This window comes from Azotobacter beijerinckii (genome assembly GCF_900110885.1).
GTDB lineage: Bacteria > Pseudomonadota > Gammaproteobacteria > Pseudomonadales > Pseudomonadaceae > Azotobacter > Azotobacter beijerinckii.
Map to the genome: position 1 here is coordinate 117,219 of NZ_FOFJ01000005.1, position 50,583 is coordinate 167,801.

The following is a 50,583-nucleotide window of genomic DNA, read 5'->3' on the forward strand; positions in this document are numbered from 1 at the left end:
CTCGGCAACACCGACGTGAAGAAAAGTCGGGCGACCAAGCAGGCACTGCTGGCCGAGGCCAAGACCGCCAAGCCGGAGCGCCGGAAGCCGGCGCCCAAGGCGGCCGCCGACAAGGGGAGCGGTAGGCCGCACAAGCCGGCCGATAAAGGCGCTCCCCGCAAGGCCCGGAGCAAGGCCAGAACATGAGCGAACTGGAAAGGATCTACGGCGTGCATGCCGTGGAAGCCCTGCTGCGTCACCATCCCCGGCGGGTCAAGCAGCTCTGGCTGGCCGAGGGGCGTCAGGACCCGCGGGCGCAGGTGCTGCTCGAGTTGGCCCGGCAGGCGCGGGTGCCGGTCGGCCAGCGTGAGCGGCGCGAGCTGGACGAGTGGGCCGAGGGCGTGCATCAGGGCGTAGTCGCCGAGGTCAGTCCGAGCCAGGTCTGGGGCGAGGCTATGCTCGACGAGTTGCTCGACCGCTGCGAAGGGCCACCGCTGCTGCTGGTTCTGGACGGAGTCACCGATCCGCACAATCTCGGCGCCTGCCTGCGTACTGCCGACGCAGCCGGCGTGCAGGCGGTGATCGTGCCCAAGGACAAGTCGGCCACGCTGAACGCCACGGTGCGCAAGGTTGCTTGTGGCGCCGCCGAGGCGGTGCCGCTGGTGGCGGTGACCAACCTGGCGCGGACCCTGGAGAAGCTCCGCCAACGTGGCCTGTGGACGGTCGGCACCGCCGGCGAAGTCGAGCAGGAACTCTATGGGCTGGATCTGCGCGGTCCGACCGTGCTGATCATGGGTGCCGAGGGCAAGGGCATGCGCCGGCTGACCCGCGAGCACTGCGATTACCTGGTGCGCCTGCCGATGGTCGGTAGTGTCAGCAGTCTGAACGTATCCGTCGCCACCGGTGTCTGCCTATTCGAGGCGGTGCGTCAGCGTCGTACACCATAATCGCGCGGCGCCGTGCGCCTTGCTTCCCTCTCGGCCCTTCTCTAGAATTGCGCCCCTTGCCTTGAGCCTGGGCACTGCGCCCCGGCTCAGGGCAAGTCCAACGAGTCTTCACTCCTTGCCTGACCGCACCGCGTCGGCAGGCTACAACCCGTAAGGAGCATCCAATGCGTCATTACGAAATCATTTTTCTGGTCCATCCGGATCAGAGCGAGCAGGTCGGCGGCATGGTGGAGCGTTACACCAAGCTGATCGAAGAAGACGGCGGCAAGATCCATCGCCTGGAAGACTGGGGCCGTCGCCAACTGGCTTATGCCATCAACAACGTGCACAAGGCTCACTACGTGATGCTGAACGTCGAGTGCAGTGGCAAGGCCCTGGCCGAGCTGGAAGACAACTTCCGCTACAACGACGCTGTCATCCGCAACCTGGTCATCCGCCGCGACGAAGCCGTCACCGGCCAGTCCGAGATGCTCAAGGCCGAGGAAAACCGTAGCGAGCGCCGCGAGCGTCGTGAGCGCCCCGAACACGGCGGCCACGAAGGTCACGACAGCGATAGCGACAGCGATAAAGCTGACGAGTAATCCACGGATCTATTGAGGAGCAACTCCCATGGCACGTTTCTTCCGTCGTCGTAAGTTCTGCCGCTTCACCGCCGAAGGCGTGAAAGAGATCGACTTCAAGGATCTCAACACCCTGAAGGCCTACATCTCCGAAACCGGCAAGATCGTTCCTAGCCGCATCACCGGTACCAAGGCCCGTTATCAGCGTCAGCTGGCCACCGCCATCAAGCGTGCCCGCTACCTGGCCCTGCTGCCCTACACCGACAGCCACGGCCGTTGATGACGGGCGGTCGACAGAAGTAAGGGATAGATCGCATGCGCGCCCTGGCCGAGTTCATCATGCGCGGTCGCATGCAGGCCAGCTTCGTGGTCGTCAGCACTGCCGCCTTGCCGCTGCTGTTCTGGCTGAGCGCGGCGGCGGGCAGTCTGGTGTTGCTGCGTCGTGGTTTGGGCGATGCCTTCGGTATCGTCGCTCTGGCTCTGCTGCCGGCGGCGGTGTGGTGGTACTTCGGCGAGCCGCGCACCCTGTTGCTGCTGCTCGGTACCTTGGGGTTGGCCCAGCTGCTGCGCGCCAGTGTGTCTTGGCGCTTGGTGCTGATGGGCAGCGTGCCGGTCGGTTTGGCCTATGCGCTGGTGCTGGGGGAGGTGTTCCGCGCCCCCATCGAGGCGATGGCCGGCGAGTTGCAGAAGCTCATGCCGCAGGTGCTGGAGTCCGGTCCGCTCTCGGCGGACGAGCAGACGCACCTGGGAGCCCTGCTGGTGCCGGTGCTGACCGGCCTGCTGGCGGCGTTGCTGCAGATCGTCAGCCTGCTCGCCCTGGTACTGGGCCGCTACTGGCAGAGTCTGCTGTACAACCCGGGCGGTTTTGCCAGCGAGTTCCGCGTACTGCGCCTGCCGTTTCCCTGGGCGCTCGCGCTGCTGGCCGGCATGCTGCTCGGGCCCAACCTGGGGCCGCAGCTAGCCATGGTGACGCCGTTGTGCAGCGTGCCGCTGGTCTTCGCCGGCGTGGCTCTGGTACACGGGCTGGTAGCACAGGGGCGACTGGGCCGATTCTGGCTGGTGGGGCTGTATGTGACGCTGCTGCTGTTCATGCAACTGATCTATCCGTTGCTGATGGTCTTGGCCATCGTCGACAGTCTGATTGATTTTCGTGCTCGCCAGACGCCCAAGGGCGGCTCCTGAGCGGCGAAACGGTGAAGGTTAAAAGTTAAGAGGTAAGACTCAAATGGACGTCATCCTGCTGGAAAAAATCGCCAACCTGGGCAACCTGGGCGACAAGGTGAGTGTAAAGGGCGGTTACGCGCGCAACTTCCTGCTGCCGCAGGGCAAGGCCACCGCGGCCACCGCCGAGAACGTCGCGGCGTTCGAAGCCCGTCGCGCCGAGCTGGAGCGTCTGGCTGCCGAGAAGAAGGCCTCCGCTGAAGAGCGCGCGGCCCAACTGAACGAGCTGGAAATCACCATCACCGCCACCGCTGGCGATGAAGGCAAGCTGTTCGGTTCCATCGGTACCGCCGACATTGCCGACGCCCTGACCGCTGCCGGTCTGGAAGTGGCGAAGAGCGAAGTGCGTCTGCCCAACGGCACCATTCGCCAGACCGGCGAATACGACGTGGCTCTGCACCTGCACACCGACGTCGAGGCCAGCATCCGCCTGGTCGTGATCGGCGGCTAAGCAGTCGCTATATCGTCTGGCGGCCTGGCTGCCAGACGCCTAACATCGGGCACTCTCCGCACCGCGGAGCGTGCCCGATGTCTTTCTGCCGTCCCGGAATCCTCGCCAGCCATGAACGACATCAGTCCTCCCGAGCAGTACGATCTGGAAACCGCCGCCCTCAAGGTGCCGCCGCATTCCATCGAGGCCGAGCAGGCCGTGCTGGGCGGCTTGATGCTGGACAACGACACCTGGGAGCGGGTGCTCGACCAGGTTTCCGACGGCGATTTCTACCGCCACGATCACCGCATGATCTTCCGCGCCATCACGGTGCTGGCCGAGCGCAACATGCCGTTCGACGTGGTCACCCTGTCCGAGCAACTGGACAAGGAAGGCCACCTGGAGCAGGTCGGCGGTCTGGCCTACCTCGGCGAGCTGGCCAAGAACATCCCCTCGGTGGCCAACATCAAGGCCTATGCGCAGATCGTCCGCGAGCGCGCCACCCTGCGCCAACTGATCGGCATCAGCAACCGGATCGCCGATAGTGCCTATGCACCCCAGGGGCGCAGCGGCGACGAGATTCTCGACGAGGCTGAGCGGATGATCTTCCAGATCGCCGAGGCGCGGCCGAAGGCCGGCGGTCCGCTGGCGATCAACGACATCCTGGTCAAGGCCATCGACCGCATCGACGCGCTGTTCAACTCGGGCGACGCCATCACCGGCCTGTCCACCGGCTTCACCGATCTGGACGAGCAGACCAGCGGCCTGCAGCCGGCCGACCTGGTCATCGTCGCCGGGCGTCCGTCGATGGGCAAGACCACCTTCGCGATGAACCTGGTGGAGAACGCCGTGCTGCGCAGCGACAAGGCTGTCGTGGTGTATTCCCTGGAGATGCCTGCCGAATCCATCGTGATCCGGATGCTCGCCTCGCTCGGGCGGATCGACCAGACCAAGGTGCGCGCCGGCCGGCTGGACGACGACGACTGGCCGCGGCTGACCTCGGCGGTCAATCTGCTCAACGAGCGCAAGCTGTTCATCGACGACACTGCCGGCATCAGCCCGGCGGAAATGCGTGCTCGTACCCGGCGCCTGGCCCGCGAGCATGGCGAGATCGCCATGATCATGGTCGACTACCTGCAACTGATGCAGATCCCCGGCTCCAGCGGCGACAACCGGGTCAACGAGATTTCCGAAATCTCCCGCTCGCTGAAGGCGCTGGCCAAGGAGTTCAACTGCCCGGTGATCGCCCTCTCGCAGCTCAATCGCTCGCTGGAGCAGCGTCCCAACAAGCGGCCGGTGAACTCCGACCTGCGCGAATCCGGGGCCATCGAGCAGGACGCCGACGTCATCATGTTTGTCTACCGCGACGAGGTCTATCACCCGGAAACCGAGTTCAAGGGCGTTGCCGAGATCATCATCGGCAAGCAGCGTAACGGCCCGATCGGCACCTCCCGGCTGGCTTTCCTCGGCAAGTACTCGCGTTTCGAGAACCTGGCGCCGGGCAGCTACCAGTTCGACGAGTGAGTGCGCTGGACAGGCCCGTCCATGCGGATTAGCGTCAAACAGGACGCCACATCATTCCGCACAGGGAGGCCGAGATGGCTGCTCCGGCACGTCCTTCCGCCTTCATCGCCGGCCTGCGTGCCCTGCCGGCGGGCATCTGGGCGCTGGGCTTCGGCTCGATGCTCATGGACACCTCCTCCGAGCTGATCCACAGCCTGTTGCCGTTGTTCATGGTCGGCGTGCTCGGCACCTCGCTGGTGACGGTGGGTCTCGTCGAAGGCGTGGCCGAGGCCACCGCCGCGTTCGGCAAGGTGTTCTCCGGGGTGCTCAGCGACCACTTGGGGCGGCGTAAGCAACTGATGGTGCTTGGCTATGCCCTGGCGGCTTTCAGCAAGCCGCTGTTTCCCCTGGCCGCGAGCGTCGACTGGGTGTTCGCCGCGCGCTTCGCCGACCGCGTCGGCAAGGGCATCCGCGGTGCACCGCGGGATGCGCTGATCGCCGACATCGTGCCGGCGCCGCTGCGCGGTGCGGCCTACGGCCTGCGCCAGGCGCTGGACTCGCTCGGCGCGGTGGCCGGTCCGCTGCTGGCGTTGCTGTTCATGTTCTGGTTCGCCGACGACATCGCGGCGGTGATGTGGGTGGCGGTGGTCCCGGCCTTCCTCACCGTGGCCCTGTTGCTGCGCTACGTGCAGGAGCCGGCGTGCGCCGGGGACGGGGAGGGCGTCCGACCGCCGCTGCGCTTGGGCGACGTGCGCCAGTTGCACGGTGCCTATTGGTGGGTGGTGGGCATCGGTGCGGTGTTCACCCTGGCCCGCTTCAGCGAGGCCTTCCTGATCCTGCGCGCCGAGGACGTCGGCGTGTCCCTCGGCCTGGTTCCGCTGACCCTGGTGGTGATGAACCTGTTCTATGCCCTGTGCGCCTATCCGGCCGGACTGGCCGCCGATCGCCTCGATGCGCGCCGCTTGCTGCTGCTCAGCTTGTTGCTGCTGATCTTCGCCGACCTGCTGCTGGCCGGCGCCGCTAGTCCTTTGCTGGTCTTCGCCGGCGCCGCCCTGTGGGGACTGCACATGGCCCTCAGCCAGGGCCTCTTGGCCAAGCTGGTGGCCGACAGCGCGCCGCTGGCCTTGCGCGGTACCGCCTTCGGCTTCTTCAACCTGCTCAGTGGCGTGGCGCTGCTGGCGGCCAGCGTGATCGCCGGCGTCCTGTGGCAGCGCTTCGGCGCCGCCGCCACCTTCCTCGCCGGCGCCGCCTTCGCTGCGCTGGCCGCCCTGGGGCTGCTGGCCTGGCGCGCTCCGCAGCAGGCGGAGCGCTGAGGGCCTGCGGCTCAGGGGGTCAGGCGGATGGTCATGGCGCCCAGTTCGCTTTTGCCCTGGGCTTTGAACTGCTCGGCCTGTGCGGGCGGCCAGGTGAAGGCCGCACCCAGCAGCTCGCGCTTGCCGCCCTGGCGGGCCACCTCGACCATCAGGTGGTATTCGCCGGCCGGCAGATCCTTGAGCGGTGCGCGGTCGTCGCTGAAGGTCAGGCGGTGCTCGCCCACCGGGCGGGTCGCCCCGCTGACGCCGTCCACCGGCATGTCGAGGTGGCGACCGCTGATCTGCCACCACTGGCGCAGGGAGTCGAGCCACTTCTCGCCCTTGTTGTTCTTCATGTTCAGCCCGTACCACACCGCCAGGTCGGCGACGTGCGTCTTGTCCGGCCGCTGCAGCCAGACGGCGACATAGGGGCGGTGGTACTCGGCGACCTCGAGGCGGGGGATTTCCAGACCGATTTCCAGTTCGGCGGCGAAGGTCGGCGCGGCGAGCAGCGCGCAGAGGGACAACAGCAGGCGGTGACGCATGGATGACTCCTTCAATGGGCGAACAGCAGGACGATCAGCAGCGGCAGCAGCAGGCCGAGGCCGGTCAGCGGCCAGGTACTCGGGCGGAAGGCGGCCTGGCGTTGCAACAGCAGCAGTCCGGTGAGACTGAAGATCCCGCAGAGCGCGGCGAACGCATCGATGAACCAGGTCCAGGCTTCGCCGGTGTTGCGGCCCTTGTGCAGGTCGTTGAGCCAGGCGATCCAGCCGCGGTCGGTGGACTCGTACTCCAGCGCGCCGGACTTGGGGTCCAGGCTCAGCCAGGCATCGACGCCCGGCCGGGCCAGGCCGATGTACAGCGTGCCGTCCGTCCATTCGGCCTCGCGCCCGGCCAAGCGGATATCCAGCTCGCCCTCCAGCCACTGCTGCAACGCCGGCGGCAGGCCGGCCTCGGGCGGTTCCGCCAGCAGGACGGCCTGCAGGGGCGGGGGTAGCCGGGCGCTGTGGTTTTCCACCTGCGGACGGCTTTCGATCTGCCCGGCGTGGTTGAGGGTGATGCCGGTGATGGCGAACAGCAGCATGCCCGCCAGGCAGAGGGCGGAGCTGATCCAGTGCCATTGGCGGAGGGTGCCGAGCCGGAAGGAGCGGGGCATTGCAAAGTCCTGCACGAAAGGGGTGAGCGCTACGGGGTCGGCACTTTATTGAGTTTTCGGCTGGGGCGCGAGAAATTTACAAACAGCAGGGATTCGCATTCCTGCCCCGGCCCGCCGAAGTGCAGAACCGGGCCGGATCCGGCGGCCGCAGCACGCCCTGGCGGCGCGCCACGAATCCCTCCAAGCGGGGGCAAGAGGCGAGGCTAGCGCGGTGCCACCGGCCGTTTGGGCTTGCCGCCCTTGCCTCCCGACTTGCCGCCCTTGTCGGCCTTGCGCCGCGCTTCGGCGGCGGCCTTGGCCTGTTCGCGCTTGTCCCAAGGATTGCTGTCCTGGCTGCGCGGCGGCAGGCCGGTGTGCTGGGTGAGCAAAGGCTTGCCTGCCGTGGCCCGGCCACTGGTGGTCCCGCCGACCTTCTTGCCGCCGGCCGGGGTGGAGTTCTTGCGCCGCGCGCTGTGGTAGCCGTCGCTCTCCGGCTGGTGGGCCGGGATCAGCTGGTGCTTGCCGCTGCCGATCAGATCGCTGCGGCCCAGCTCCTTCAGCGCCTCGCGCAGCAGCGGCCAGTTCTGCGGGTCGTGGTAGCGCAGGAAGGCCTTGTGCAGGCGGCGCTGGCGCTCGCTCTTGACGATAGTCACCGCGTTGCTCTTGTAGGTCACCTTGTGCAGCGGGTCGCGTCCCGAGTGGTACATGGCCGTCGCCGTGGCCATCGGCGATGGGTAGAAGGCCTGCACCTGGTCGGCGCGAAAATCGTTGCGCTTGAGCCACAGGGCGAGGTTCATCATGTCCTCGTCGCTGGTGCCGGGGTGCGCGGCGATGAAGTAGGGGATCAGGTACTGTTCCTTGCCCGCTTCCTTGGAGAACTTGTCGAACATCTTCTTGAAGCGGTCGTAGGTGCCGATGCCCGGCTTCATCATCTTCGAGAGCGGGCCTTGCTCGGTGTGTTCCGGGGCGATCTTCAGGTAGCCGCCGACATGGTGGGTGACCAGCTCCCTGACGTACTCCGGCGACTCCACGGCGAGGTCGTAGCGCAGCCCGGAGGCGATCAGGATCTTCTTCACCCCCGGCAGGTCGCGGGCCGAGCGGTAGAGGTGGATCAGCGCCGAATGGTCGGTGTTCAGGTTGTCGCAGATGCCCGGGTAGACGCAGGACGGCTTGCGGCAGGCGGCCTCGATCTTCCGGCTCTTGCAGGCGATGCGGTACATGTTGGCGGTCGGCCCGCCCAGATCGGAGATCACCCCGGTGAAGCCCGGCACCCGGTCGCGGATCTCCTCGATCTCGCGCAGGATCGACTCCTCCGAGCGGTTCTGGATGATCCGCCCTTCGTGTTCGGTGATCGAGCAGAAGGTACAGCCGCCGAAGCAGCCGCGCATGATGTTCACCGAGAAGCGGATCATCTCGTAGGCCGGGATGCGCTCGCCGCCGTAGGCCGGGTGCGGCACCCGGGCGTAGGGCAGGCCGAACACGTAGTCCATCTCCTCGGTGGAGAGCGGGATCGGCGGCGGATTGAGCCAGACGTCCAGGGTGTCGTGGCGCTGCACCAGGGCGCGGGCGTTGCCGGGGTTGGTTTCCTGGTGCAGCACGCGGTTGGCGTGGGCGTAGAGCACCGGGTCGTTGCGCAGCTTCTCGAAGGACGGCAGGCGGACCACGGTGCGTTCGCGGCTCAGCTTCGGATGCGGCAGCAGCTCGACCGGCTGCGCCGCGCTCGGGTCCTCCGGCTCGCCCCGGGCCTGTTCGAGGGCGCAGGCCTCGAGATCCTGGGTGTTGACGTAGGGGTTGATGATCTTGTCGACCTTTCCCGGCCGGTCGATCCGCGTGGAGTCGACCTCGAACCAGCCCTCCGGCGTGTCGCGGCGGACGAAGGCGCTGCCGCGGATGTCGGTGATCGACGCGATGCCTTCCCCGGCGGCCAGCCGGTGGGCGACTTCCACCACGGCGCGCTCGGCGTTGCCGAACAGCAGCAGGTCGGCGGTGGCGTCCATCAGGATCGAGCGGCGCACCTTGTCCTGCCAGTAGTCGTAGTGGGCGATGCGGCGCAGCGAGGCCTCGATGCCGCCGAGCACCACCGGCACCTCGCTCCAGGCCTCCTTGCAGCGCTGGCTGTAGACCAGGCTGGCGCGGTCCGGGCGCCTGCCGGCGAGGCCGCCGGGGGTGTAGGCGTCGTCGGAGCGGATCTTCCTGTCGGCGGTGTAGCGGTTGATCATCGAGTCCATGTTGCCGGCGGCGACCCCGAAGAACAGGTTCGGCCTGCCGAGCTTCATGAAGTCGTCCTTCGTGTGCCAGTCCGGCTGGCTGACGATACCGACCCGGAAGCCCTGGGCTTCGAGCAGGCGGCCGACGATCGCCATGCCGAAGGACGGATGGTCCACGTAGGCGTCGCCGGTGACGATGATCACGTCGCAGGAATCCCAGCCGAGCTGCTCCATTTCCTCCCGGCTCGTCGGCAGGAAGGGCGCCGGTCCGAAGCATTCGGCCCAGTACTTGGGATAGTCGAAGAGCGGCTTGGCTGCGTGCATGGCAAGGACCGGGGCGGAGAAAAACGGGCGCGCAATATAGCACAAAAAATGAGCAGAAAGCCGAGCAAAACACTCGGCTATAGGCCGGGTTCCGCCCGCCCGGACGGGCCGGGCGCCCGGCTAGAAACGGTAGCGCCGCGGCACCCGCGCGGTCACCCGGGTGAGCAGCTCGTAGCCGATGGTGCCGCAGGCGCGGGCGACCTCGTCGACCGGAAGTCCGGCACCCCACAGCTCCACCGGATCGCCGACCCGCGCCTCGGGCAGTTCGCTCAGGTCCACCGTCAGCATGTCCATCGACACCCGCCCGGCCAGCGGCGCGCGCCGCCCGTTGATCGCCAGCGGGGTGCCGGCCGGGGCGTTGCGCGGATAGCCGTCGGCGTAGCCGCAGCTCACCGTGCCGATCCGTGTCGGCCGCCCGGCTCGCCAGGTCGCGCCGTAGCCGACCGTTTCCCCGGCCGGCACCTCGCGGATGGCGATCAGTTGCGCGGTCAGGGTCATCGCCGGCTGCAGGCCCAGCGCCGCGGCATCGCGCCCGGCGAAGGGGCTGGCGCCGTAGAGCATGATGCCCGGGCGCAGCCAGTCCAGGTGGGCCTGCGGCAGGCTGAGGATGGCCGCCGAGTTGGCCAGGCTGCGTCCGGCGAACGGCAGGTCGGCGAGGCTTTGGAAATGTTCCAGTTGCTGCGCGGTGAGTGGGTGGTTCGGCTCGTCGGCGCAGGCGAAGTGGCTCATCAGGTTCAGTTCGGCGACCTGGCGGGCGCCCTGCAGGCGGGCATGCCAGTCGCGCAGGTCCGGCGCGGAAAAGCCCAGGCGGTGCATGCCGCTGTCCAGCTTCAGCCAGAGCTTCAGCGGGCGCTCCAGCTCGGCGTCGAGCAGTGCCTCGGCCTGCTCGACGCCCTGCACCGCCACGTCCAGCCCGAGGTGGGCGGCGAGCTGGTATTCCGCCGGCTCGAAGCAGCCTTCCAGCAGCAGAATCCGCGCGCGGCTGTGCAGGGCGCGGACCTCGGCGGCCTCCTCCAGACAGGCCACGGCGAAGCCGTCGGCCTCGTCGTGCAGCGCCGTCACCACCTCGCGCACGCCGTGCCCGTAGGCATTCGCCTTGACCAGCGCGAAGGCCCGCGCCTGCGGCGCACAGCCTTTGGCCAAGGCATGGTTGTGGAGGATGGCGGCCAGATCGACCGTGGCGACAAGAGGGCGCATGGGGCAGTCCTTGGTAAACGGGGGCGCCCATGGTACCCCGGCGGAGCGGTGGCGGGCGGGTTCCCGTTCGGGGAAGTAGCGGCGAACGTCGGGGAAGACCCCGGTCACCCCGGGAAATCTCCGAAAGTTCTGTGGATAAGATTGGGTACAAACTCCTCGCCCGAGGCCGGGCGGCGGTGGCCAGGACAATGGCCGGCACCCGCGCCCGAAGGAACGGAACCGGCGGTTTCTCTGGTGTCAAGGGCTGCGGCGACGGGACTCGGGGCGGCCGAAGGTGCTCTCCGCTTGCCCAGAAAAGTGCTGGCGCAGCCTGTGGATAAGCTGCGCACCGATGGCGCGGGCCCAGGTGGCGGCTCCGGGCGGAGCCGAGCGTTTCCGGTTCAGCGAGTCGCCTTGAGGATGACGAACTTGGGCGTCGCCGCCACCTGCTCGACGCGGGAGAACAGCTTCCTGAGCTTGACGTGGTAGCCCAGGTGGCGGTTGCCGACGATCCACAGCGCGCCGCCCGGCACCAGCGCCGCCCGCGCCTGCTGGAACATGCGCCAGGCGAGGAAGTCGCCGACCACCTGCTGCTGGTGGAACGGCGGGTTGCACAGCACGACCTCCAGCGACTGCTCCGCCTGCCCGGCCAGACCGTCGGCGGCGCGGATCTCCACCGGCCGCGCGCCGAGCGCCGTGCGCCAGTTCTCTTCGGCCGACTGCACGGCCATATAGGACTCGTCGACCAGGGTCAGCCGCGCCTCGGGATTGGCCAGCGCGCAGGCGATGGCCAGCACCCCGTTGCCGCAGCCGAGGTCGGCGACCCGCGCATCGCCGAGGTTGCGCGGCTGGTGGGGGAGGAAGGCGCGGGTGCCGATGTCCAGCCCTTCGCGGCAGAACAGGTTGGCGTGGTTGACCAGCTCGACGGGCGGCTGGTCGAGGCGGTAGCGGCTCGGGTAGGGCGAGCGCGGGGCCGGTTTTTCTTCCGGCGTGGCGAACAGCAGGCGCGCCTTCTTCACCGCCAGCGAGGCCTGCAGCGGGCCGACGTAGCGCTCCAGCAGGTCGCCCGCGGCGCGCGGCAGGTGCTTGAGCATGGCGGCGGCGATCACCTGGGCGCCCGGCGCCAGCCGGCCGTGCAGGCGGATCAGTTGCTCCTCGAGCAGCGCCAGGGTCTTGGGCACGCGGATCAGCACCCGGTCGAAGGGGCCCTCGGCGACCGCGCTGGCCGGCACGAAGTCCACGGTGTCCGCCGCCAGGCCGTTGCGGCGCAGGTTGTCCTGCAGGGCCAGCCAGCCCAGGTGGGAGTCGCCGCTGCTGGTCACCCGGGCATGGCCCGCCAGGGCGCAGGCCAGCGCGCCGAAGGTGTCGTTGAGCAGCAGCACCCGCGCCTGGGCGGGCAGGTGCTGCAGCAGGTACTCGTCGGCGGCGTCGAAGGCCTGCAGGGGATCGTCGCGGCGTGGCGGCTGGCGCTGCAGCTCGAGGCGGGCGAACGGGGTATCGAGAATGGGCATGGCGGGACGGCGCTTGTCTATACCAAAAGAGAGGCCAGCGCCTTTGCCGGGCGGTCGATCCGCCCCGGCCGCGAGCGCCGGCCCGGACACAGTCATAGCGTTCGCCCGGATACCCGCGGCGAACGAGGAGCGAAGTATGACCGCCAGCGAAGACAAGTTCACCCGGCAGACGCTGCTCGAGGTCTGGCCGTGGACGGATACCCTGTTCAGCCTGCGCTGCACGCGCCCGCCGGAGTTCCGCTTCCACGCCGGCCAGTTCGCCCGTCTCGGTCTCGGCAAGGCCGACGGCAACAACGTCTGGCGCGCCTATTCGATGGTCTCGGCGCCGGCCGAGGAGCAGCTGGAGTTCTTCTCCGTGGTGGTGCCGGGCGGCGAGTTCACCAGCGAGCTGTGCCGCCTGAAACCCGGCGATGCGCTGTTCGTCGAACGCCAGCCCTACGGTTTCCTCACCCTCGAGCGCTTCCCCGACGGCCGCGACCTCTGGCTGCTGGCCTCCGGCACCGGGCTCGGGCCTTTTCTTTCGATCCTGCGCGATCCGGAGGTCTGGCGGCGCTTCGAACACATCCTGCTGGTGCACAGCGTGCGCACCGCGGGCGAGCTGGCCTACCGCGAGCAGATCGCCGAACTGCCGGCGCGCATGCAGGCGCCGGGTGGCCGGGAGCAACTGCGCTACCTGCCGCTGGTGACCCGCGAGAAGGTGCCCGGCGCCCTGCACGAGCGCATCACCACGCTGCTCGACAGCGGCGCGCTGGAGCGCGCCGCCGGCCTGCCGATCGAGCCGGCGCACTCGCGGCTGATGCTCTGCGGCAACCCGCAGATGATCAAGGACTGCCGGGCGCTGCTCAAGGCGCGCGGCCTGCAGCTCAGCCTGAACCGCCAGCCGGGCCAGGTGGCGGTGGAGAACTACTGGTAGCGGCTGCCCCTTGGCCCGGACGGCCGGCGCTGGCAAAGTCGTATCCCTCAGGGCGGCCGTCTGGCCGCCGCCAAGCCTTGCGTGAGGGATACACCGATGACGGAGATTCTGGACAACCTGGTCGCCCTGCTGAGCCTCGAGCCCATCGAGGAAAACCTCTTCCGCGGCCGTAGCGAGGACCTCGGCCTGCGCCAGCTGTTCGGCGGCCAGGTGCTCGGCCAGTCGGTGTCGGCCGCCAGCCAGACGGTCGAGTCCGGTCGCCAGGTGCACTCGCTGCACGGCTACTTCCTGCGCCCCGGCGATGCCAGCCTGCCGGTGCTCTACGAGGTCGACCCGCTGCGCGACGGCAAGAGTTTCAGCGCCCGGCGGGTCACCGCGATCCAGAAGGGCCGGCCGATCTTCACTTGCTGTGCCTCTTTCCAGACCGGCGAGGAGGGCCTCGACCACCAGCAGCCGGTCATGCCCGAGGTGCCGGGGCCGGAGGGGCTGATTTCGGAAACCGAGCTGGCGCGGCAGGTCGCCGACCGGCTGCCGGAGCGCCTCCACGACTGGGCGATCAGCGCCAAGCCGATCGAAATCCGCCCGGTGACCCGGGTCAACCCCTTCTCCCCCGAGCCCTGCGCGCCGATCCGCCATGCCTGGTTCCGCGCCGACGGACGCTTGCCGGACGATCCGCAACTGCACCGCTACCTGCTCGCCTACGCCTCGGATTTCTCCCTGCTGAACACCGCGCTGCAGCCGCACGGGGTGTCGGTTTTCCAGAAGTTCATGCAGGTGGCCAGCCTCGACCATGCCCTGTGGTTCCACGGCGACCTGCGCCTGGACGACTGGCTGCTGTTCGCGGTGGAGAGCCCCTGGAGCGCCAATGCCCGCGGCTTCGCCCGCGGCCACGTGTTCGACCGCCGCGGCCGGCTGGTCGCTTCCATGGCCCAGGAAGGCCTGATCCGCCGGCGCGAGGACTGGCAGTGAGGTTCGCCGCGGCCCACTACTGGGTGTTCGACATGGACGGCACCCTGACCGTCGCCGTGCACGACTTCGCCGCCATCCGCCGCGCCCTGGAAATCCCCCCGGAGGACGACATCCTCCATCACCTGGCCGCCCTGCCGGTGGCGCAGGCGGCGGCCAAGCACGCCTGGCTGCTCGAGCACGAGCGCGCGCTGGCCCTGGCTGCGCGCCCGGCCGCCGGCGCGCCGGAGCTGGTGCGTGCGCTGCGCGGGCGCGGCTGCCGCTTGGGCCTTTTGACCCGCAACGCCCACGAATTGGCCCTGCTCACCCTGCAGGCGATCGGTCTGGCCGACTGCTTCGCCCGCGCGGACATCGTCGGCCGCGACGAGGCGCCGCCCAAGCCCCATCCCGGCGGCCTGCTGCAGCTGGCCGCGGCCTGGGGCGTGGCGCCCGGAGCGCTGGTGATGGTCGGCGACTACCGCAACGACCTGGAGTGCGCGCGCGGCGCCGGGGCGCACGCCGTGCTGGTCTGCCCGGCGGCAAATCCCTGGCCCGAGCTGACCGACCGGCAGGTGCGCGACTGCTTCGAACTGCTCGCGCTGCTGTAGCGCGCCGGCATCTTCAGCGTTGCGGATAGTCGGCGAGCACGCGCCGGCTGCCGTCCCGCGCGACGCCGATCACCTGGTAGGCATCCCGGCGGTCGCCGCTTTCCATGCCCGGCGAGCCGACCGGCATGCCCGGCACGGCGGCGCCGATCAGGTCCGGCTGGCGGCGCAGCCTGAGGATGTCGGCGGCCGGCACATGGCCCTCGACGAACCTGCCGTCGATCACCGCGGTGTGGCAGGAGCCCAGGCTGTAGGGCACGCCCAGGCGGGTCTTGATCTTGCTCATGTTCTCCTCGACGTGCTCGGTGACGGTGAAGCCGTTGGCCTGCAGATGGCGAATCCAGGTCTTGCAGCAGCTGCAGTAGGCATCGCGGTACACGTCGATGGCGATGGGCTCGGCGGCCTGGACGGCGGCGGCGAAGGCGAGGGCGGCGAGCAGGGCGAGACGGCGCATGGGGATCTCCGGCTGGGGCAGGCGTGCAGCATAAACTCCGTGTCCCGGTGGCCCAAGCCTCGCCCGGTCCGGCGCGAATCTCCGCTGCGGCGAACCAATGGCCGCGCCGCGGGTCTTTTGTGGATTGACGCACGGATGGCCAACGGCTGCCTCGCCCGCGCTGGCGAGGGGCGGCGGCCCATCCCTTGATGGAGAGGATCGACATGCTTTTCGCCCGAATCATCCTGCTGGTTCAGGCCGTGGTCATGGGGGGCGTGGGTCTGGCCTACTGGCTGCGGCCCTACGAGATGGCCAACCTGAACGGCATGCTGCTGATGGAGGCGGTTTCGGCGAGCAATACCCGCGTCTACTACGGCGGGTTGCAGCTGGGCCTGGCGCTGTTCCTGCTGTGGTCGACCCGGCGCCCGGAGCGGCTGCGCAGCGCCCTGGTGCTGCTGGTCACCATGCAGACGGCGCTGGTGCTGGCGCGCCTGGGCGCGCTGTGGCTGGATGGCGGCGCCCTGCAGAGCCTGGACCTCGGCGCCTTGGCCTACAAGCTGGGCAGCGCGCTGCTGGCGCTGCTCGCCCTGTACCGGCTGAAGCCCGAATCCGAGGTGCCGTCCGTGCCGCCCTCGCCGGCGGAGCTGCCCCGAAGCGCGTTCGACGACGACGTCGAGCATCTGCCGCGCCGCCGCCAGGAGCCGTCGATCGACCTGCGCGGCGATCCGCCGGGGGACTGAATTCAGCGCCGCTCCAGCAGCACCCCGGCTTCCATGTGATGGGTGTAGGGGAACTGGTCGAACAGTGCGCAGCGCACGATACGGTGCGTGTCGTGGAGCTGGGCGAGGTTCGCCGCGAGAGTTTCCGGGTTGCAGGAAATGTAGAGGATGCGCTCGAAGCGCCGGGTCAGCTCGCAGGTGTCCGGGTCCATGCCGGCGCGCGGCGGGTCGACGAACACGCTGCCGAAGTCATAGCCCTTCAGGTCGATGCCGGCCAGCCGGCGGAACGGGCGCACCTCGTTGAGCGCTTGGGTCAGCTCCTCGGCGGACAGGCGCACCAGGGTCACGTTGTCCACGCCGTTGCCTTCCAGGTTGGCCAGCGCGGCGTACACCGAGGTCTTGCTGATCTCGGTGGCCAGTACCCGGCGCACGCGGGTCGCCAGCGGCAGGGTGAAGTTGCCGTTGCCGCAGTACAGTTCCAGCAGGTCGTCGTCGCGCTCGCCGAGCGCCTCGAAGGCCCAGTTCAGCATCTTCCGGCAGACCGCGCCGTTGGGCTGGGTGAAGGCGCCCTCCGGCTGGCGGTAGCGGAAGCGCCGTCCGGCCACCTCCAGTTCCTCTTCCACGTAGTCGCGGCCGACGACGATCCGCTGGCCCCGCGAGCGGCCGACGATGCTCGCCCCCAGCTCCGCGGCGAGCTGCTCGGCGGCGGTCTGCCAGAGGGCGTCCAGCGGGCGGTGGTAGCACAGGGTGATCAGCGCGTCGCCGGCCAGGGTGGTGAGGAACTCCACCTGGAACAGCTTGAAGGCGAGCGCCGCGCTGTTCCGCCAGGCGGCCTTCAGCGCCGGCATCAGCCGGTTGATGCGCTCGCCGGCGATGGGGAAGTCGTCGAGAAGGATCGGCGTGTGCTTGTCGCCGGGAGCGAACATCGCGTAATGGCGCTCCTCGCCCTCGCGCCACAGACGGAATTCGGCGCGCAGGCGGTAGTGCTCGCGGGGCGAGTCGAAGACCTCCGGTTCGGGGGCGGCGAAGGGCGCCAGCAGTTCGGCCAGGCGCGCCTTCTTCCCGGCCAGCTGGGTGTCGTAGTGCGAGGGATCGAAGTGCGGGAGGCTCATGGGGGTACTCGTGGGTTGCGGGGGCGGATAGGCGCCTGATTGCGGCGACTGGTTTTCAGGGGGCTGCCGTAGGGTGGAAAACGCGCGCAGGGATTTTCCATCCGGCCTGGCGGGAAAGGCCTACGGCCGTTTTCCACCCTGCGGGGGTCGGCATCGACGTGGCAGGCGCGCCCGATCCGTTCGGAATATGGCTCATGCGTTGAACCAGCCCAGTTTGACCACGAACAGCCCGGCGAGGATCAACAGCGCGGGGTTCAGCTCGTGGCGGCGGCCGGCGCAGAGCTTGATCGCGCTCCAGGCGATGAAGCCGAAGGCGATGCCGTTGGCGATCGAGTAGGTCAGCGGCATCGCCAGGGCGGTGACCAGCACCGGCGCGGCGGTGGTCAGGTCGCTCCAGTCGACTTCGGCGAGCGAGGAAACCATCAGTACGGCGACGAACAGCAGCACCGGCGCGGTGGCGAAGGGCGGAATGCTGGCGGCCAGCGGGGCGAAGAACAGGCTGAGCAGAAACAGCACGGCGACGGTGCAGGCGGTCAGCCCGGTGCGCCCGCCGGCGCTCACCCCGGCCGCGGACTCGATGTAGCTGGTGGTGGTCGAGGTACCGAGCAGCGCGCCGCCCAGGGCCGCGGCGCTGTCGGCGATGAGCGCGCGGCCGATCTTCGGCAGGCGGCCGTCCGGCGCCATCAGCCCGGCGCGGCGGGCTACCGCGATCAGGGTGCCGGAGTTGTCGAACACGTCGACGAACAGGAAGGCGAAGACCACGCTGAGCAGGCCGATTTCCAGCGCGCCGGCGATGTCCAGCTGGAGCAGGGTCGGCGCCAGCGACGGCGGTAGCGCCAGCACGCCGGCGAAGGGCGTGACGCCGAGACCGACGGCGGCGAGGGTCACGGCGAGGATGCCGAGCAGCACCGCGCCGGGCACCCGCCGCGCCTCCAGCACGACGATCAAGAGGAAGCCCAGCGCGGCGAGGATCGGCGGGGCCTCGGTCAGATCGCCGAGGGTCAGCAGGGTCACCGGATGGTCGACGACGATGCCGGCGTTCTGCAGGGCGATCAGCGCGAGGAACAGGCCGATGCCGGCGCCGATGGCCAGGCGCAGCTCCAGCGGGATGCTGTCGATGATCCACTCGCGGATGCGCAGCAGCGAGATCAGCAGGAACAGGCAGGCGGAGAGGAACACCGCGCCGAGCCCGACCTGCCAGCTGTGGCCCATCTGCAGCACCACGCCGTAGGTGAAGAAGGCGTTGAGGCCCATGCCGGGGGCCAGCGCGATCGGGTAGTTGGCGATCAGTCCCATCAGCGCCGAGCCGATCGCCGCGGCCAGGGCGGTGGCGACGAACACCGCACCCTTGTCCATGCCGGTCTCGGCGAGGATGCTCGGGTTGACGAAGAGGATGTAGGCCATGGTCAGGAAGGTGGTCAGGCCGGCCAGCAGCTCGGTACGCAGCGTGGTGCCGTGCGCCTCGAGTCGGAACAGCTTCTCCAGCATGCGGACCTCCGTCGATGCCCCGGCCGCGGGGGAGGGCTGGGCGGGATGCGCGCCGCGGCGCGAAAGGGCTGCGGATGATAGCAGCTCGGCGGAGCGGCGAAAATTTGCCGGGCGCCCAGGCGCTAGCACCCCTGGGCGGCGAGCCATGCCATGACGTGTTCCGCATCGCTGTCGGCGGGGTAGACGGGGTAGAACACCTTCTCGATCCTGCCGTCGCGGGCGATCAGCGTGAGCCGCCTGATCAGTTCCTGCCCGGCCACCGCGAAGGTGGGAAGCCGCAGTGCTCCGGCGAGGGCGAGCCGGGCGTCGCTCAACAGCGGAAACGGCAGGTGCAGCCGCTCGACGGCTTCCCGCTGGTACTCCGTATCCTGCGTGCTCAGGCCATAGACCGACGCGCCCAGGGCATGGAGTTCCGCATGATGGTCGCGGTAGGCACAGGACTGGGGCGTACAGCCACGGGCACCGGGTATCGCGTTCCATGCCTGCGTGCCGCCAAGCGGCTCCTGATCGGGTTTCCCTGTCCGCGGATAGCAATAGACGACGACCCAGGGCATTCCGACCCTAGAAAGATCCACGGCATCTCCGGAGGTCGCCTGCAAAGCGATCGGCGGAAGTCGCGCACCGGGAAGGTGGTCGCAGGCGCCATCGTCCGGTGGAACGGGCAGATCATCGGGAAGAGCGAGAAGGTTGTCCGAGCGCATGGTTACCGACTCCTTTGGCCATTGGGGACTCGGGCAGTCTCCCAGGATCTGCGGCCCGCTGCATCCGAGGCGTGCCTTTGCGCGGCTCGCAATCGGGTAGGGGCCGCTTTCGGCGACTGCAGGGGAGCTATGGCACCCAGCTCAGCGAGAGCAGGGCGCTGCGGCCTTCCTGGCGGTACTCGTGCTGGCTGATGCGGGTATAGAAGGGGGTGTCCGGTCGCTTGTAGAGGGCCTGCGAATAGTCCTTGTCGAGCAGGTTGTCGATCTTGACCTGCCATTTCAGCGTGCCGCTCATCTGCCAGCTGCCGCGCAGGCCGAGCAGGGCGTAGCCGGATACTTCATGCTGGTTGGCGTCGTCGTCGTAGCGGCTGGATACCGCCTGCCAGCCGAGGCCGACGGCGAAGGTGCCGAACTGGCGGTCGAGGTCCAGGCTCAGGTTGCGCTTGGCCCGGCGCGGCAGGGTGTGGCCGGTGGCGCGGTCGCGCGGGTCGACCAGGCTGGCGGCCAGCGCGGCCCGCCAGCCGAGGAGGGTGCGCGCCAGGCTCAGTTCCAGGCCCTGCAGGCGTGCCTTGGCGATGTTCTCCGGGCGGTTGAAGAGTTGCCCCGGCCGGCCGGTCACGACGATCAGGTCGTCCACCTCGGTGCGGTAGGCGGAGAGACTCCATTGGGTCGAGCGGTGTTCGCCGCGCAGCGCGATCTCGTAGCTTTTCGAGCGTTCCGCCGAGAGGTCGGGGTTGCCGCGGTAGAAGGGGGTGGGCGGAACGTAGAGCTCGCTGAAGGTCGGGGCATGGAAGCCTTCGGCGTAGCTCAGGGCCAGTCGGGTCGCCGGCGCCACGTCCAGGCCCAGCGCCGCGCTCCAGCTGTCTTCGCTGCCGAAGCGCTGGTTGTCGTCGTGGCGCAGGCCGACTTCGGCGCTGAAGCCCTCGCCCCGGTAGCTGTGGCGGAGGAAGGCCGCGCGGTTCCAGCGCCGGCTTTCGGCGTAGTCGAGATCGCTGCCCAAGCGCTCCTCGTACCACTCGGCGCCGAGCAGCAGCTGCCGGCGGTCGTCGAGCCGGAGGGTGTTGAACCAGACCAGCGAGTCCCGGTAGGTGTTGAAGCTGTAGTTGTTGAGCGCATTGAGGTCGTTGCGGTTTTCGCTCTTGTTCTCGAAGTGGCCGAGCTCCAGGCGGCTGGTCCAGTCGTCCGTGGGGCGGGCCTCGAGATGGGCGGCGGCGCTGCTGACGCTGAAGCGCTCGTAGGCGTCGCCGGGCCTGAAGTTGTAGACGTCGTCGAGCTCGCTTTCGCCGCGCTGGTCGAGCAGGTTCAGTCCGGCTTCGAGGCCATCGCCGAAACGGTGCGCCAGGGTCAGGTCGAGGGCCCGGCGGCGAAAGCCGTCATGGTCGGCGTCGTGTCCGCGATCGTCGGAACTGCGGTCGAATCCCTGACTCTCCACCTGGCTGGCGCCGAGGTCGAAGCGGGTCTGGCCGTCGCCGCCGGACAGCCCCAGCTCGCGCTCGAAGCTGCCCTGGCTGCCGGCCGCCAGGCGCAGGCGGGGCTGGCCGCGGCGGGTGGTGATCCGGATCAGCCCGCCGATCGCATCGGCACCGTACTGGCTGGCCTGCGGGCCACGGATCACCTCGATCCGCTCGATCCGTCCGGGGTCGAGAAACTCCAGGCGGGCCAGGCCGCTGGCGGCGGCATTGATGCGCACCCCGTCGACCAGCACCAGGGTCTGGCCGGGATTGGCGCCGCGGATGAACGCGCCGGTCAGCGTGCCGCGCCCGCCGGCCTGGACCATGAAGACGCCGGGCACCCGGTTCAGCAGCTCCGGCACGCTCTGCACCTGCAGGCGCTCGATATCGTCGCGGTTGAATACCGTGGCGGCGGCGCTCGACGGCCCCGCGGACTCGGGCAACTGCCGGGAGGCAACGACCTGGGCCGGCAGGTAGACCTGCGGGGCGTCGGCCGCTTCGGCGGCAAGGGCGCCGCCGGGCGGCAGGAGCACCGCCAGGGCGAGGCGGGAAAGCTTCATTCCGCGCCTGCGCCGGCGGTTTCTCACCCGACGTCCCTGTCCGGCCCGTTCAGTCCAGCAGCGTCAGGCGCTGGCGCACCGCCGCCTCGATGCCGGCGGCATCGAGGCCGCATTCGGCGAGCATTTCCGCAGGCTTGGCGTGCTCCACGTAGTAGTCCGGCAGGCCCAGGTGGAGGATCGGCTTGACGATGTTCTCGGCGGCGAGGAATTCCGCCACCGCGCTGCCGGCGCCGCCCATGATGCTGTTCTCCTCGACGGTCACCAGGAGCTCGTGGCCGGCGGCCAGTTCGCGCACCAGGGCGTCGTCCAGCGGCTTGACGAAGCGCATGTCGGCCACCGTGGCGTCCAGCGTCTCGGCCACCTGGAGCGCCTCGGCCAGTTGTACGCCGAACACCAGCAGCGCCACCTTGCGGCCCTGGCGGCGCAGCACGCCCCGGCCGATCGGCAGCGGCTCCAGGCCCGGCTCGAGGGGCGCGTTCGGGCCGCTGCCGCGCGGGTAGCGCACCGCCGCGGGGCCGTCGAACAGGTAGCCGGTGGTGAGCATCCGGCGCAGCTCGTTCTCGTCGCTGGGGGTCATCACCAGCATGCCGGGGATGCAGCGCAGGTAGGAGAGGTCGAAGCTGCCGGCGTGGGTCGGGCCGTCCTCGCCGACCAGGCCGGCGCGGTCGATGGCGAACAGCACGTCGAGGTTCTGCACCGCGACGTCATGGATCAGCTGGTCGTAGGCGCGCTGCAGGAAGGTCGAGTAGATCGCCACCACCGGCTTGGCACCGTCGCAGGCCATGCCGGCGGCGAGGGTCACGGCGTGCTGCTCGGCGATGGCGACGTCGAAGTAGCGCTCCGGGAAGCGCCGGCTGAAGTCCACCAGATCCGAGCCTTCCTTCATCGCCGGGGTGATCCCGGCCAGCCGCGGGTCGGCGGCGGCCATGTCGCACAGCCAGCGACCGAAGACGCTGGAGTACTTGGGCCCCTTGGGCTTCTTCGGCTCGCTGCCTTCCGGCTCCAGCTTGGTGATCGCGTGGTAGCCGATGGGGTCGGCTTCGGCCGGGGCGAAGCCCTTGCCCTTCTTGGTCACCACGTGGAGGAACTGCGGGCCCTTGAGGTCGCGCATCTTGCGCAGGGTGGCGAGCAGGATCGGCAGGTCGTGGCCGTCGATCGGGCCGATGTAGTTCCAGCCGAGCTCCTCGAACAGGGTGCCGGGCACCAGCATGCCCTTGGCGTGCTCCTCGGTGCGCCGGGCGATTTCCCAGGCGCCGGGGATGCGCGAGAGGATGTTCTTGCTGCCCTCGCGCATGCTCGCGTAGGTGCGGCTGGAAAGGATCTTGGCCAGGTAGTTGGAGAGCCCGCCGACGTTGTTGGAGATCGACATGTCGTTGTCGTTGAGCACCACCAGCATGTCGGCGCTGACTTCGGATGCATGGTTGAGCGCCTCGAAGGCCATCCCGGCGGTCAGCGCGCCGTCGCCGATCACCGCGATGCACTTGCGCCGCTCGCCCTTCATCCGCGCGGCGATGGCCATGCCCAGCGCCGCGCCGATGGAGGTGCTGGAGTGGCCGACGCCGAAGGTGTCGTAGGGGCTTTCCGAGCGGCGCGGGAAGGCGGCGATGCCGTTCTTATGGCGCAGGCTGAGCATGCGTTCGCGGCGTCCGGTGAGGATCTTGTGGGGGTAGGCCTGGTGGCCGACGTCCCACACCAGACGGTCTTCGGGGGTATTGAAGACGTAGTGCAGGGCGATGGTCAGCTCGATCACGCCGAGCCCGGCCCCGAAGTGCCCGCCGGTCTGGCCGACCGTATAGAGCAGATCCTGGCGCAGTTCGTTGGCCAGCACTTCCAGCTCCGCCTCGCCGAGCTGGCGCAGCCGGTCGGGCGTCGCGGCGCGGTCCAACAGGGGAGTGGCGGGGCGCACGCGGGGAATCTCGTGGAAAGTCTTGGGCATCGTGATCGTTATGCGGGAGGTAAAAAGAGGCGGCATTCTACCCGATCGCGGCGACGTCTAGATATTCGTCGGCAGCGATCAGGCTCGTTCGATGGTAGCAGGGAGCGCCGGGGCGCGCTCAATGGCGCCGCTCGACGATGTAGCGGGCCAGGGCGCGCAGCGGTTCGGCGCCGGCGTCGAAGGGTTCGAGGGCGGCGAGGGCCTGGTCGCGCAGGGCCAGGGCATAGGCCTTGGCCGCGTCGAGGCCGAGCAGCGCCGGGTAGGTCGGCTTGTCGTTGGCCTGGTCCTTGCCTTGGGTCTTGCCGAGGGTCGCGGTGTCGCTTTCCACGTCGAGGATGTCGTCCTGCACCTGGAAGGCCAGGCCGATGGCCCGGGCATAGGCGGCGAGCGCGGCCAAGCTGCCTTCGTCGGCCCGGCCGCTGGCCAGGGCGCCGAGGCGCACGCTGGCCTCGATCAGCGCGCCGGTCTTGTGCCGGTGCATGGTTTCCAGGGCCTTCTGGTCGAGCTGGCGGCCGACCGCCTCGAGATCGATGGCCTGGCCGCCGACCATGCCGGCGGGACCGGCGGCCCAGGCCAGGGTGCGGGACATCTCCAAGCGCAGCTCGGCATCCTGGGGATTGCGCCGGGCATCGGCGAGCACCTCGAAGGCCAGCGCCTGCAGGCCGTCGCCGGCGAGGATCGCGCAGGCTTCGTCGAAGGCCTTGTGGGTGGTCGGCTGGCCGCGGCGGAGGTCGTCGTCGTCCATCGCCGGGAGGTCGTCGTGGACCAGCGAGTAGGCGTGGATCAGCTCCACCGCGCAGGCGGCGCCTTCGGCCCGCTCCGGCGTGCCGCCGAGGGCTTCGCAGGCGGCGTAGACCAACAGCGGGCGGACCCGCTTGCCGCCGTTGACGACGCTGTAGCGCATCGCCCGGTAGAGCCGCTGCAGTTCGTCGCGCGGGGCTTGCAGGAGGTTTTCCAGGGCGGCGTCGACGCGCGCCTGGCACTGCTTCTGATAGGTTGCGATCATGCTTGGGAATCCGCGTCGAAGGGGACGTGCTCAAGGGTGCCGCCGCGCGCCAGGAGGATCTGCACCTTCTGCTCGGCCTGGCTCAGCGCTGCCTGGCAGTCGCGGGTCAGGCGGATGCCCTGCTCGAAGCAGGTCAGGGAGTCCTCCAGCGACAGGTCGCCGCCCTCCAGGCGCTCGACCAACTGCTGCAGTTCGGCGAGGGAGCTTTCGAAATCGACGGCGGCTTTCTTGCGGGCCATGGAGGGGGAACCTGTGTCGGCGGTACTTCTAAAAATCGCCGCGACACTAGCAGAGCCGGGGCAGGGCGGCAAACGCTAAAGCCGGTGCAGGGCCGCCGGGCGAATGGCCGGCCGTTTCAGTGGTCCTGCGGCAGCAGGCTGCGCGGTGCGTCCTGGCTCCAGCCGCGCTCGATGGCGGCGGCCGTTTGCGGGCGGCAATAGTAGTAGCCCTGCAGGCTGGGACAGCCGTTGCGGCGCAGGAAGGCAGCCTGGCGCTCGTTGCTCACCCCTTCGGCCACCACGTGCAGGCCGAGGTGCCTGGCCATGGTCAGGATGCCGCGCACCAGGGCCACCGAATGCTCGCTTTCCGGCAGGCCGGCGACGAACTGGCGGTCGATCTTGATGCCGTCGAAGGGGAACTGCTGCAGGTAGGTCAGCGAGGCATAGCCGGTGCCGAAGTCGTCCAGCAGCAGCGGCAGGCCGGCGGCCTTGAGGCGGGCCAAGGCCCGTTGGACTTCCTGGCCGGCATCGAGCAGGGCGCTTTCGGTGATTTCCAGCTCGAGCAGTCCGGGCGGGAGCTGTTCCTCCGCGAGGATACCCAGCAGGCTGCCGGCCAGGTCGGCTTGGCGGAAGTCCAGCGGCGACAGGTTGACCGCGATGCGCAGGGGGTGGCCCTGCTCGGCCCAGCGGCGGGCCTGGCGACAGGCTTCGCGGAACACCCAGCGGGTGGTCTCGATGATCATCCCGGTTTCTTCCAGCACCGGGATGAATTCGCCCGGCAGCACCAGCCCGCGACGCGGCGAGTTCCAGCGCAGCAGGGCCTCCATGACCTGGGGGCGGCCCTGCTCGTCGACCTGGGCCTGGTAGTGGAGGACGAATTCCCGCTGGTCCAGGGCGTGGCGCAGCTCCTGCTCCAGCTGCAGGCGGTGCTCGGCGGCCTCGCCGAGCGGGTGGCTGTAGACGGCCAGGCGGTTGCGGCCGGCATCCTTGGCTGCGTGGAGCGCCAGATCGGCCTGCTTGAGCAGTTCGGTAGCGCTACCCTGGCCATCGAAGCCGGCGATGCCGATGCTGGGGGTGACGAAGCATTCGTACTGGCCGATCTGCAAGGGGGCCTTGAAGCCGTGCAGCAGGGTTTCGGCCAGCTTCCGGGCCTGCCCCGCGCTGCGCTCCTCCAGCAGCAGGAGAAATTCGTCGCCGCCGAAGCGCGCCACCAAGACCTGCTTGGGGGCCAATCGGGTCAGGCGCCGGGCGATCTCCACCAGCAGGCGATCGCCGACCTCGTGGCCGAGGGTGTTGTTGATCCGTTTGAAGTGGTCGATGTCGAGAAACAGCAGGCTCAGCGGAGCGTTGGCGGCGAGCAGCCGTTCCAGGTGCTGGATCAGGCCGTGGCGGTTGGCCAGGTGGGTCAGTGGGTCGAAATGGGCGAGAAAGCGCAGGCGCTGCTCGGCCTGCAGGCGTTCGCCGATGTCGCGCAGCAGGAGCAGGTAGTGCCGGGCGCCGTCGCGGGTGAAGGGGGTCCAAGTGACCTCCAGCGGCAGCTCCCGGCCCCGGTACAGGCCGCTCAGTTCCACCGGGGTATTGGCCGGCGCGCGCAGCAGACGCTTCAGCGCATCGCCTTTGAGCGGGCGCTCCCGCGGGCGCCTGCCCAGCAGATCCTCCGGGGCGCAGCCGAACAGCGCCGCCGCCGCCGGGTTGACCTGCTGCGTCCGCAGCTTGCCGTCGAGCACCAGCATGCCGACCGGCGAGCTGTCGAACAGCTCGCGCATCAGCTGCGCGCTGTCCCGCAGGGCCTGCCGGCGTTCGTGCAGCTGGCCCATCATCTGGCTGACGGTCTCGGCCAACTGGCCGATCTCGTCGTGGCCGTCGACCGCCGCCGACTGCGGCTGCTGGTCGGCGGCGAAGCGCCGGGTGGCCCGGTCGATGTGCGCCAGGCGGCGGACGATCAGGTGGTGGTAGAGGTGGTTGAGGAGCAGTCCGAGCAGCAGCAGCAGCGCCAGGACCTGGCCGAGGTAGAGCCAGGCGTCGAGGTGGGTCCGGCTGAGCAGCGGGCTGAGGTCGAGGTCGACCAGCAGCGCCTCGCCGCTCTCGCCGCTGGGCTGGCGCGCCTGCGCCTGGTCGAGCGGGAGGATGGCCAGATAGTGCTGCCCGGCGCGCTCCAGCCAGGTGGGATGTCCGCTGGCCAGTTGCGCCTGCACCTGCTCGGCGGTGATGCCGAGCTGCCGGGGGGCAAGGCCCAGGCGGGTGGTCGCCAGCACCTGCAGTTGCGGATCGGCGACCATGGCCCAGCGGATACCCTGCAGGCTGGCGAAATCGGCCAGCGCGGTTTCCAGTTCCGCCTGGCGGCCGTGGCGCAGGTGGTCGCTCAGGGTGCTCTGCAGCAGTACGAGGAGCTGGTTGGTGTGGCTGCGCCAGGCATGCAGTTCCTTGTCGATGCTGCGCGGCAGGTACAGGGTGGTCTGCAGCAGGGTGAAGAGCAGTGCGAAGAGGCCGAGCAGCAGCGGCAGGGATGTGCGCAGGGACAGCCGGGAGAGGTGGGTCAGCATCCGTAGTCCCCGCAGCTGGCGAGCAGTTCCTGTGGTCTGGCCGGTCGAGGCGGCAGACGGTGTTCGACCTTGTAGCGATCGAGTCGTTCGCTGCCGCGCAGCAGGCGGCCGTCCTCCCGCATCTGCCGGTTGAGGGCGGGATCGCCCGGCACCAGCCCGGCAAGGGTGTCCTGCAGGGCCTCGTACCTCGGCGCTTTCAGGTGCTCGCGCCGTCCGGCGACGACGCGCTGGCGGTCGACCACCCGCACGCCGGCCGGCTCCATCTTGCAGGCCAGCAGGCCCAGGGGTATCAGCGCCAACAGGAGGATGCGCATCCTGTCACTCCAACCAGGGAAACGACACGTTAGCGAAAGTGCATGGCAGCGGGAATCGCGGCGCTTTAAAAAGTTGCCTCGATTCAATAAACGGCCGGCAAGAAGGGGCGAAAGTTGTCGGGATCCGCACGGCGCGCTCCCGTCTCTCCTGGCCGCCTGTCGATCCGGCCGTGGGTGTCGTCTAGCCGACAGACAGGGCCGCTCCGGCTTCGATACCGTTTCCGCCAGTTCAGCCCGGCCTGGCAAGGCGCGTCTCCCGTTTCGGGGTGTCGACGGTCAGGCTGGCGCTCGCGCCATGACGAAATCCATCGACCGGCATTCAGGAGCCACCGACATGAGAACACGCGATTACCTGCCCCTGCTGGCCCTGGGCCTTCTGCCCGGAGCCGCCTTCGCCCACCCCGGCCATGGCGAGAGCGGCCTGCTCGCCGGCCTGGTGCACCCCTTCGGCGGTGCGGATCACCTGCTGGCGATGCTGGCCGTCGGCATCTGGGCGGCGTTGCAGCCGCGTGCCCTGAAGTTCGCCGTGCCGGGCGCTTTCCTTGCCGCCCTGCTGGGCGGCTTCCTGCTGGGCACGGGCGGCGTCGCTCTGCCGCGGGTGGAAACCGGCATGGCCCTCTCGGTGCTGCTGCTGGGACTGCTCATCGCCTGCGCCGCACGTCTGCCGGCTGCCGTCTCGCTGGCCCTGGCCGGTACCTTCGCGCTGTTTCACGGCTACGCCCACGGCGTCGAGGCCCGCGGCAGCCTGGTCGCCTTCGCCGGCGGCTTCCTCGGCGCCAGCCTGACGCTGCACCTGGGCGGCGGCCTGCTCGCCACGGCCGTCCAGCGGCGTCTGCCTCTGCTGGCCCGCGGCATCGGCGCGGTCATCGCGGCCAGCGGCGCGCTGATGATGATCTGAGGGGATTCCTGAAAAACGCTATCGAGTGCGGCGGCGGGAAAACCGCCGCCGCAGAAAAGGAGGTTTACGTTGAGAGTTCACTGTCACGACCGGATATGGCCGGCGCAGGCAAGACTGGCGCGCCTCGGGGCGCAGGAGTGAAGCCGATGTCCAGAACCATCTTTACCGTGGTCGAGAAGTGCGTCGCCTGCAAATCCTGCGAAATCGCCTGCGCGGTCGAACATTCCCGGTCGAAAACCCTGGCCGGCGCCATCCTCGAGACGCCGCCCCCGCAGCGGCGGATCAGCGTGGAAGGCGTCGGCGCCTACAACTACCCGTCGCGCTGCCAGCACTGCGCCGATGCCGCCTGCATCACCGCCTGCCCGACCGGCGCGATGCAGCGCGACGGCGGCACCGACAAGGTGTTTTCCGACCACGACAAGTGCATCGGCTGCTGGATGTGCGTGGTCGTCTGCCCGTTCGGCGGGGTGACCGCCGATCCGGTCGGCAAGAAGGCCGTGAAGTGCGACGGCTGCCCCGAGCGCACCGCCAGGGGCGAGGCGCCGGCCTGCGTGGCGGCCTGCCCGACCGACACTCTGCTCTACCTCACGCCGGAAGAATTCGCGGCGCAGCGCCGCCAGGCGACGGCCAAGGCGGCCGTCTGCGGCGGCGAGAGCGCAACCCCCAACGGCATGGACATCCTGCGATCCTTGAAGAGAACCCATTGACATGGACAACACCATTCTTCCCGTCATCGAGACGGCCCTGCTCAAGGTCGCCCACGACAAAGGCTTCGCCACCGCCCGCGACCGCCTGGAGGTGATGAGCCCGCAGTGCGGCTTCGGCGAGCTGGGCACCTGCTGCCGCATCTGCTACATGGGTCCGTGCCGCATCGACCCCTTCGGCAACGGCCCGAAAACCGGCGTGTGCGGCCTGAGCCCCGACGCCATGGTCGCCCGCAACCTGCTGCGCGACACCGTGGGCGGCACCGCCTCCCACGTCGGCCACGCCCGCCACGTGCTCTTGACCCTGCGCGACGCGCTGAACGGCAAGGCCCCCTACCAGATCAAGGGCGTGTCCAAGGTGATGGCGCTGGCCAAGACCTTCGGCGTGCCGACCGAAGGCCGCGAGGTCAACGACATCTGCCGCGATCTGGTGAACATCGCCCTGGAGGATTTCGGCCGCCAGGACGAACTGCCGAACAACTGGCTCAGCAAGCGCGCGCCGGCCGCGGAGCAGGCGCTGTGGAGCGATCTGGGGCTGATGTACTCCAACCCGCACAACGAGATCGAGACGGCGATGCACGCCACCTCGATGGGCAACGACGCCGACCCGGTCTCGCTGATGCTGCGGGTGCTGAAGATGAGCCTGATCGACGGCTGGACCGGCCTGACCCTGTGCGTCGACCTGCAGGACATCCTCTTCGGCGTGCCGGAGATCGCGGTGACCGAGGCCGCCGTCGGCGTGCTGGAGGAGAACAGCGTCAACCTCGCCGCCCACGGCCACAACCCGGTGCTCTCGGAAAAGATCCTCGAATGGGCCGAGAAGCTGGAGGGCGAAGCCCTCGCCGCCGGCGCCGAGCGGATCAACGTGGTCGGCGTGTGCTGCACCGGCAACGAGCTGAGCATGCGCCACGGCGTCAAGCTGGCCGCGCACAACTCGCAGACCGAGCTGATCCTCGCCACCGGCGCGGTCGATGCCATGGTGGTCGACATCCAGTGCATCTGGCCGCAGCTGGCGCAGGTCGCCAAGTGCTTCGACACCGCCTTCATCACCACCGACGCCATGGTCCGCATCCCCGACGCCCGGCACATCCCGTTCGAGCCGCACCACGCCGACGAGAGCGCCCGCGAGATCGTCCAGGCGGCCATCGAGGCCTTCCGCCGCCGGCGCGGCAAGCCGGTGGACATTCCCCAGCACAAGAGCACCGCGGTGGCCGGCCTGTCGGTGGAAGCGATCATCGACCTGCTGTCCAAACTGGATGCCGAGGACCCGCTCAAGCCGGTGATCGACAACGTCGCCAACGGCAACCTCTTCGGCTTCGTCGGGGTGGTCGGCTGTTCGAGCATCAAGTTCCGCGACAACGCCATGACCGAGGAGATGGTCAAGCACTTGCTGCGCCAGAACGTGCTGGTGCTGACCACCGGCTGCACCGCGCACATCTGCGCCCAGGACGGCCTGATGACCAGCGAGGCGACCTACCGCTACTGCGGCGACGGCCTCAAGGCGGTGCTCGAGGTGCTGGGCAAGGCCGCCGGCCTCGACGGCCCGCTGCCGCCGGTCTGGCACATGGGCGCCTGCGTCGACAACTCGCGCATCGTCGACCTGATGGTGGCGCTGGCCGAGCGCCTCGGCGTCAAGGTCGGCCAGCTGCCCGCGGTGGGTTCGGCGCCGGAGCTGGTGCAGGAGAAGGCCGTGTCCATCGGCGGCTCCTTCCTGGCGCTCGGGGTGTCCTGCCATATCGCCCCGGCGCCGCGCATCCTCGGCGGCCCGATGGTCACCAAGCTGCTCACCGAGGACCTGCAGGAGCTGACCGGCGCCGTGGTGCGGGTGGAGCTGGAACCCAAGGGCGCCGCCGACTGGATGGTCGCGCATATCGCCGAGAAACGCGCGGCGCTCGGGATCTGAGGGAGGCGGGATGAAGATCGTCATCATCGGCAACGGTCCGGCGGCGGTTTCTGCCGCCGAAACCCTCCGCCAGCAGGACCGGGACTGCGAGATCGTCATGCTCTCCCGGGAGAGCGTGCCTTTCTATTCCCCCTGTCCTCTGGCGGAGTATGTGGAGGGCAGCGTCCCGAAAGCGCATCTCTTTCTGCGCGACCGGGACTTCTATGCCAGAACCGGGATCGATATCCGCTACGCTCGCCCGGTGACGCGGATCGAGCCGCAGGCCCGGCAGGTCTGGGCGGAAGGCGAGGCCGTCGCCTACGACCGGCTGCTGATCGCCTCCGGCTCCCGGGCGTTCGTCCCGCCGGTGCCCGGCCTCGCCGGCACCCGCGGGGTGTTCGAGCTGAAAACCCTGGGCGATGCCGAGGCCATTCTGGAGCGGATCGGAATCGCCCGGCGCGCGGTAGTGATCGGTTCCGGCTTCATCGGCCTGGAAGCCGTGCAGGCGCTGGTCCGCCGGGGGCTCGAGGTGACCCTGCTGGAAGCCCGGGAGCAGGTGCTGCCGGCGATGCTGGACGGCGAAATGGCCGCCCTCGTCGAGCGGCGGCTGGTCGAGCACGGCGTGCAGGTCCGTACCGGCTGCGGCGCCGAACGGATTCTCGAAGGCGCCGACGGCGTGCGCGCCGTGCTGGCCGGCGGCGTCGAAATCCCCTGCGAGCTGGTGATCTGCGCCGCCGGGGTACACGCCGACCTGTCGATCCTCGAGGGCAGCGGCATTGCCGCCAATCGGGGCATTCTGGTCGATAAGCGGATGCGCACCAGCGTCGAAGGCGTGTTCGCCGCCGGCGACGTCATCGAGCGCCCGGACGCGCCGGAAAAGCACCGGATCGTGCCCAACTGGCCGAACGCGGTCTCCACCGGCCGGATCGCCGCGTGGAACATGCTGGGAGTTGTCAGACGCCATCCCGGGCTGGAAGCGGTCAACGTGGTGCGGGTCTTCGACCTGCCGATCGCCTCGTTCGGGGTACAGACGGGCGATAGCTGCCTGCGCTGGCAGGACGGCCGCGGCGCGGTGCGCAAGGTCCTGCTCAAGGAGGGGCGGCTGGCCGGCGGCCAGCTGATCGGCGAGATCAACGGCACCGGCGTGCTGCACGAGATGATGAAGAAAGGCACCGCCGTCGAGCGCTTCGGGACGCATCTGGCGCATCCCGGCTTCGGTTACATCCACACCCTGGAACCCCTGAGGGCAGTCAAATGGGCCTGAAAATCGCCATCAGCGGCAAGGGCGGGGTCGGCAAGACGACCCTGACCGGCCTGCTCGCTCACCACTACGCCAAACAGGGCCGCCGGGTCCTGGCCATCGACGCCGACCCCTCGCCCTGCCTGGGGCCGGCGCTGGGCTTCTCCGAGTCGGCGCTGCTCGATCTGCTGCCGATCTCCGAAATGGCCGAGCTGATCGCCGAACGCACCGGCAGCGATCCGCGCGGCGGCAGCGGCGGGATGTTCAAGCTCAACCCGCGGGTCTCCGACATCCCCGAGCGCTTCTCGGCGAGCCTCGGCAACATCCGCCTGCTGCTGCTCGGCGCCGTGCAGCAGGGCGGCTCGGGCTGCATCTGCCCGGCCAGCACCCTGCTCAAGCAGCTGGTCCGGCACGTGCTGCTGGAGCGCGACGAGGTGATCCTGCTCGATCTGTACGCGGGCGTCGAACACCTCGGCCGCGGCACCGCCGAGGCCGTCGACGTCATGCTGGCGGTGGCCGAGCCGACCAACCGCAGCATGCGTACCGTCCGGCAGGTGCAGGTGCTGGCCCGGGACATCGGCATCGAGAAACTACTGCTGGTCGGCAACAAGGCGGGCGGCCCCGATGACCGGGCGTTCTTTCAGAGCGCGGCTGGCAGCTTGCCGCTGGCCGGCTGCCTGGAGATGTCGCCGGCGGCGATGGCCGCCGACCGCTCCGGCGCGCCGCTGTACGAACTGTCGCCCGAGCTGGCCCGGGAAGTCGCCTCGATTGCCGAAGCCATCGAGCGCCTGGCCCGAGCCGGCGAACCTGCCTAGAGGAGCAAACGAGCATGTGCGAGAACTGCAATTGCGGAACCGCGTCCAGCGGCCATGTCCATGTCGCGCCGGGACAGGCCTTCGAGCACGAGCATGAGCACATCCATGCCGACGGCACGGTGCACACCCATGTCCATTTCCATCTGGCGCCCCATGGGCCGGGAGCCGTTCACCACCATTCCCACTCCCATCGGAGCGACACGACCCAGTGACGGGCACCTCGCCCAATCCTATGGGAGCAGGGCTGCTCGCCAAGCCGGCATCCGGCCGGCAACTCGAGTACGCGCCGCTGGCAACGCGGGCAGCCCTCGCGGGATGGACGACTTCGCCGGTTGGCAGCGAGCGCCCGGCCCGCAGGCCGGATATAAGACGGCTCCTGCCCGCTTGCTTCGGTAAGCTCTTGCCATGACCCAGAACGACCATGGCCTCGCTGCGGTGTTTGCAATAGTGCGTTCACACGGAATCAGGCTGTTGGGAAACTAACTCTCAAATTCGCTACAAGTATCTTTGCCACAAGCAAGAGCGCTCTGGCTAGACTTTCGGTCTACTGCAGCGGCAGTAGGCTGTTAGTAAGTACTGAAAAGGAAATTTTTCTGGATTCTCGTTGCCCTTGGCCGCGCAAGCCCACGTGATTCATGGGCTTGCGCGGGCATGCATCGAGAAAATATCGGATTATTTTTCTTCACGTACTTAGTGGAAAGATTATTCACCGCGAATAAATTCTAGGGAGAGTGTGGAAATGCTTAGCCAGATCCTTCAAAACATCGTCAGTGACAAAAGTATCAACCTCGGCATCGATGTCGGTCCTAAAGGCTCCAGCACATCGGTCGACCTTGCCGTCGATACCCACTCCGGCACGTCGGTCGACCTCGCCGTCGACACCGACTCTCAATGCTCCAGCGTGTCGGTCGACGTCGCCGTCGATACCTGCTCTCCAGACGCCGCTACGTCGGTTGGCATTGAAGTCACCGGAGTGAGTCATTCGGTGGCTGTGGACGTGGCTGTTTAAGATCCGGCCATTTAAAGTTCTTTTCAAGCTCTTTGCGTGAACTCCCCCGACAATAGATCGGGGCGAGCAAGGCGATAGGGGATGCCGTTCTGGCGTAATTCGAGAGTTCGCTGGCAGTCTACGATTCCGGTCTTGATCAGATAACCGAACAACTCGTCGGCGAGGGCGAATAGCACTGTCACGTTGTCGATGTACGGCACGACCGAAAGTGCGCCGCGCGAGTATGGAAGAACTCATGCGGCGAGACGTCCAGGCATCGGAGCGCACATCACCCCTTCCCAAGCCGTGAAGGCTTGGGTGCGTGCCTCTCGTTTCTCTTGTGCGTTCGTTCGGTAGCTGTAGTGCATGAACAGGTTGGCGACCTGAGGGTGGACCGAAGCAAATCGTGGCAACTGGCGCGCCGATTTGAAGCAGCGCATTACTGCATTACTTTCTCGCGTACCCGGGGTAGTTGGTGCGAACTCTCCGCCCGGTCGTTCAATCCCTTTCACGCGGCGTTCAGAATGAAAAAAGCCGGCTCGCGGCCGGCTTCTTCGGAGGGGCTTGGCTTACTTCTGGTAAGCCGCGACCGCCTTGAGAATCTCGGCGCGCGCCGCTTCGGCGTTGCCCCAGCCCTCGACTTTCACCCACTTGCCCTTCTCGAGGTCCTTGTAGTTCTCGAAGAAGTGCTTGATCTGCTCCAGCAGCAGTGCCGGCAGGTCGGTGTATTCCTTGATGTCCTGGTAGAGGACGGTCAGCTTGTCGTGCGGTACGGCGATCAGCTTGGCGTCGCCGCCGCCTTCGTCGGTCATGTGCAGCACGCCGACCGGGCGGGCGCGGATGACCGAGCCGGGGGCGACGGGGTAGGGGGTCACTACCAGCACGTCCAGCGGGTCGCCGTCGTCGGCCAGGGTGTTGGGGATGTAGCCGTAGTTGGCCGGGTAGAACATCGGGGTGGCCATGAAGCGGTCGACGAACAGGCAGTCGCTGTCCTTGTCGATCTCGTACTTGATCGGCGCGTGGTTGGCCGGGATCTCGATCGCGACGTAGATGTCGTTCGGCAGGTCTTTGCCCGCGGGGATCTTGCTGTAGCTCATGGACTGACTCTCAGGGAAGGCCAAAAAGTGGCGGGGATTATAGGTAGATTCCCGTGCGCTTGCCATGACGGCCGGCTCAGCTCTTGGTCGCTGGCTGGGCCGCCGCACGGTACTGGGGATCTTCGACCTGCAGGCGGCGCAATCGTGCCAGCGGGTCCTGCCGGTAGAAGGCCGCCAATTGGTCGTAGACCGCCGGGTAGGCCTCGACGAGCAGGTCGGGGGCGCTGAAGAAGTACTCGCTGGTCACCGCGAAGAACTCCGCCGGGTCCTCGGCGGCGTAGGGGTCGATCGGCGTCTCGGCGTCGGGGTCGGTCTCCAGGCGGGCGTCGAGGTCGTCGTAGGCGGCCTGCAGGGCGGCGGCCCAGTCCTGCACGCGCATGTCGGCGTGCAGCGGCGGCAGGCCGTCGGCCTCGCCGTTGAGCATGTCCAGCTTGTGCGCCAGCTCGTGGATCGCCAGGTTGTAGCCGTCCCACTCGCCGCTGGCCGCGACGCCCGGCCAGGCGAGGATCACCGGCCCCTGGTGCCAGGCTTCGCCGCTGCGCTCGGCGTCCCACTCGTGGACCACCCCGGCGGCGTCGCGGTGCTTCTGCGGGCTGAGGAAGTCGTCGGGATACAGCACCAGTTCGTGGAAGCCCCGGTACCAGTCGAACTCCGGCAGGTTGAGCAGCGGCAGCTCGGCCTGGGCGGCCAGGCGTAGACGGGCAAAGCCGTCCAGTTCGACGCCGGGCAGCGCGGTGAGCCGCTTGGCGTGCAGGAAGAGCACGCAGCGCTCGCGCAGCCGTTCGGTTTCCTCGGCGCTCAGGCCGTCGAGAATCGGCAGGCTGCCCAGCACCTCGCGCCAGAGTTGGGGATCGACCGCCAGGCGGGCGAGGATGCGCCGGCGGCGCCAGGCGCGCAGTGACCACATCGGCAAAGGCTCCAGAGCACGGAGGGTTCACCTTAAGGGCGGCGCGGCCGGGGGGCAAGCGTGGGGCGGGAAAGGCCTGCGCCGGGGTGGGCGCAGGCCGGTGGCTCAGCCCGCGAGGTCGAGCACGATGCGTCCCTCGATCCGCCCCTCGTGCATGCGGGTGAAGATGTCGTTGATGTTTTCCAGGGGCTCGCTGGCGACCGTCGCCCGGACCTTGCCCTGGCCGGCGAAGTCCAGCGCTTCCTGCAGGTCCAGGCGGGTGCCGACGATGGAGCCGCGCACCGTGGTGCCGTTGAGCACCATGTCGAAGATCGACAGGCTGAACTCGCCCGGCGGCAGGCCGTTGAGGACCACGGTGCCGCCGCGGCGGGTCATGCCGAGGGCCTGCTCGAAGGCCTTCGACGAGACGGCGGTGACCAGCACCCCGTGCACACCGCCGATTTCCTTCTGCAGGAAGGCCGCCGGGTCCTGCTGGCGGGCATTGACGGTGAGGCTGGCGCCGAGCCGGCGGGCAAGCTCCAGCTTGGTGTCGTCTACATCCACGGCGGCGACGTTCAGGCCCATGGCCCGGGCGTACTGCACGGCCATGTGGCCGAGGCCGCCGACCCCGGAGATCGCCGCCCACTGGCCGGGGCGGGTGGCGGTCATCTTCAGGCCCTTGTAGACGGTCACCCCGGCGCAGAGGATGGGAGCGATCTCGACGAAGCCGACGTTGTCCGGCAGGCGGCCGACGTATTCGGCGTCGGCCAGGCTGTATTCGGCGAAGCCGCCGTTCACCGAGTAGCCGGTGTTGCTCTGGGCGTGGCAGAGGGTTTCCCAGCCGCCCAGGCAGTGCTCGCAGTGGCCGCAGGCGGAGTGCAGCCAGGGCACGCCGACCCGGTCGCCTTCCTTGATGTGGGTGACGCCGGCGCCCACGGCGACCACCTGGCCGACGCCTTCGTGGCCGGGGATGAAGGGGGGCTTGGGCTTGACCGGCCAGTCGCCCTCGGCGGCGTGCAGGTCGGTGTGGCAGACGCCGCAGGCGGCGATCTTCACCAGCAGTTGGCCGGGGCCGGGGCTGGGCACCGGCACTTCGCGGATCTCCAGCGGTTTGCCGAACGCATGGACGACGGCCGCTTTCATCGTCTTGGCCATGATCTATCCCTCATCGGATGAGGCGGGTGGGACCGTTCAGTAAAGCCGGATTCGGCCGACTCGCCAGGACGGGGGGACGGACTGCAGGCGGCGGGCGAAACGAGCGCTCCCCGCCGCGGGAGGGGAGACCGTGGCAGGGAGCGCGCGTGGGGGTTGGCCCGGGCCGTCCGAAGCGGGGCGGCCGGCCCGGGCGATCCGCCGCCTTAGAAGGCGCTGCGGAAGATCTCTTCGATCTGCTGCTGGTCGGCCGGGCGTGGGTTGGTCAGGCCGCAGGCGTCCTTCAGGGCGTTGGCGGCGAGGACCGGGATGTCGTCGGCCTTGGCACCCAGCTCGCCGAGGCCGCCCGGGATGCCGATGTCCTTGGACAGGGTGCGGATCGCCGCGAGGGCGGCCTGGGCGCCCTGCTCGGCGCTCATGCCCTGGACGTTGACGCCCATGGACTTGGCGACGTCGCGCAGACGCTCCGGGCAGACGCTGGCGTTGAAGCTTTCCACGTGCGGCAGCAGGACGGCGTTGCAGACCCCGTGCGGCAGGTCGTAGAAGCCGCCCAGCTGGTGCGCCATGGCGTGCACGTAGCCCAGCGAGGCGTTGTTGAAGGCCATGCCGGCGAGGAACTGGGCGTAGGCCATGTTCTCGCGGGCGGTCATGTCGCTGCCGTTGGCCACCGCGTTGCGCAGGTTGGCGGAGATCAGCTCGACGGCCTTCAGGGCGCAGGCGTCGGTGATCGGCGTGGCGGCGGTGGAGACGTAGGCCTCGACGGCGTGGGTCAGGGCGTCCATGCCGGTGGCGGCGGTCAGGCCCTTGGGCATGGCGGCCATCAGCGAGGGGTCGTTGACCGAGAGCAGCGGGGTGACGTTGCGGTCGACGATGGCCATTTTCACGTGGCGGGCCTCGTCGGTGATGATGCAGAAGCGGGTCATCTCGCTGGCGGTGCCGGCGGTGGTGTTGATGGCGACCAGCGGCAGCTGCGGGCGGGCCGAGCGGTCGACGCCCTCGTACTCGCTGATGTGCCCGCCGTTGGCGGCGCACAGGGCGATGCCCTTGGCGCAGTCGTGGGGCGAGCCGCCGCCCAGGGAGATGACGAAGTCGCAGGCGCTGCTCTTGAGCAGGGTCAGGCCGTTCTCGACGTTGCTGACAGTGGGGTTGGGCTTGGCGCCGTCGTAGAGGACCGATTCGATGTCCTGCTGGGCCAGCAACTGGGAAACCCGGTCGGCCACGCCGGCTTTCGCCAGGCCGGCGTCGGTGACGATCAGCGCCTTGCGAAAGCCGTGGTTCTTGATCGCGCCCATGGCCTCGTCGAGGCTGCCGATGCCCATCATGTTCACTGCAGGGATGAAGAAGGTGCTGCTCATGGGGATTTCCTCTCTGTTGTTATCTTGTTTTTAGGCGACCTTGCACACCTGGTGGCTGCGGTGGACCTTCCCGGCACCCGCGCGGGTCGCGCACGCGGGCACCGGCGGGAAGGCACGTCCGTCGGCCAGGCTTTACCGTGATTCGGGCGAGGGTTCGCCCTGACCGTCTCGCTTGAACCCCGGCTCCTGGCGCAGGAGCCGGGGGTGCATCAGAAAAAGCCCAGCGGATTGATGTCGTAGCTGACCAGCAGGTTCTTGGTCTGCTGGTAGTGGTCGAGCATCATCTTGTGGGTTTCGCGGCCGACGCCGGACTTCTTGTAGCCACCGAAGGCGGCGTGCGCCGGGTACAGGTGGTAGCAGTTGGTCCATACGCGGCCGGCCTGGATTCCGCGGCCCATGCGGTAGGCGCGGTTGATGTCGCGGGTCCAGACGCCGGCGCCCAGGCCGAATTCGGTGTCGTTGGCAATCGCCAGGGCCTCGGCCTCGGTCTTGAAGGTGGTGACGCCGACCACCGGGCCGAAGATCTCCTCCTGGAACACGCGCATCTTGTTGTGGCCCTTGAGCAGGGTCGGCTGGATGTAGTAGCCGCTGGCCAGGCTGCCCTCGAGCTTCTCGGCGGCGCCGCCGGTCAGTACTTCGGCGCCCTCGCTGCGGGCGATCTCCAGGTAGGAGAGGATCTTCTCGAACTGCTGGCCGGAGGCCTGGGCGCCGACCATGGTCTCGGTGTCCAGCGGGTGGCCGCGCTTGATCTGGCTGACCTTCTTCATCACGACTTTCATGAAGTCGTCGTAGATGGATTCCTGGATCAGCGCGCGCGACGGGCAGGTGCACACTTCGCCCTGGTTGAAGAAGGCCAGCACCAGGCCTTCGGCGGCCTTCTCGATGAAGGCCGGCTCGGCCTGCATGATGTCCTCGAAGAAGATGTTCGGCGACTTGCCGCCCAGCTCGACGGTGCTCGGGATGATGTTTTCGGCGGCGCACTTGAGGATGTGCGCGCCCACCGGGGTGGAGCCGGTGAAGGCGATCTTGGCGATGCGCTTGCTGGTCGCCAGCGCCTCGCCGGCCTCGCGGCCGAAGCCGTGGACGACGTTCAGCACGCCCGGCGGCAGCAGGTCGCCGATCAGTTCGAGCAGCACGGTGATCGACAGCGGGGTCTGCTCGGCGGGCTTGAGCACGATGCAGTTGCCGGCGGCCAGGGCCGGAGCGAGCTTCCAGGCGGCCATCAGCAGCGGGAAGTTCCACGGGATGATCTGGCCGACCACGCCCAGCGGCTCGTGGAAGTGGTAGGCGACGGTGTTCTCGTTGATCTCGCCGGCGCTGCCTTCCTGGGCGCGGATGCAGCCGGCGTAGTAGCGGAAGTGGTCGGCGGACAGCGGCACGTCGGCGTTGAGGGTCTCGCGCACCGGCTTGCCGTTGTCCCAGGTTTCGGTGACGGCCAGCACTTCCAGGTTCTGCTCGATGCGGTCGGCGATCTTCAGCAGGACGGCGGCGCGCTCCTGTACCGACGTGCGGCCCCAGGCGCCGGCGGCGGCATGGGCCGCATCCAGGGCCTTCTCGATGTCCTCGGCGGTGGAGCGGGGGAATTCGGCGAATTCCTCGCCGGTGACCGGCGAGCTGTTGGTGAAGTACTGACCCTTCACCGGGGGCACGAACTGCCCGCCGATATAGTTGCCGTAACGGACCTTGAAGGAAACGATGGCGCCTTCACTACCGGGATGGGCGTATCGCATGGGGATTCTCCTGGTTCTTGTGATTCTTGGTTTTGTGGGGGTGCGCAAGTGCACATCTGCTAGAGGGAGTTGCAAGGGGTGGGCCAAGGTGCCGGAAGCCCAGTGCCTGCGCGGATTTGCCGCGGTTTGGCAGGTGTTCGCCGGGGATTCCTGTGGCGGGGCTGGGACAGGGGTGTGACAGTTTGTCCCGCACACTTGACAGTGTCCCCCCGGGGCGAGGGACGGCGGCATTGCAAAGCCACCGGCACTGGACGATGCTGTGCGGTCACTACGGGAGCTGCCCGCCGATCACCGCGGAGACAACAATGACAATGCAAGCGAACCGAATGCTGCGCCACGCCCAGCAGGTACGGACCCTGGCCGAGGGAAGGGCCATCGGGCCGGCCAACGATCCCTCCATTGCCCGTTCCTGGCTGCGCTGCCTGGAGCAGCATCAGCTGGACCCGTCGCTGCCGCTGACGCCCAGCGTGCTGGAGCACGCCCATATGCTGCAGCGCCGCGAACGCCTGCAGCAGGTGCTGGAGATCGCCAGCGGCGAGATGAACAGCCTTCACCTGCAACTGGCCGGCAGCGCTCACGCGGTGCTGCTGACCGACGCCCGCGGCGTGATCCTCAACCGCGTCAGCGCCGCCGCCGAGCAGTCGACCTTCGAGCACGCCGGGCTGTGGCTGGGCGCCGACTGGAGCGAGGCCTGCGAGGGGACCAACGGCATCGGCACCTGCCTGGTCGAGCGCCAGCCGCTGACCATCCAGCAGGAGGAGCACTTCCGCAGCTGCCACACCGGGCTGACCTGCTCGGCCAGTCCGGTGTTCGATCCGCACGGCGAGCTGCTCGCGGTGCTCGACGTGTCCTCGCTGCAGGGCAACGTGTCGCGGCAGAGCCAGTTCCACACCATGGCGTTGGTCAACCTCTCGGCCAAGGTGATCGAGAGCTGCTATTTCCTGCGCCGCTTCGAGGGCGAGTGGCTGCTGCGCTTCCATCTGCAGGCCGAATACGTCGGGCTGTTCAGCGAGGGGCTGCTGGCCTTCGACGGCGAGGGGCGGGTGCTGGCGGTCAACCAGACCGCCATCAACCTGCTCGGCGGCAGCCGCCGCGAGCTGCTCGGCCAGTCGGTCGAGGCGCTCTTCGCCAGCCGCCTGGACGATCTGCTGGCGCTGGCCAGCGAACAGCCGAGCGCCAGCTGGCCGCTGCGCACCCAGGACGGCCGGATGCTCTTCGCCCTGCTGCGCGGGCGGCCGCGCCGGCCGGTGAGCGCGGTGCCGGTGGCGGATGCCGCGGCGCCCGCGGTGCCGGCGAGCATCTGCCTGGGCGATGCCGCTCTGCAGCAGGCCTTTCGCCGCGCGCTGCGGGTGGTCGAGCGCGACGTGCCGCTGTTGCTGCACGGCGAGACCGGCTCCGGCAAGGAGGCCTTCGCCAAGGCCGTGCACCAGGCCGGCAAGCGTGCCGAACGGCCGTTCGTCGCGCTGAACTGTGCGGCGATCCCGGAGAACCTGATCGAGAGCGAACTGTTCGGCTACCGCGGCGGCAGCTTCACCGGCGCGCGCAAGGAGGGCATGCGCGGCAAGCTGCAGCAGGCCGACGGCGGCACCCTGTTCCTCGACGAGATCGGCGACATGCCGCTGACGCTGCAGACCCGCCTGCTGCGCGTGCTCGACGAGCGCCAGGTGGTGCCGATCGGCGGCGAGCCGGAGCCGGTGGACGTGCGGGTGATCAGCGCCACCCACCGCGACCTGCGCGAGCGGGTCGCCGCCGGACTGTTCCGCGAGGACCTCTTCTACCGCCTGGACGGCCTGGCGGTGATCCTGCCGCCGCTGCGCGAGCGGACCGACAAGGGCGAACTGATCGACCACCTGCTCGAGCGCGAGGCCCGCGGCGAGGCGATCCGCCTCGAACCGGCGGCGCGCCAGGCGTTGCTCGCCTATGCCTGGCCGGGCAACGTGCGCCAGCTACGCAGCGTGCTGCGCGCCCAGGTGGCGCTCTGCGAGGACGGCCTGATCCGCCAGGCCGAGCTGCCGGCGGAGCTGCGCCAGGCGCCGGCGCTGCCGGTACCCCAGGTGCGGGAGGAGGCCGCCGGCCTGCTCGAGCAGGCCGAGCGCGACGCCCTGCTGGCCACCCTCGAGGCGCACCACTGGCACGTGAGCCGTACCGCCACGCAGCTCGGCATCAGCCGCAACACCCTCTACCGCAAGCTGCAGCGCCACGGCATCCGCCGCGAAACCGACTGAGACGGTGTCCTGCCGCCGCGCCCGGCCGCCTGCGGCGCCGCCGGGCGCTGTGCTAACCTGCCGCGATAGCTTTCCACCGGCCAGGACTCATTCATGCACATCCACATTCTCGGCATCTGCGGCACCTTCATGGGCTCGCTGGCCGTGCTCGCCAAGGAACTCGGCCACCGGGTCACCGGCTCCGACGCCAACGTCTACCCGCCCATGAGCACCCAGCTCGAGGCCCAGGGCATCGAGCTGCTGCAGGGCTATTCCGCCGAGCACCTGCAGCCCGCGCCGGATCTGGTGGTGATCGGCAACGCCCTGTCGCGCGGCAACCCGGCGGTGGAGCATGTGCTGAACCAGGGCCTGCCCTATGTTTCCGGCCCGCAGTGGCTGGCCGACCACGTGCTGCAGGGCCGCTGGGTGCTGGCGGTGGCCGGCACCCACGGCAAGACCACCACGACCAGCATGCTCGCCTGGGTGCTGGAGCAGGCCGGGATGAGCCCGGGCTTCCTGATCGGCGGGGTGCCGCAGAACTTCGGCGTCTCGGCGCGCCTGGGCGGCACGCCGTTCTTCGTGGTCGAGGCCGACGAGTACGACAGCGCCTTCTTCGACAAGCGCTCGAAGTTCGTCCACTACCGCCCGCGGACCGCGATCCTCAACAACCTGGAATTCGACCACGCGGACATCTTCCCGGACCTCGCGGCCATCGAGCGGCAGTTCCACCATCTGGTGCGGACCATTCCCGGCCAGGGGCTGATCGTCCATCCGACCACCGAGCAGGCCATCGAGCGGGTGCTCGCCATGGGCTGCTGGACCCCGGTGCAGACCACCGGCGAGGGCGGCCAGTGGCAGGCGCGCCTGCTGGCCGAGGACGGCTCGCGCTTCGAGGTGCTCTTCGAGGGCGCGGCGCAGGGCGTGGTGGGCTGGGCGCTGACGGGGCGGCACAACGTCGCCAACGCGCTGGCCGCGCTGGCCGCGGCGCGCCACGTGGGCGTGCTGGCGGAACAGGGGATCGCCGCGCTGGGCTCGTTCCTGAGCGTCAAGCGGCGCATGGAGAAGGTCGCCGAGGTGAACGGCATCACGATCTACGACGACTTCGCCCACCACCCGACGGCCATCGCCACCACCCTCGACGGCCTGCGCAAGCGGGTCGGCGAGGCACCGATCATCGCGGTGATCGAGCCGCGCTCCAACTCCATGAAGCTCGGCGCCCACCGCGACGGCCTGCCCGACGCGGTGGCCCAGGCCGACCAGGTGGTCTGGTACGCGCCGCCGAACCTCGGCTGGGACCTGGCCGCCACCGCCGCCGCCTGCCCGGTGCCGGCGGTGGTCTGCGACTCGCTGGAGGCGATCATCGCGCGGGTGGCGAGCCAGGCGGCGCCCGGCACCCAGGTGGTGATCATGAGCAACGGCGGTTTCGGCGGCCTGCACGGCAAGCTGGCCAAGGCCCTGGAGCGCTGAGCATGGCCGGACCGCAACGCATCACCCTGGCGATGACCGGCGCCTCCGGCGCCCAGTACGGCCTGCGCCTGCTCGACTGCCTGGTGCAGGAAGAGCGCGAGGTGCACTTCCTGATCTCCAAGGCCGCGCAGCTGGTGATCGCCACCGAGACCGACGTCACCCTGCCGGCCAAGCCGCAGGCGATGCAGGCCTTCCTCAGCGAATACACCGGCGCCGCGCCGGAGCAGATCCGCGTGTTCGGCCAGGAGGACTGGCTGGCGCCGCCAGCCTCCGGCTCCAGTGCGCCGAACGCCATGGTGGTGGTGCCCTGTTCCACCGGCAGCCTGTCGGCGATCGCCACGGGTGCCTGCAACAACCTGATCGAGCGCGCCGCCGACGTGGCGCTGAAGGAGCGCCGCCAACTGATCTTGGTGCCGCGCGAGGCGCCGTACTCGAGCATCCACCTGGAGCACATGCTCAAGCTGTCGAACCTCGGCGCGATCATCCTGCCGGCTTCGCCGGGCTTCTACCACCAGCCGCAGAGTCTGGACGACCTGGTCGACTTCGTGGTGGCGCGCATCCTCAATCTGCTGGACATTCCCCAGGACATGCTGCCGCGCTGGGGAGAGCACCATGTGGCGAGCGGCGAGGCATGAGGCGCGCCGCGGCCTGATCCTGCTGGGCACGCTCTCGCTGGCCGGCTGTGCCAGCCTGGGCACCCTGAACGCCGGTAAGCCCGGCGCCCCGCTGATCTACTCCGGCACCCGCCTGGACTGGTACGCCCTCCACGGCGGCTGCTGCCCGCTGGATCGCTTCGGCGCCGAGCCGCCCCGCTATCCGGCCCTGGACCTGCCCGCCAGCGCGCTGCTGGATACCCTGTTCCTGCCCTTCACCCTGGCGGCCGAACTGGGGCTGGGGCTGAGCGTGTCCGGCGGCCTCTGAGAGAGCCCTTCAGCCCACCGCCACCCGGTTGCGCCCCGCGTGCTTGGCCCGGTAGAGGGCGGCATCGGCACGCTTGAGCACCTCCTCGACGCTGGCGGCGCTGTTCGGCCAGTGCGCCACGCCGGCCGAGACGGTAACGCTCGGGCAGTCGGCGCAGCAGGTGCTGCCCATCCGGTCGCGGAGGCGCTCGGCGACCTGGCGGGCGGCCTCCGGGCTGGTACCCGGCAGGAGCATGAGGAATTCCTCGCCGCCGCTGCGGCAGAGCAGGTCGCTGGCGCGCGAGCAGTCGCTCATCTGCTGGGCGAGGTGCTGCAGCACGCGGTCGCCGAATTCGTGCCCGTGGTTGTCGTTGACCTGCTTGAAATGGTCGATGTCGAGGGCGATGACCGCGAAGGACTGGGATTGCCGTTGCCACTGTCCCAGTTGCGCCTGCATGCCGCGGCGGTTGCTCAGTCCGGTCAGTGGGTCGGTGAGGCTTTCCTGACTGAGCTTGCCGAGGCGCTGATGGAGCAGCGCCAGGCCGCTGAGTACCGCGCGCTTGAGCTGGTCGGCTTCGAAGTACCAGGCCTTGACGTGCCGCACCTGCTCCGGCGACTCGTCGGTGTCCCACTGCTGGGCGCTCTTGGCCAGTTGCCAGAGCGGCCGCGAGATCAGTTGCGACAGCCACCAGATGCCGCCCAGCGATAGCAGCAGCATCGGCAGGGACAGACGCAGGATGTTCAGCATCAGGCCATCCAGCTCCTGCAGGGTGAGTTCCGTCGCCCGCTGGGCGACGATGCCCCAGCCGGCGTCCGTCACCGGGGCGAAACCGGCGAGCATCTCGATGCCCTGGGAGTTGCTCAGCGCCTGGCTGCCCGCCTCGCCGCGGATCACCCGCTCGATCACCGGGTTGCCGGCAACGGTCTCGCCGACCCGTTGCAGGTTCTGGTGGTAGATCAGGTGGCGGTTGCGGTCGACTACGTAGAGATAGGAGCCGTCCTGGTAGAAATGCTCGCCGAGCAGGGTGTGCAGGATGTTCTCCTGCTGCAGGTAGATGCTGCCGCCGACATAGCCCTGGTAGGTGCCGTCGGCGGCGAGGATCGGCTGCGAGACGAAGACTACCAGGTTGTTTTTGGCGCTGACGTAGGGGTCGCTGATCAGCGGGCGGCGCTTTTCCAGGGCTTCCCGTGCGCCGGCGCTGTCGAGCATCTGACCGAGCATGCCGAGGCTTTCGGGCGAAGCGGCCAGGACCTTGCCGTCGTGGCGGACCACGAAGGCCGAGTTGAAATGGCGGGTTTGGCGGATCAGGCGCTCGGTTTCGCCGGCCAGCCGTTCCGGCTGGTCCATCCGCTCCGCCAGCTGGCTGGCGCTGTAGGTCAGCTGCTGGCGCATCGTGTCGAGCAGCTGTTCGGTGCTCAGGCGAAGCTTGGCGGCATAGACGCGATTGGACTCCAGGGTGTGGTGGATCAGCAGGTCGCGCTGGGTCTGGTAGCTGGCATGGAAGCTGTTGAAGAAGCTGAACAGGGCGACCGTCAGCGTCAGCAGGAGAATCAGTCGGCGCAGGTCGATTCGGTTGAAGGTGTGCATGGGCAGGTGCGGGCAATGGCCGGCCGTTCCCCTTCCGTGCGGGTCTGGCGCCGATTCCTGTTGATGGGGCGTCGTGGGGTCCGTGCCACGCCGGCGGCAAAATAGCACATGGCCAGTGCCGATTCGGACCGATAATGCCAAGGTCCGGGGCTCGTCCGGCTTGCCTGCCTTCCGCCCGCTGCGCAGATAATGCACGGGCGAGGCTCGCGGGAAGCGGGCGGTCATTCATCGGAGGCATCGTGAAGCAACAGGCGCAGTTTCATATCGGCTACTGGTTCGTCGCCATCCTGGGCTTCGTGCTCATCCAGAGCCTGCTGACCGAGCAGCAGCAGGTGGCGCAGATTCCCTACAGCGACTTCGAGCAGTACCTGAAGGATGGTCGGATCGAGGAGCTGGCGGTCACCGATCGGCAGATCGAGGGCAAGCTCAAGGAGCCGCTGCCCAGCGGCCAGAGCCGTTTCGTCGCGACCCGCATCGAGCCGAGCCTGGCCGAGCACCTGCAGCAGTATCCGGTGCGCTACGCCGGCAAGATCGAGAGCACCCTGCTGCGCGACCTGCTGTCCTGGACCCTGCCGGCGCTGATCTTCTTCAGCCTCTGGCTGTTCCTCCTCAAGCGTCTCGGCGGCGGCCTGGGCAGCGGCATGATGCAGATCGGCAAGAGCAAGGCGAAGGTCTACGTCGAGACCGACATGAAGGTGACCTTCGCCGACGTGGCCGGGGTCGACGAGGCCAAGGACGAACTCAAGGAGATCGTCGACTTCCTCAAGGACCCGCAGACCTACGGTCGCCTCGGCGGGCGCATGCCCAAGGGGGTGTTGCTGGTCGGCCCGCCGGGCACCGGCAAGACCCTGCTGGCGCGGGCGGTGGCCGGCGAGGCGAAGGTGCCGTTCTTCTCGATCTCCGGTTCCGAGTTCGTCGAGATGTTCGTCGGGGTTGGCGCGGCGCGGGTCCGCGACCTCTTCGAGCAGGCCCGGGCGCAGGCGCCGGCGATCATCTTCATCGACGAGCTGGACGCCCTCGGCCGCGCCCGCGGCGTCGGCCCGCTGGGCGGCGGCCACGACGAGAAGGAGCAGACCCTCAACCAGCTGCTGGTGGAGCTGGACGGCTTCGACACCTCCGCCGGGCTGGTCCTGCTGGCCGCCACCAACCGTCCGGAAATCCTCGACCCGGCCCTGCTGCGCGCCGGCCGCTTCGACCGCCAGGTGCTGGTCGACCGGCCGGACAAGGCCGGGCGCGTGCAGATCCTCGAGGTGCACCTGAAGAAGGCCCACCTGGCGGCGGACATCGATCCCCAGCAGATCGCCGCGCTGACCCCCGGCTTCACCGGCGCCGACCTCGCCAACCTGGTCAACGAGGCGGCCCTGCTCGCCACCCGCCGGCAGGCCGAGGCGGTGACCATGGACGATTTCACCGCGGCCATCGAGCGCATCGTCGCCGGCCTGGAAAAGCGCAACCGCCTGCTCAATCCGAAGGAGCGGGAGATCGTCGCCCACCACGAGATGGGCCACGCGCTGGTGGCCATGGCCCTGCCGGGGATGGACGTGGTGCACAAGGTGTCGATCATCCCGCGCGGCATGGGGGCGCTCGGCTACACCATCCAGCGACCCACCGAGGACCGCTTCCTGATGACCCGCGAGGAGCTGGAGAACAAGATGGCGGTACTGCTCGGCGGCCGCGCGGCGGAGTGGGTCGTCTACTCCCACTTTTCCACCGGTGCCGCCGACGACCTGGCCAAGGTCACCGACATCGCCCGCGCCATGGTCACCCGCTACGGCATGTCGGAACGTCTCGGCCACGTCACCCTGGAGCGCGAGCAGCACAGCTTCCTGGGCGTCGAGCAGATGTACGGCCTGCCGGCCCGCCACGAATACGGCGAAACCACCGCGACCGCCATCGACGCCGAGGTGCAGGCGATCATCGAGCGGGCCTTCCAGCGCACCGTGGCCCTGCTCGAGGAGCGCCACGAACTGCTCGAACGCTGCGCCCGGCGCCTGCTGGAGGAGGAAACCCTCGACACCGAGCAGTTGGCCGAGCTGGTCGGGGCGGGGCGGAAGGACCCCGCCGAATCATCGGGAGCGACAGCGCAATGAACGACCGGCCAGTGCACGACGATCCCGCTCCGCTGCCCCCCGAGCCGCCCCAGGAGGGCGAGTGCTGCGAGGACGGCTGCGGCGAGGCCTGCGTCTGGGCGCACTACAACGAGGCCCGCGCCGAGTATGCCCGGACACTGGCCGAGTGGCAGGCCCGCCACGTCCGCGAGCCGGCCGGGTAGGGGCCTGGAGGTCTGCTGTCCGTTCGGAGAAGAAGAAGCCCCATGCTCGGCCGGCCAGAGGGGCCGGCGTTCGGTTTCGGGGCGCTTCGTGGGGCATGTATTCCTTGGGTTCGGTTTTCGCAAAGGGATACATGCCGGCATACACGGCGACACCGACGTTTGAACTGGAGTATTAAGTTTCTGTTTTATATGGTTTTTTATTTTTTAGATAGCGTAAGGCATACAGGTTGGCATACATGGCAGCCTGCGCTATCAATTCTCAGGTTGGTGGTGCGTCACCGTTTCTAACTTTTGTATAAGTACTTGTTCCTTGACGGCCCATATCTTCGGAGCGGCATACCCGACGACGAAGGACAGTGCCCACACCTTGGCGAAGGTCGCAGGGGTCTCATGAAGTGATCCGACGAAGTACAGCCCGAACACGAAGCCGAGGATTGCTCCAAGCATGAGGCGCAGAACTATCCAGGCACCTCGAGCTTTCTGGAGTTCATTGGAAGCGAAGAGCATCTCCCCTTCTTCGCATGGCGGGCCATCAGGGTGAATGGTTGAGATGATCGTTTGAGCGAAGCTCCCGATCACTGCTCCTACAGTGCATGCAGCGAGCAGCGCTAAGTCGTAGCCGGTAAAGCCGATGATGTTGAGGATCATCCTTTCCTGTTTCCATGGTGCCGGTGTGTCTTTGGCCAAGGCTACCTGATTGAGTCTCCGAGCTCACCTAGCTAGGTCAAGGAAAGACGGACATCCCCGAGCAAATATCAGCTAGAGAGAAAACGCGGGTCGAATTACCCGTGTAGGGTGGCCCCCCTGGGGAGGACCCGCTGTGATGACTGCCAATGACCAGTATCAGCGCAAACTCCTATGCCCCATTTATGTTGATCCGTCTGGAGCAGGGCATAGACTTTCCTCGCTGCTGGTCTTCGCCCCTACCGGGGGTTTGGGGACATTCAAACCTTTCCCCTCGAAAATCCGGTGTTCTCCGTGTTCTTGGTGTTCCCGAATCGCTGAAAGCCAGTAATGGCAAGGCTTACAGCGATGGAGCACCAACACACGCAAGGTGGAACACGTGGTGTTCAGAGCACCAGTCGTGTTCCGTAAATCCGCCGATCAGCCGAACACCACCCCTACTATTTCCTGCAGGCCACTCGGCCTTGGCGGTCGGCTAGGGAACACAAGCAGGCCTGCGCAGGTATCGAGCGATGCTTTTGAAGTGCGGGGAGGATGAGTGATCAGTGCCTTGATCGTTGGCGGGCTATCGGTTGTCTAGTCGGAACACCAATTTCCGAAATCTGGGCACGCTTGGCTGCCCTTTCGTGTTTCGAGCGGTACGCCGCGCAGATCGATGCACTACTGAAGATCTTGGAGAAGTGCTGGGAATGGATACCAAAAAAGGATGCGGGGCCGGCTGCTCGGGTTGTCCTGCCTACTGGTGGGGTTGATCGCCCGACACGTTGCTCCAGCTGCTCGAGCTGGTCTACCTGCTGGCTCTGGTGGACGGATCGCTAGGGCGATGATGGGCCAGCAGGCGAAGAGCGGGGCGTTGATGTGCTGAATCGAGGGGGCGGGGTCAAGGCAATCGCGCTATGAGGCATCCGGGCCAAACAGCAGTTGGGTTCGGTACTACGCATTGGTGCAAGCCCGCATGCGCCGCCTGCCAATGCTCAGTTGACTGCTGTCGTTCTGTCGTATCAGGTTCAGTGCCGCGCGGCGTATCACGGCCAGGTTGCTGGCCGAGTGGTCCTTGCGACTGCGATTGGCATCCTCGCGAAACTGCACATCCAACACCCAGTGCTGGCTGTTCTCAATGGCCCAGTGGTCGCGCACCACGCCGGCAAAGCGTTCCAGGCCGCCGATCGAGCTCAGGAAATAGCGGCACTCGCGCGTTTCCCGGCCGCTCGCCCAAGCGCTGTCAGGCCCTTCCACTGGGCTCGGGGCTCCAGCCAGTCGAGTTGGCCGCTCAAGCTGTAGCGACGCACCTCGAGACGGCCATGGTCCTTGTCGATCGTTTCCAGGATCGGCAGGGCACCCTTGTCGCTCTGCTCGTCCAGCCACAGCGCAACCTCCTCGCGCAGCGTCGGATGGTTGTCCTTCAGGGCCAGCACATAGTCGGCTTTCGCCGCGACGATCTGTTCGGCCACGGTTTTCTGGCAGCCGATGGCGTCGATGCTGATCACCGCGCC

Annotated in this window: 47 protein-coding genes and 1 pseudogene (1 of these 48 cut by a window edge); 25 read left to right on the top strand and 23 right to left on the bottom strand. The window is 68.4% G+C overall.

Annotated elements, in window-relative coordinates; translation table 11 throughout:
• The 8 genes from rnr to BMY22_RS04295 all read left to right on the top strand — a co-directional run.
• Window positions 1-186, top strand: partial view of a ribonuclease R gene (gene rnr, locus BMY22_RS04260; protein ID WP_090619833.1) — the end only. 2,385 nt of this gene lie to the left of the window's left edge; 186 of the gene's 2,571 nt are visible here — the last part of the coding sequence; the start codon falls outside the window, past its left edge; it ends in the stop codon at window positions 184-186.
• Entirely contained in the window at window positions 183-926 is a 744-nt protein-coding gene (gene rlmB / locus BMY22_RS04265) for a 23S rRNA (guanosine(2251)-2'-O)-methyltransferase RlmB (RefSeq protein WP_090619835.1), read from the top strand. Before rnr ends, rlmB begins: the two co-directional genes overlap by 4 nt.
• Before the next feature lie 164 nt (window positions 927-1,090).
• Window positions 1,091-1,507, top strand: a complete 417-nt coding sequence (rpsF, locus tag BMY22_RS04270) for a 30S ribosomal protein S6 (RefSeq protein WP_090619836.1) — start codon at window positions 1,091-1,093, stop codon at window positions 1,505-1,507.
• A gap of 28 nt (window positions 1,508-1,535) precedes the next feature.
• On the top strand, window positions 1,536-1,766 hold the full coding sequence (gene rpsR / locus BMY22_RS04275) for a 30S ribosomal protein S18 (protein WP_012699436.1): 231 nt from the start codon (window positions 1,536-1,538) through the stop codon (window positions 1,764-1,766).
• Between the two features lie 35 nt (window positions 1,767-1,801).
• Window positions 1,802-2,668 (top strand): hypothetical protein, encoded by an 867-nt coding sequence (locus tag BMY22_RS04280; protein WP_090619838.1) that lies wholly within the window; start codon window positions 1,802-1,804, stop codon window positions 2,666-2,668.
• A 43-nt stretch (window positions 2,669-2,711) separates the two neighbouring features.
• Window positions 2,712-3,158, top strand: a complete 447-nt coding sequence (gene rplI / locus BMY22_RS04285; protein WP_090619839.1) for a 50S ribosomal protein L9 — start codon at window positions 2,712-2,714, stop codon at window positions 3,156-3,158.
• 111 nt (window positions 3,159-3,269) lie between these two features.
• Window positions 3,270-4,661: a replicative DNA helicase gene (gene dnaB, locus BMY22_RS04290; protein WP_090619841.1), complete on the top strand. Its 1,392-nt coding sequence runs from the start codon at window positions 3,270-3,272 to the stop codon at window positions 4,659-4,661.
• Between the two features lie 74 nt (window positions 4,662-4,735).
• A complete protein-coding gene (locus tag BMY22_RS04295; RefSeq protein ID WP_090619842.1) occupies window positions 4,736-5,953 on the top strand; it encodes an MFS transporter in 1,218 nt (405 codons plus the stop codon).
• Between the two features lie 11 nt (window positions 5,954-5,964).
• Here the strand turns inward: BMY22_RS04295 and BMY22_RS04300 are convergent, their stop codons facing one another.
• The 5 genes from BMY22_RS04300 to BMY22_RS04320 all read right to left on the bottom strand — a co-directional run bounded on the left by BMY22_RS04300 (window position 5,965) and on the right by BMY22_RS04320 (window position 12,285).
• Window positions 5,965-6,477 (bottom strand): DUF2271 domain-containing protein, encoded by a 513-nt coding sequence (locus BMY22_RS04300; protein ID WP_090619844.1) that lies wholly within the window; start codon window positions 6,475-6,477, stop codon window positions 5,965-5,967.
• An 11-nt stretch (window positions 6,478-6,488) separates the two neighbouring features.
• Window positions 6,489-7,088 carry a PepSY-associated TM helix domain-containing protein gene (locus tag BMY22_RS04305; protein ID WP_090619845.1) on the bottom strand — a complete coding sequence of 200 codons (600 nt, stop codon included), beginning with the start codon at window positions 7,086-7,088 and terminating at the stop codon, window positions 6,489-6,491.
• Between the two features lie 203 nt (window positions 7,089-7,291).
• Window positions 7,292-9,598: a YgiQ family radical SAM protein gene (locus BMY22_RS04310; RefSeq protein WP_090619847.1), complete on the bottom strand. Its 2,307-nt coding sequence runs from the start codon at window positions 9,596-9,598 to the stop codon at window positions 7,292-7,294.
• Window positions 9,599-9,718: 120 nt separating this feature from the next.
• Window positions 9,719-10,795, bottom strand: coding sequence for an alanine racemase (alr, locus tag BMY22_RS04315; protein ID WP_090619848.1), 1,077 nt, complete (start codon window positions 10,793-10,795; stop codon window positions 9,719-9,721).
• 380 nt (window positions 10,796-11,175) lie between these two features.
• Window positions 11,176-12,285: a methyltransferase gene (locus tag BMY22_RS04320; RefSeq protein ID WP_090619850.1), complete on the bottom strand. Its 1,110-nt coding sequence runs from the start codon at window positions 12,283-12,285 to the stop codon at window positions 11,176-11,178.
• Between the two features lie 136 nt (window positions 12,286-12,421).
• Between BMY22_RS04320 and BMY22_RS04325 the strand changes: the two genes are divergently transcribed.
• The 3 genes from BMY22_RS04325 to BMY22_RS04335 all read left to right on the top strand — a co-directional run bounded on the left by BMY22_RS04325 (window position 12,422) and on the right by BMY22_RS04335 (window position 14,751).
• Complete coding sequence (locus BMY22_RS04325; RefSeq protein ID WP_090619851.1) at window positions 12,422-13,198, top strand: ferredoxin--NADP reductase; 777 nt, start codon at window positions 12,422-12,424, stop codon at window positions 13,196-13,198.
• A gap of 96 nt (window positions 13,199-13,294) precedes the next feature.
• Window positions 13,295-14,167, top strand: a complete 873-nt coding sequence (gene tesB, locus BMY22_RS04330; RefSeq protein WP_090619853.1) for an acyl-CoA thioesterase II — start codon at window positions 13,295-13,297, stop codon at window positions 14,165-14,167.
• A gap of 32 nt (window positions 14,168-14,199) precedes the next feature.
• Window positions 14,200-14,751: an HAD family hydrolase gene (locus BMY22_RS04335; RefSeq protein ID WP_208599228.1), complete on the top strand. Its 552-nt coding sequence runs from the start codon at window positions 14,200-14,202 to the stop codon at window positions 14,749-14,751.
• A gap of 13 nt (window positions 14,752-14,764) precedes the next feature.
• Here BMY22_RS04335 and BMY22_RS04340 read toward each other — a convergent pair whose 3' ends face one another.
• Window positions 14,765-15,202: a DUF411 domain-containing protein gene (locus BMY22_RS04340; protein WP_090619856.1), complete on the bottom strand. Its 438-nt coding sequence runs from the start codon at window positions 15,200-15,202 to the stop codon at window positions 14,765-14,767.
• A 203-nt stretch (window positions 15,203-15,405) separates the two neighbouring features.
• Here BMY22_RS04340 and BMY22_RS04345 point away from each other — a divergent pair, with 203 nt between their 5' ends.
• Window positions 15,406-15,921, top strand: a complete 516-nt coding sequence (locus tag BMY22_RS04345; RefSeq protein ID WP_090619858.1) for a DUF4345 family protein — start codon at window positions 15,406-15,408, stop codon at window positions 15,919-15,921.
• Window positions 15,922-15,923: 2 nt separating this feature from the next.
• Here the strand turns inward: BMY22_RS04345 and trmA are convergent, their stop codons facing one another.
• From trmA to BMY22_RS04390, 9 genes are all read right to left on the bottom strand, one after another.
• Complete coding sequence (trmA, locus tag BMY22_RS04350) at window positions 15,924-17,012, bottom strand: tRNA (uridine(54)-C5)-methyltransferase TrmA (RefSeq protein ID WP_090619859.1); 1,089 nt, start codon at window positions 17,010-17,012, stop codon at window positions 15,924-15,926.
• A gap of 192 nt (window positions 17,013-17,204) precedes the next feature.
• The gene (locus tag BMY22_RS04355; RefSeq protein WP_090619861.1) at window positions 17,205-18,500 is read right to left on the bottom strand and encodes an NCS2 family permease; all 1,296 of its coding nucleotides are present in this window, start codon (window positions 18,498-18,500) and stop codon (window positions 17,205-17,207) included.
• Between the two features lie 122 nt (window positions 18,501-18,622).
• The gene (locus tag BMY22_RS04360) at window positions 18,623-19,201 is read right to left on the bottom strand and encodes a peroxiredoxin (protein ID WP_090619862.1); all 579 of its coding nucleotides are present in this window, start codon (window positions 19,199-19,201) and stop codon (window positions 18,623-18,625) included.
• A 127-nt stretch (window positions 19,202-19,328) separates the two neighbouring features.
• Entirely contained in the window at window positions 19,329-21,212 is a 1,884-nt protein-coding gene (locus BMY22_RS04365; protein WP_090619864.1) for a TonB-dependent receptor domain-containing protein, read from the bottom strand.
• 49 nt (window positions 21,213-21,261) lie between these two features.
• Entirely contained in the window at window positions 21,262-23,148 is a 1,887-nt protein-coding gene (dxs, locus tag BMY22_RS04370; RefSeq protein WP_090619865.1) for a 1-deoxy-D-xylulose-5-phosphate synthase, read from the bottom strand.
• Window positions 23,149-23,266: 118 nt separating this feature from the next.
• Window positions 23,267-24,154: a (2E,6E)-farnesyl diphosphate synthase gene (gene ispA, locus BMY22_RS04375; RefSeq protein WP_090619867.1), complete on the bottom strand. Its 888-nt coding sequence runs from the start codon at window positions 24,152-24,154 to the stop codon at window positions 23,267-23,269.
• Window positions 24,151-24,393, bottom strand: a complete 243-nt coding sequence (locus tag BMY22_RS04380) for an exodeoxyribonuclease VII small subunit (protein ID WP_090619868.1) — start codon at window positions 24,391-24,393, stop codon at window positions 24,151-24,153. Before BMY22_RS04380 ends, ispA begins: the two co-directional genes overlap by 4 nt.
• 116 nt (window positions 24,394-24,509) lie before the next feature.
• Window positions 24,510-26,915, bottom strand: coding sequence for a putative bifunctional diguanylate cyclase/phosphodiesterase (locus BMY22_RS04385; protein WP_090619870.1), 2,406 nt, complete (start codon window positions 26,913-26,915; stop codon window positions 24,510-24,512).
• Complete coding sequence (locus tag BMY22_RS04390; RefSeq protein ID WP_090619871.1) at window positions 26,909-27,229, bottom strand: hypothetical protein; 321 nt, start codon at window positions 27,227-27,229, stop codon at window positions 26,909-26,911. The genes BMY22_RS04385 and BMY22_RS04390 overlap by 7 nt, the downstream gene beginning before the upstream one ends.
• A 334-nt stretch (window positions 27,230-27,563) precedes the next feature.
• Here BMY22_RS04390 and BMY22_RS04395 point away from each other — a divergent pair, with 334 nt between their 5' ends.
• From BMY22_RS04395 to BMY22_RS04425, 7 genes are all read left to right on the top strand, one after another.
• A complete protein-coding gene (locus tag BMY22_RS04395; protein ID WP_090619873.1) occupies window positions 27,564-28,127 on the top strand; it encodes a HupE/UreJ family protein in 564 nt (187 codons plus the stop codon).
• Between the two features lie 146 nt (window positions 28,128-28,273).
• Window positions 28,274-28,834 (top strand): 4Fe-4S dicluster domain-containing protein, encoded by a 561-nt coding sequence (locus BMY22_RS04400; protein ID WP_090619874.1) that lies wholly within the window; start codon window positions 28,274-28,276, stop codon window positions 28,832-28,834.
• 1 nt (window position 28,835) lies between these two features.
• Entirely contained in the window at window positions 28,836-30,734 is a 1,899-nt protein-coding gene (cooS, locus tag BMY22_RS04405; protein ID WP_090619876.1) for an anaerobic carbon-monoxide dehydrogenase catalytic subunit, read from the top strand.
• A 10-nt stretch (window positions 30,735-30,744) separates the two neighbouring features.
• On the top strand, window positions 30,745-31,977 hold the full coding sequence (locus tag BMY22_RS04410; protein WP_090619877.1) for an NAD(P)/FAD-dependent oxidoreductase: 1,233 nt from the start codon (window positions 30,745-30,747) through the stop codon (window positions 31,975-31,977).
• Window positions 31,968-32,768 carry an ATP-binding protein gene (locus BMY22_RS04415; RefSeq protein ID WP_090619879.1) on the top strand — a complete coding sequence of 267 codons (801 nt, stop codon included), beginning with the start codon at window positions 31,968-31,970 and terminating at the stop codon, window positions 32,766-32,768. Before BMY22_RS04410 ends, BMY22_RS04415 begins: the two co-directional genes overlap by 10 nt.
• 14 nt (window positions 32,769-32,782) lie before the next feature.
• Complete coding sequence (locus tag BMY22_RS04420) at window positions 32,783-32,980, top strand: carbon monoxide dehydrogenase (protein ID WP_244158795.1); 198 nt, start codon at window positions 32,783-32,785, stop codon at window positions 32,978-32,980.
• Window positions 32,981-33,507: 527 nt separating this feature from the next.
• Entirely contained in the window at window positions 33,508-33,777 is a 270-nt protein-coding gene (locus tag BMY22_RS04425) for a hypothetical protein (protein WP_090619881.1), read from the top strand.
• A 548-nt stretch (window positions 33,778-34,325) separates the two neighbouring features.
• On the opposite strand, the gene ppa is transcribed toward BMY22_RS04425, so the two are convergent.
• From ppa to exaC, 5 genes are all read right to left on the bottom strand, one after another.
• Entirely contained in the window at window positions 34,326-34,853 is a 528-nt protein-coding gene (ppa, locus tag BMY22_RS04435) for an inorganic diphosphatase (RefSeq protein ID WP_090619882.1), read from the bottom strand.
• 76 nt (window positions 34,854-34,929) lie between these two features.
• Window positions 34,930-35,760: a M90 family metallopeptidase gene (locus BMY22_RS04440; RefSeq protein ID WP_090619884.1), complete on the bottom strand. Its 831-nt coding sequence runs from the start codon at window positions 35,758-35,760 to the stop codon at window positions 34,930-34,932.
• A 105-nt stretch (window positions 35,761-35,865) separates the two neighbouring features.
• Window positions 35,866-36,894, bottom strand: coding sequence for an alcohol dehydrogenase AdhP (adhP, locus tag BMY22_RS04445; protein ID WP_090619885.1), 1,029 nt, complete (start codon window positions 36,892-36,894; stop codon window positions 35,866-35,868).
• 203 nt (window positions 36,895-37,097) lie between these two features.
• Window positions 37,098-38,246, bottom strand: a complete 1,149-nt coding sequence (gene yiaY, locus BMY22_RS04450) for an L-threonine dehydrogenase (RefSeq protein ID WP_090619887.1) — start codon at window positions 38,244-38,246, stop codon at window positions 37,098-37,100.
• A gap of 209 nt (window positions 38,247-38,455) precedes the next feature.
• Window positions 38,456-39,976, bottom strand: a complete 1,521-nt coding sequence (gene exaC, locus BMY22_RS04455) for an acetaldehyde dehydrogenase ExaC (RefSeq protein WP_090619888.1) — start codon at window positions 39,974-39,976, stop codon at window positions 38,456-38,458.
• Between the two features lie 311 nt (window positions 39,977-40,287).
• On the opposite strand from exaC, the gene BMY22_RS04465 reads away from it, so the two are divergent.
• From BMY22_RS04465 to BMY22_RS04480, 4 genes are all read left to right on the top strand, one after another.
• Window positions 40,288-42,201, top strand: coding sequence for a sigma-54-dependent Fis family transcriptional regulator (locus tag BMY22_RS04465; protein WP_208599227.1), 1,914 nt, complete (start codon window positions 40,288-40,290; stop codon window positions 42,199-42,201).
• Window positions 42,202-42,294: 93 nt separating this feature from the next.
• The gene (mpl, locus tag BMY22_RS04470; RefSeq protein WP_090619893.1) at window positions 42,295-43,647 is read left to right on the top strand and encodes a UDP-N-acetylmuramate:L-alanyl-gamma-D-glutamyl-meso-diaminopimelate ligase; all 1,353 of its coding nucleotides are present in this window, start codon (window positions 42,295-42,297) and stop codon (window positions 43,645-43,647) included.
• Window positions 43,648-43,649: 2 nt separating this feature from the next.
• A complete protein-coding gene (gene ubiX / locus BMY22_RS04475; RefSeq protein WP_090619894.1) occupies window positions 43,650-44,282 on the top strand; it encodes a flavin prenyltransferase UbiX in 633 nt (210 codons plus the stop codon).
• The gene (locus BMY22_RS04480) at window positions 44,260-44,568 is read left to right on the top strand and encodes a YceK/YidQ family lipoprotein (protein WP_090619896.1); all 309 of its coding nucleotides are present in this window, start codon (window positions 44,260-44,262) and stop codon (window positions 44,566-44,568) included. Before ubiX ends, BMY22_RS04480 begins: the two co-directional genes overlap by 23 nt.
• Window positions 44,569-44,577: 9 nt before the next feature.
• Here the strand turns inward: BMY22_RS04480 and BMY22_RS04485 are convergent, their stop codons facing one another.
• Window positions 44,578-46,134, bottom strand: coding sequence for a GGDEF domain-containing protein (locus BMY22_RS04485; protein WP_090619897.1), 1,557 nt, complete (start codon window positions 46,132-46,134; stop codon window positions 44,578-44,580).
• A 239-nt stretch (window positions 46,135-46,373) separates the two neighbouring features.
• Between BMY22_RS04485 and ftsH the strand changes: the two genes are divergently transcribed.
• Complete coding sequence (gene ftsH / locus BMY22_RS04490) at window positions 46,374-48,224, top strand: ATP-dependent zinc metalloprotease FtsH (RefSeq protein ID WP_090619899.1); 1,851 nt, start codon at window positions 46,374-46,376, stop codon at window positions 48,222-48,224.
• Complete coding sequence (locus BMY22_RS04495; RefSeq protein ID WP_244158796.1) at window positions 48,221-48,406, top strand: oxidoreductase-like domain-containing protein; 186 nt, start codon at window positions 48,221-48,223, stop codon at window positions 48,404-48,406. The genes ftsH and BMY22_RS04495 overlap by 4 nt, the downstream gene beginning before the upstream one ends.
• A gap of 252 nt (window positions 48,407-48,658) precedes the next feature.
• Here the strand turns inward: BMY22_RS04495 and BMY22_RS04500 are convergent, their stop codons facing one another.
• A complete protein-coding gene (locus BMY22_RS04500) occupies window positions 48,659-49,054 on the bottom strand; it encodes a hypothetical protein (RefSeq protein WP_090619901.1) in 396 nt (131 codons plus the stop codon).
• Window positions 49,055-50,023: 969 nt separating this feature from the next.
• Window positions 50,024-50,577: pseudogene (locus BMY22_RS25350) on the bottom strand (ISAs1 family transposase).
• Window positions 50,578-50,583 lie beyond the last annotated feature (6 nt).

Excerpts from the sequence above, each read along its gene's own strand:
- dnaB (WP_090619841.1), top strand. The coding sequence starts at position 3,270 with ATGAACGACATCAGTCCTCCCGAGCAGTACGATCTGGAAACCGCCGCC.
- BMY22_RS04415 (WP_090619879.1), top strand. The coding sequence starts at position 31,968 with ATGGGCCTGAAAATCGCCATCAGCGGCAAGGGCGGGGTCGGCAAGACG.
- BMY22_RS04495 (WP_244158796.1), top strand. The coding sequence starts at position 48,221 with ATGAACGACCGGCCAGTGCACGACGATCCCGCTCCGCTGCCCCCCGAG.
- BMY22_RS04395 (WP_090619873.1), top strand. The coding sequence starts at position 27,564 with ATGAGAACACGCGATTACCTGCCCCTGCTGGCCCTGGGCCTTCTGCCC.
- BMY22_RS04480 (WP_090619896.1), top strand. The coding sequence starts at position 44,260 with ATGTGGCGAGCGGCGAGGCATGAGGCGCGCCGCGGCCTGATCCTGCTG.
- BMY22_RS04420 (WP_244158795.1), top strand. The coding sequence starts at position 32,783 with ATGTGCGAGAACTGCAATTGCGGAACCGCGTCCAGCGGCCATGTCCAT.
- ispA (WP_090619867.1), bottom strand. The coding sequence starts at position 24,154 with ATGATCGCAACCTATCAGAAGCAGTGCCAGGCGCGCGTCGACGCCGCC.
- BMY22_RS04360 (WP_090619862.1), bottom strand. The coding sequence starts at position 19,201 with ATGCGCTCGGACAACCTTCTCGCTCTTCCCGATGATCTGCCCGTTCCA.
- dxs (WP_090619865.1), bottom strand. The coding sequence starts at position 23,148 with ATGCCCAAGACTTTCCACGAGATTCCCCGCGTGCGCCCCGCCACTCCC.
- rpsF (WP_090619836.1), top strand. The coding sequence starts at position 1,091 with ATGCGTCATTACGAAATCATTTTTCTGGTCCATCCGGATCAGAGCGAG.
- BMY22_RS04365 (WP_090619864.1), bottom strand. The coding sequence starts at position 21,212 with ATGAAGCTTTCCCGCCTCGCCCTGGCGGTGCTCCTGCCGCCCGGCGGC.
- mpl (WP_090619893.1), top strand. The coding sequence starts at position 42,295 with ATGCACATCCACATTCTCGGCATCTGCGGCACCTTCATGGGCTCGCTG.
- BMY22_RS04500 (WP_090619901.1), bottom strand. The coding sequence starts at position 49,054 with ATGATCCTCAACATCATCGGCTTTACCGGCTACGACTTAGCGCTGCTC.
- BMY22_RS04400 (WP_090619874.1), top strand. The coding sequence starts at position 28,274 with ATGTCCAGAACCATCTTTACCGTGGTCGAGAAGTGCGTCGCCTGCAAA.
- yiaY (WP_090619887.1), bottom strand. The coding sequence starts at position 38,246 with ATGAGCAGCACCTTCTTCATCCCTGCAGTGAACATGATGGGCATCGGC.
- BMY22_RS04425 (WP_090619881.1), top strand. The coding sequence starts at position 33,508 with ATGCTTAGCCAGATCCTTCAAAACATCGTCAGTGACAAAAGTATCAAC.
- alr (WP_090619848.1), bottom strand. The coding sequence starts at position 10,795 with ATGCGCCCTCTTGTCGCCACGGTCGATCTGGCCGCCATCCTCCACAAC.
- adhP (WP_090619885.1), bottom strand. The coding sequence starts at position 36,894 with ATGGCCAAGACGATGAAAGCGGCCGTCGTCCATGCGTTCGGCAAACCG.
- trmA (WP_090619859.1), bottom strand. The coding sequence starts at position 17,012 with ATGAGCCTCCCGCACTTCGATCCCTCGCACTACGACACCCAGCTGGCC.
- BMY22_RS04325 (WP_090619851.1), top strand. The coding sequence starts at position 12,422 with ATGACCGCCAGCGAAGACAAGTTCACCCGGCAGACGCTGCTCGAGGTC.
- BMY22_RS04465 (WP_208599227.1), top strand. The coding sequence starts at position 40,288 with ATGCAAGCGAACCGAATGCTGCGCCACGCCCAGCAGGTACGGACCCTG.
- cooS (WP_090619876.1), top strand. The coding sequence starts at position 28,836 with ATGGACAACACCATTCTTCCCGTCATCGAGACGGCCCTGCTCAAGGTC.
- BMY22_RS04320 (WP_090619850.1), bottom strand. The coding sequence starts at position 12,285 with ATGCCCATTCTCGATACCCCGTTCGCCCGCCTCGAGCTGCAGCGCCAG.
- BMY22_RS04305 (WP_090619845.1), bottom strand. The coding sequence starts at position 7,088 with ATGCCCCGCTCCTTCCGGCTCGGCACCCTCCGCCAATGGCACTGGATC.
- BMY22_RS04295 (WP_090619842.1), top strand. The coding sequence starts at position 4,736 with ATGGCTGCTCCGGCACGTCCTTCCGCCTTCATCGCCGGCCTGCGTGCC.
- BMY22_RS04385 (WP_090619870.1), bottom strand. The coding sequence starts at position 26,915 with ATGCTGACCCACCTCTCCCGGCTGTCCCTGCGCACATCCCTGCCGCTG.
- BMY22_RS04345 (WP_090619858.1), top strand. The coding sequence starts at position 15,406 with ATGCTTTTCGCCCGAATCATCCTGCTGGTTCAGGCCGTGGTCATGGGG.
- ubiX (WP_090619894.1), top strand. The coding sequence starts at position 43,650 with ATGGCCGGACCGCAACGCATCACCCTGGCGATGACCGGCGCCTCCGGC.
- BMY22_RS04335 (WP_208599228.1), top strand. The coding sequence starts at position 14,200 with ATGGACGGCACCCTGACCGTCGCCGTGCACGACTTCGCCGCCATCCGC.
- BMY22_RS04300 (WP_090619844.1), bottom strand. The coding sequence starts at position 6,477 with ATGCGTCACCGCCTGCTGTTGTCCCTCTGCGCGCTGCTCGCCGCGCCG.
- rlmB (WP_090619835.1), top strand. The coding sequence starts at position 183 with ATGAGCGAACTGGAAAGGATCTACGGCGTGCATGCCGTGGAAGCCCTG.
- BMY22_RS04355 (WP_090619861.1), bottom strand. The coding sequence starts at position 18,500 with ATGCTGGAGAAGCTGTTCCGACTCGAGGCGCACGGCACCACGCTGCGT.
- tesB (WP_090619853.1), top strand. The coding sequence starts at position 13,295 with ATGACGGAGATTCTGGACAACCTGGTCGCCCTGCTGAGCCTCGAGCCC.
- BMY22_RS04310 (WP_090619847.1), bottom strand. The coding sequence starts at position 9,598 with ATGCACGCAGCCAAGCCGCTCTTCGACTATCCCAAGTACTGGGCCGAA.
- ppa (WP_090619882.1), bottom strand. The coding sequence starts at position 34,853 with ATGAGCTACAGCAAGATCCCCGCGGGCAAAGACCTGCCGAACGACATC.
- BMY22_RS04340 (WP_090619856.1), bottom strand. The coding sequence starts at position 15,202 with ATGCGCCGTCTCGCCCTGCTCGCCGCCCTCGCCTTCGCCGCCGCCGTC.
- BMY22_RS04390 (WP_090619871.1), bottom strand. The coding sequence starts at position 27,229 with ATGCGCATCCTCCTGTTGGCGCTGATACCCCTGGGCCTGCTGGCCTGC.
- BMY22_RS04410 (WP_090619877.1), top strand. The coding sequence starts at position 30,745 with ATGAAGATCGTCATCATCGGCAACGGTCCGGCGGCGGTTTCTGCCGCC.
- BMY22_RS04485 (WP_090619897.1), bottom strand. The coding sequence starts at position 46,134 with ATGCACACCTTCAACCGAATCGACCTGCGCCGACTGATTCTCCTGCTG.
- BMY22_RS04280 (WP_090619838.1), top strand. The coding sequence starts at position 1,802 with ATGCGCGCCCTGGCCGAGTTCATCATGCGCGGTCGCATGCAGGCCAGC.
- BMY22_RS04440 (WP_090619884.1), bottom strand. The coding sequence starts at position 35,760 with ATGTGGTCACTGCGCGCCTGGCGCCGCCGGCGCATCCTCGCCCGCCTG.
- exaC (WP_090619888.1), bottom strand. The coding sequence starts at position 39,976 with ATGCGATACGCCCATCCCGGTAGTGAAGGCGCCATCGTTTCCTTCAAG.
- BMY22_RS04380 (WP_090619868.1), bottom strand. The coding sequence starts at position 24,393 with ATGGCCCGCAAGAAAGCCGCCGTCGATTTCGAAAGCTCCCTCGCCGAA.
- rplI (WP_090619839.1), top strand. The coding sequence starts at position 2,712 with ATGGACGTCATCCTGCTGGAAAAAATCGCCAACCTGGGCAACCTGGGC.
- rpsR (WP_012699436.1), top strand. The coding sequence starts at position 1,536 with ATGGCACGTTTCTTCCGTCGTCGTAAGTTCTGCCGCTTCACCGCCGAA.